The following is a 57,671-nucleotide window of genomic DNA, read 5'->3' as shown; positions in this document are numbered from 1 at the left end:
CTGAGAACAGCGGCGCGCTTGGCGCTTGCTGTTTTTTTTATGGCTATGCTGCCTTTCATGGCGCAAGGGCAGGGGCCCGTATCCTTCGCCCCGCTCGTGAAAGAGCTTCAACCTGCCGTTGTGAACATATCCACCACGCGCATGGCCACGCGTCGTGATCTTGGCTTTGAGTTTCCCGAATTGCCCGAGAATTCGCCGCTCATGGACCTTTTTGAGCGGTTTCAAGAGCCCGATTTTGAGCATGAAGAACCGTTGGAAAGCCGGTCGCTCGGCTCTGGCTTTGTGATCGATGCCGAAGGCACGATTGTGACGAACTATCATGTGATTGAAGGGGCCACGGAAATCTGGGCCTCCTTTGTGGACGGCACACGCCTGCGTGCCCGCATTTTAGGGGTGGATCAGAAGACTGACATTGCCGTTTTGAAGGTTGAATCCAACCGCAATCTGCCTGCGGTGCGCCTTGGCGATTCCGATGCGGCGGAGATTGGCGATTGGGTGATGGCGATTGGCAATCCGTTCGGCCTTGGCGGCTCCATCAGCGCCGGGATTGTCTCCGCCCGCAATCGCGATATTAATTCGGGCCCTTACGATAATTTTATTCAAACCGATGCCGCCATCAATCAGGGCAATTCGGGTGGCCCGCTGTTCAATGTCGATGGCGAAGTGGTGGGCATCAACACCGCCATTATTTCCCGTACCGGCGGTTCGCTTGGCATTGGGTTTTCGATCCCGATCAATTTGGCCAAGCCGGTGATCCGCCAATTGATTGAATTTGGGGAAACTCGCCGCGGCTGGCTTGGTATCGGTATTCAGGATGTGTCTGAAGATATCGCACTCAGCCTGGGGCGTCCCAACAATAACGGGGCGTTGGTGCTGTCTGTGGATCCCGAAGGGCCCTCCTTCGGCATCCTGCAAGAAGGTGATTTGATCCTTGAATTTGACGGGCGTCAGATTGAACGGATGCGGGATTTGCCCCGTTTCGTTGCGGAAACAGACGTGGGCAAGCGCGTCGATGTTGTCGTTGAGCGGCGGGGCCAAAAGGAAATCTTTGAAATCGAATTGGGGCTTTTGGCCCAAGAGAATCCACTGGCTGATTTACAAGACATGCCCATGGACCAGCCGCCTGAAGGTATGGACGAAATGCTCGGATTTGAGTTTGAGGATTTAAACCCGGAAAACCGCAAGAAATATGGCTTGGGCGCTGAAACAGAAGGCGTGCTGATCACGCTGGTGCTGCCGCAAAGCGACGCGGAAGAAAAGGGCATCCGCGCTGGCCATCGCGTGGTGGAAGTCAATCAGCAATCGATCTTTACCGCCGCAGAATTGCGCACCCTGCTGGGCACCGCCATTGAGACCGGTCGGGAAGTCATCTTGCTCAAAATTGCTGACCCGATTGGCAATCGACGGTTCGTTGCGATCCGTTTGAACAAATAGCGCTAGCGGATAAAATCTTCGTCTGCGAAGCCTTGCAGGAAGAGCAGACCGGTCAGGTCGGAATGGTTGAAGCAATATTGCGCTTCGGCAGCGACCACCGGCTTGGCATGAATAGCCACGCCCATACCTGCGGCTTTGATCATTTTCAGATCATTAGCGCCATCGCCCACCGCCATGGTTTGGCTGAGGTCCAATTTATGGGCCTTGGCAAGACCATGTAATTTTTCCAATTTGGTGTCCTGCCCCACAATCGGCCGCGCGACGGTGCCGGTCAAAATATCATCTTCAAATTCCAGTATGTTGGCCGTCGCTTCGTCAAAGCCGATCCGCTTGGCGAAATAATCAGCAAACAGCGTGAAGCCGCCAGAAACGAGTGCCGTATAGGCGCCATAGGCACGCATGGTTTGCACCAGCACCCGGCCGCCTGGCGCGTAAGAAATCTGTTCGCGCCGCACCTCTTTAATGCGGTCCAGCGGCAAGCCTTTCAACAGCTTCACCCGGGCGTTCAGCGCCGCCTCAAAATCCAATTCGCCACGCATGGCACGGGCCGTGATTTCGGCTATTTCAGCTTTAATGCCCAACGCATCGCCCAATTCATCAATGCATTCTTCATTGATCATGGTGCTGTCCATATCGGCAATCAAAAGCCGCTTCCGGCGCTTTTGATCCTCGACCAGATTGACATCTACCGCATGATTGGCAAATGCCGTCTGTGCTGTCTCCAGTCCGTCCTTGGCTTTGATTTGGATCAGTTCGCAGGCGACGTCCTGCTGCAGCCAGTTGAGTTGGCCGCCAATATCGCTTTTAACCTGATTGACCAGGTCATTATCCAGTTCGGGGTTGGCGGGGTTGGTGGAAAGCACTAAAACGGACATTTAGTTTCCTGCTTTGGGTTGATGGGGTGAATATGCAACGCGCATTGTTGATAGCGGGTCCAACGGCCAGCGGCAAGACGGCATATGCCATTGAGCGTGCACAGGCTTCGGACGCGTTGATCGTCAATACCGATTCCATGCAGGTATATGATGTTCTAAACGTGCTGACTGCAAGGCCTTCGACAGAGGAGTTGGCCCAGGCCAAACATGAATTGTTCGGCCATGTGGACCCCGCAGTGCGTTATTCCACCGGGGCCTGGCTGGATGATGTGGCGCCACTTGTCCGCGAGGCGGCCCAATCTGGACGGGAGCTGATTTTTGTTGGCGGTACAGGGCTTTATTTTGATGCCTTGATAAATGGATTCGCCCAGATACCCGAAATAGCTCAAGAAGTGATTCAAGAAGTTGAAGCAGTGATTCAACCCATGAGCGACGATGAACGCGCGGCCTATCTTGCGGACAAAGATCCCAAGATGGCAGCGCGATTGAATGCCCCGGATCCGCAGCGCGTGGCCCGGGCCATCTCGGTGATGGAAGCCACAAATCGTTCTCTAGCTGATTGGCAGGATGATGACAATGCCCCCAGCCTGATCAAGGACTGGGCGACAGAAAAAATTGTGCTCAACCCGGAACGCGAGCTGCTGCGCGCGCGTATAGCCAAAAGGTTTGAACTGATGATGGCAGGGCCGGCCATGGACGAGGTGAAGGCATTGTTGGCCCGTGAGCTCGACCCGAGCCTGCCCGCCATGCGCGCCATTGGCGTGCCGGAGTTGGCCGCCGTGATGCGTGATGAAATGAGTTTGGATGAGGCGATGGACAAAGCCATCACCGCCACGCGACAATATGCCAAGCGTCAACGCACCTGGTTTCGCAACCGAATGAAGGATTGGCGCTGGATTGATCCATTTGAATAGGCGCTGAGCCATAAGGAGGTCACTATGCCTGTACTTCATGTGAAAGCCCTGCCGTAACCTGCCAGCGTGAATGTGCCCGAGGCGTTGCGCAGAACCTGCATTGCCATTGCGGAGGCCTATCACTGTCCGGTGGAATATGTCTCAGCCACTTGGCAGGAAATCGAACCCGACCATTATGTGGTGGGCGGCCATGGCGGGGCGTTGCAACAGCCGGCCAAAACCCATCCACCTGTCGCTACGCTTCTGTGTCTTGAAGGCAAAGACGATGCAGCGATTGAGGCGACGCTTGAAGCAGCAGGTCGTTCATTAAGCGAGGAGTTGGGTCTCAAGGATAATGTGTTTGTCACCTACCATGAGGTGGGTAAAGGCCGCGTATTTGACGAAGGCGCGGTTTATAAATAGGGGTAAGCTTTTTAAGCCATAATCCCTTTTAATTTTGCGGGATGGATCAGTAGAGGGCGTATGTCGATTGTATCCAAGGTGCGGTCCATCCCGCAACCAGCGTTAATCTTCGGCTTTGCCAATTTCGTGATGGCAGCGGGGGCGATGTTGACCCCAATTTGCGCAAGGGGGGGGCGTCACGGGCAGGGGCATAGGCTGGACTAGTAAGACATATCGTCCCGATCATAGAGCCCGTCCAGTGTGTAGCTGTTATTGACAGTGGGAAAGGCCTGGTTGTCATAATCCGGGTCGGAAATGGTACAATTGCGGCCGCACAACAGGAATGCACGTCCACGATCCCAATCATTTTTCCAGATTCGACCGCCCGGCGTTGCAACATAACCGTCGACCTCTTCGTATATATCTGCTTCCAGATCGTCGGATGATGGCGTTTCAGAATCTGCATCAATATGGAACGCACCATGGGTGTGGTATGAGGCGAACACTACCACCATATTGTCGCTCGGGTTGGCGCTGCAACTGTCCGCACGCCCGCGTTTAGGTTTTGTGGCGATCAACTTGCCCGCGGCGTCCAGACCGAAATAGCCGCAATATTCGCGGTTTTCGGCGATGGAGCGTTCCTGAATCGGTCCGAAAAACTTCGCTAAATAACTGGCGGACAAATTTTTCGCGAGGGCGGGACTGGTTGAAAAGGCCAATGTGCTAAGCACAAGCAAGAGCTTTTTTATATTACAATACATTTATTTTTTGCGCTCCTGTGAGTGTCACCAGTTCTTCGGCATGGGTGGGGAAAACGGAACGTGGATGGCCCGCAGCGGCCCAGATTTCGTCATATTGAAACAGTGTTTCATCAATAAAGATTTCCACTTGGCCCGTGGCGCCCAACGGCGACACGCCGCCGATCGCGAAACCGGTATGTTCGCGCACAAAATCAGCATCGGCGCGGCCCAGCTTTTCACCGATCTGTCGTCCAGCCCGCTTTTCATGCACCCTATTGGCACCGGACACCAGCAGCAGAAAGGCCTTGTCGCTTTCCGCGCCGCGAAACACCAGTGATTTGACGATCTGTGCCACTTCAATGCCCAGCGCATCCGCTGCTTGCTGGGCAGTGTGGGCGTTGCCATCCAATTGCACAATTTCAGTGGTGAGTTGGTGGGCGCGCAACACCGCGTCCACCCGTTGTTCAGATTTGCTGAGGTCGGCCATAGGTTAGACTTTCGCAATCTCATGCAAAATCGCCGCGTGGGAGCGGATGCCCCGGCGCAGGCAAGTGAGTTCATATTTCTCGTTCGGGCTGTGGATATTGTCGTCAGACAGGCCAAAGCCCACCATCACACTGTCCAGCCCTAGAATATTCTTGATGGCGCCGACTGCTGGGATAGAACCGCCCATGCCGATCATTTTGGTGTCGCGGCCATATTCGGTGCGCAACCCTTCCTGTGCCGCATTGAGATAGGGGCTGTCGATGGGCAGCTTTAAGGCATAGGCCGCACCAAAAGTGTGGAATTTCATGGTGAAGTCTTCAGGCAGTCTATCCTTAAAGAATTTTTCGATGTTTTTGGCGATGTCGACAGGGTCCTGATCGCCCACCAGGCGGCAAGAAAGCTTCACATGGGCCTCTGAGGCAATCACCGTTTTGTGGCCTTCGCCGATATAACCACCCCACATGCCGTTCACATCGCACGTCGGCCGGGCATAGGTGCGTTCAATGGTGCTGTAGCCGGCTTCGCCTGCTGGTTGCGATAGGTCGATTTCACCCAAAAACGCGTTCTCGTCGAAATTGAGCGCAGCCAGATTGGCGCGCTCGGCGTCGGTGAGGGGCGGCACTTTGTCGTAGAAATGTGGGATTTGCACTTTGCCTTCGTCGTCGTGCAGTTGCGAGACAATATTGGCCAAAGCGTGGAGCGGGTTGATCACCGCGCCGCCATATAGACCAGAGTGCAAGTCACGACTAGGGCCCTTGATGCTGACTTGCGCATCGACCAGACCGCGCAATGAATAGGTGATGGCAGGCGTATCAATGTCCCACATGGCCGTATCACATACCACGCAAATATCGGCCCCCAGAATGTCCTTATTGTCATTCAGGAATTTCTCAAGGCTGGGACTGCCGGTTTCCTCTTCGCCTTCCAGCATGATCTTGATGTGGCAAGGCAAAGCATCATGGGTGGCGACATAAGCGCGGAAGGCTTCGATAAAGGTCATCACCTGGCCTTTATCGTCCTCGGCGCCGCGGGCAACGATTTTCTTGCCGTGGGGGCTGTCGACAATGGCCGGTTCAAATGGCGCCGTGTCCCACAGTTCAAATGGATCGCCGGGCTGTACATCATAGTGGCCGTAATAAAGCAGGGTCTTCGCGTCTTTGTTCGATGATTTGCGCTCGGCAAACACAACGGGGTGCCCTTCGGTTTCGATCAGCTTGATGTCGAAACCCATGCCCTTGAGCTCATTAATCATCCAGTCGGCGGCTTTGCGCACATCGTCATTATAAGCCGGATCAGTGGAGACAGAGGGGATTTTCAGCCATTCGATCAGGCGGTTCACGCTATTGTCGAAGTCCTGCTCAATATGAGAAGTGACAGTGTCCAGATTGAAATTGCTCATAACGCGACTTTCTAGATGATTGGGATCAGGAGGGAATGTTTCGCGCAGTCTTTTCAATTTGAATCGAACGGTCAAGTGGGGGAAGAGCGAATTTCAATCCTGCTGAAATGGACGGTTGGGGCGAAATTGGTACTTGACCAATGATTCCTCTCGCTCTACCAATATGTCCAACGTAATTTATTGAGGCAGAAGATGCATCAGGCACTCGTACTCGTGATTAGTGGCACCGGCGGCGCGAACATCTAAGTGAGGTTCGTGAGTGTCGGTGCATGCCAAGGTCCCAAAAGGGGCCTTTTTTTATGGCCAATCAAATTGGCGAAGCGCAGTTTGAAAAAATTGCATTAGGGCGTGAGGAGAAAGAAGAGCTATGGCTGAGCAAATGACCGGGGCAGAAATGGTCATTCAGGCGCTGATCGATCAGGGAGTCGAACATATTTTCGGCTATCCGGGTGGGGCAGTGCTGCCAATTTATGACGCGATTTTTCAAAATGATAAGATCGAGCACATTCTTGTGCGGCACGAGCAGGGCGCAACCCATGCCGCAGAAGGCTATGCCCGTTCAACCGGCAAATGTGGAGTGGTGCTGGTGACCTCCGGTCCCGGTGCAACCAACGCGGTGACTGGCCTGACCGATGCGCTTCTTGATTCCATCCCCATGGTCTGCATTACCGGGCAGGTGCCCACGCCTTTGATTGGCTCGGACGCCTTTCAGGAGTGCGACACGGTTGGCATCACCCGCAATTGCACCAAGCACAATTATCTGGTGAAGTCGGTTGAGGATTTGCCACGCATTTTGCATGAGGCCTTTTATGTGGCCACTTCAGGTCGGCCCGGCCCGGTGGTGATCGATATTCCAAAGGATGTGCAGTTTGCCCTGGGCAATTATGCCAACCCGAATATTTCCAGCCACCCGACCTATAAGCCGCAAATGGAAGGCGAGCTGGACGCGATCAAGATCGCTGTGGACATGATGCTTAAGGCCGAACGTCCGGTGTTTTACACAGGCGGCGGCGTGATCAACTCAGGCGATGATGCGACTAAATCTTTGCGCGAGATTGCGGAGCTGACGGGCTTTCCTGTCACCTCAACCCTGATGGGCCTTGGCGCCTATCCGGCAGATGGCGAGCAATGGCTGGGCATGTTGGGCATGCACGGCACGTACGAAGCCAATATGGCGATGCATGATTGCGATCTGATGATTTGCGTTGGCGCCCGGTTTGATGACCGGATCACCGGCCGCGTTGATGCCTTCTCGCCAAATTCGCGCAAAATCCATATCGATATTGATCCGTCCTCAATCAACAAGAACATTTTGGTGGATTTGCCGATTGTGGGCGATTGCGGCCATGTGCTGGAAGAAATGGTGCGCTTGTGGCGGTCCAAAACCAACGCACCGCGCACGGAGGATATTCAGCCCTGGCTCAAGCAGATTGATCAATGGCGTGAGGTGAAATCCCTGCGCTATGAAAATTCAGATGATGTGATCAAGCCGCAATATGCAATTGAACGCCTTTATCAGTTGACCAAAGAGCGGGATGTTTACATCACCACAGAAGTTGGTCAGCACCAGATGTGGGCGGCGCAGCATTTCCACTTTAATCAGCCAAACCGCTGGATGACGTCTGGTGGCCTCGGCACCATGGGTTATGGCTTACCAGCTGCTGTTGGCGTGCAGGTGGCGCACCGCGATGCGTTGGTGATTGATATTGCCGGTGAAGCCAGCGTGCAAATGACCATGCAGGAAATGTCGACCGCGGTTCAATATGGGCTGCCGATCAAGATTTTCATTTTGAACAATGAATATATGGGCATGGTGCGCCAGTGGCAGGAATTGCTGCATGGCGGGCGTTATTCCAATTCTTATTCCGACAGCTTGCCGGACTTTGTGAAAATGGCAGAAGCGTTCGGGGCCTATGGCATTATGTGCGATGACCCCAAGGAGCTGGACGACAAGATCATGGAAATGATCGAAGTGGACAAGCCGGTGCTGTTTGATTGCCGCGTGACCAAGGAAGAAAACTGCCTGCCGATGATCCCGTCGGGCAAGGCGCACAATGAGATCCTTTTGCCGGATACGGCAGATATCGGCAACATTATTGATGAGAAGGGGAAGGTCCTTGTTTAAGCCAAGTTGGGATTTGGAACGCAGCCAAAGCGTTGAACGTCACACTCTGACCGTTCTTGTTGACAACGAGCCGGGTGTTCTTGCCCGGGTTGTGGGGCTTTTCTCCGCCCGCGGGTTTAACATTGACAGTCTGACGGTTTCAGAAACCGAGCATGATCGTCACCGCTCGCGCATCACCATTGTTACGGTCGCTACGCCAAAGGTTTTATCGCAGATCAAGCTTCAATTGGAACGCCTTGTGCCGGTGCACCGCGTGCATGATTTGACCGCTGAAGGCAATTCGTTGGAACGTGAGCTGGCCCTAATTAAAGTGGCGGGCAAAGGCGAAAATCGGGTAGAGACTTTGCGTCTGGCCGAAGCGTTTCGCGCCAATGTGGTGGACGCTTCAATAGAGAGCTTCGTGTTTGAGATTACCGGTCGTCCCACAAAGGTCGAGCAGTTTATCTCTTTGATGCAGCCGTTGGGCCTTGTTGAGGTGGTTCGAACGGGCCTCACCGCCATTTCACGTGGCAAAGAGGGCATGTAAGCTCATCGTGATCATCAGAGAAAAGGCGGCCTGGGGCCGCCTTTTTTATGTCCAGATGGTTTCTTTGCCGTCATCCAGCATATGCACCACGCCTTGCGGCTCTTTCAGGCGCAAGATCTGCTCGTCACTTAGGCCAAGATAAATGCCGCGGATCACCTTGCCGATCTGACCATGGGCCACGGCGATGGTGGGGCCGGTCAAGCTATCAAGCCATTTGCCCGCGCGCATGCGCATTTCGCCCATGGTCTCGCCGCCTGGGGCGCCGAAATACCAGTCATAATCCGGCTTGCCTGCCATATGGTCGGGATATTGCGCGTCCATCTCCGCACGGTTGAGGCCGCTCAACTTGCCCAGATCGATTTCCTTGAGCAAATCAATTGGCGTTGGGTCAAACGGGAAGTGCTTTTTGATGTTTTCAGCGGTTTCCAGTGTGCGGCCAATAGGGCTTACCATTTGGGCAAAGCCTTCAGGAGAGCCCAGCTCTCGTTTCAGGATTTCGCCAAGCTTTTGCGCTTGGGCGCGGCCTTTTTCGGTGAGGGGAGAATTGAGGTGGCCTTGGGCGCGGCCGGCAAGATTCCATTCGGTCTCGCCGTGGCGCATAAAGATAATGCGGGGATAGGACATATATTTGCTTTTACGACAGGGACGGTGACGCTTTTATAGGCATCGGTCGGGCAAAAGACAAATCGCTTTGGACTGAAACCGTTCGGTTGCGGATTTGTCATTTCGCTGTTGCAATTGACCAATAGTGAGGTTGCCAGTTTCAGCAAATTACCTTACCGATTGGTTGGAACAATTTCTCTTTTCGTGTGTCTCCGGAGCAGCTATGACCGCGCTTTCAGTCAATTTGAACAAGGTTGCCTTGTTGCGTAACCAACGTGATTTGCCCTGGCCCAGTGTGGTGGGCATGGGGCGCGTGGTGCTGGATGCAGGCGCTGACGGAATCACCGTGCACCCGCGGCCCGATGAGCGGCATATTCGCCGGTCTGATGTGCCGGAGTTGGCGGCGTTGGTGAAGGATGAATATCCGGATAAGGAATTCAATATTGAAGGCTACCCGGATGATGAGTTTCTCGATCTCGTGATCGCCAATAAGCCCGACCAGGTGACCTTTGTGCCAGATTCGCCAGATCAGGCCACGTCCGACCATGGGTGGGATGTGCGTGGCGCCCATAATCTTTTGGTGCCAGCTATTAAACGGATGAAGGACGCTGGTATTCGCGTTTCATTGTTTGTGGATGAAGACCCCAGCGTGCCGCCGGATGCGGCAGAGATTGGGGCGGACCGCATTGAAATCTATACGGGCCCCTACGGGGCCAGCTTCGGTACGCCTGAAGGTGACCATCATTTGCACCGCATGCAGGTGACCGCGCAGGCGGCGCAGGCAGCGGGGCTTGGCATTAATGCGGGCCATGATCTGACTTTGGAAAACCTGCCCGCGTTCAAAGAAATGATGCCGGAACTGCACGAAGTCTCTATCGGCCATGGGATCACTGCAGATGCACTGCTGATGGGCTTCGCTGAGGCGGTGCGCCAATATAATAAGGCATTGGGCAAGTAACATCTTTTTGATCATCTGATTGCGGAACTGATCTGACGGGGCAATCGTTTCTCTTCCATCATCATTGATGCGCAGGGCGTATTGCTGCGCGCTTTCGGAAATGTAGGAGAGATATATGCTCAAGATCGGAATCATCATGTCGACAACACGCGATAGTCGATTTGCCGAGAAACCAGCGAAATGGATTTTGGACAAAGCGAATAAGCATGACTCGATTGAGGCTGATTTGATCGATCTGCGCGATTTTGATCTGCCGTTCTTCAACGAAAAAGCCACCAATTTGTGGGCGCCGTCAGAGGACGCACGCGCCGTACAATGGCAGCAAAAGCTGGCCAAATATGATGGGTTTATTTTCGTGACGGCCGAATATAACCACTCCATTCCTGCTGTGCTGAAAAATGCGCTGGATCAGGCGTATCTTGAATGGGTGCGAAAGCCCGCGGCGTTTGTCGGCTATGGCGGGGTCGGCGCATCTCGCGCTGTCGAACATTTGCGTGGTATCGTCGCAGAACTTCAGATGGCGCCCATCCGCGAGACCGTGCACATTGGCGGCGGGGAATTTATGAAAGTCAGCCCTATGGGCGACAATCAAGAGATGTCGGCCATTGATAAGATCATTGGGCCAAAAGCCGATGATTTGCTTGACGATCTGGTGTGGTGGGCCGATGCGCTGAAGGCCGCGCGGGAAAAATCATCGCCAAAATATAAGGCGGCTTAGGTTCTGCATCCGGCGTACATTGGTCCGGCTTGCGGCTTTGATACAGATCAAGGCAACGCCGCCTGAAAGGCGCAATATATGGTTACAGAGAGATCAGCTCAGGAGGTCATGATGATCAAAGATGTAATGGTATATTTGGATGGGACAAAAGAGGATGAGGTGCGCCTATCCTATGCTGAGCCCATTGCCCAACAGCATGATGCGTTTTTGACCGGGCTCCTGTGTGTTGAACTGCCCGATATTGTTAGCGCCGGTGACGGCGTATTCTCAGTAGGGCAGGTTGCGGCTGAACTTCAGCAGGAAGCTGAAGAGCAGGGTGATCGATTTGAGAAGGAACTTGATGCTCGGTTCGCCAAGCATGAGTTCCGCTCAGATTTGCGCCGGATCAGTGCCACGCCTTCCTATATGGGGCAGTCAATCGCCAATGAGGCGCGGTTGGCGGATATATTTATCGCGACACGTCCGTACAAGCACTTTTCAGAAAAGCCCGAGATATTTGAGAATGTGTTGTTCAATTCCGGGCGTGCTTGCCTGTTTGTGCCGCCCGCCATTCCGGCGAGCAAAGGACCGTACAATAATATTGTGCTGGGTTGGCGTAATTCAAAGCAAACCGCGCGCGCCGTGGCTGACGCGATCCCCTTTATGCAAAGGGCAGATCAGGTCACTGTCGCAATTGTGAGCGACGAGGAAGCAGCTGAGGAACGTCGCGTGGAGCCAGGCGCCGATATCGCCCGCCATTTGGATCGCCACGGCGTGAATGTCGAGGTGCGAAACATCAATGGGTGGTCAGACGCTGCCGCCGCGTTGCTTAACGAGGTTGAGCGTAGCGATGCCGATCTGCTCGTGATGGGCGGTTATGGCCATTCTCGTTTCCGTGAATGGGTGCTTGGCGGGGCGACGCGTGATGTGCTGAGCAAAGCCGAAGTGCCCGTGCTGATGGCGCACTAACGCCAATTCTTCATTGCTGACATGCATAAGGGCCTCGCTGCGGCGGGGCCCTTTTCTGTATGACAAGGTTCTTGCGTTCAATTGGGACAAAGCGTTACTGTTTGGTCCAACCGCATCACATCCTGCCGATGCGGGCACCATCATTATATCTGGGGAGACGGGCATGGCCGCCTACGCTGAATTAAAGAATCGTTTTGCGCAAATTTCTGCCATTGAGGGGGCAGCATCCATGCTGAGTTGGGATGCAGAAACCTTTATGCCCAAGGGGTCTTCTGATGTGCGCGGGGAACAACTGGCGGCGCTCGCGGCTGTGGCCCATGAAAAATACACTGCGCCGGACCTCGGTGATCTAATCGCGCAAGCGCAAGAAGAAGAGCTAGATGGTTGGGATGCGGCCAATCTTAAAGAGATGGAGCGGGTTTATCTGCACGCCAACGCGGTGCCGAATGATTTGGTTCGGGCATTGAGCAAGGCGCAGTCCGAGACCACCCATGTGTGGCAGCATGCGCGACCTGAAAATGATTTCGAGAGCTTTGCGGCCAAACTTGAGCCGCTGTTGGGGCTGGTGCGCCAGGCGGCTGACGCTAAGGCCGAGGCCTTGGGATTGAGCGCCTATGATGCACAGTTGGACACATTTGATCCGGGCATGCGCACAACCAAGGTGGATCAGTATTTCGATGAATTGGGCGCCTTCTTGCCCGGTTTTCTGGATGAGGTGATTGAATTTCAGGAGACAAATCGCCCGGTGAAGCCGCTGGACGGGGAAACGCCTGTGGGCGCACAGGAGGCACTGGGGCGTCGCTTTATGGAGGCGCTCGGTTTTGATTTTAATCACGGGCGCATCGATGTGTCGGCCCATCCGTTTTGCGGCGGGGTGCCTGGCGATGTGCGCCTGACCACGCGTTATAATGAACATGCCTTCACCACCAGCCTTTATGGAGTGCTGCACGAGACGGGCCATGCCATGTATGAAATAGGCTTGCCGGCGGATTGGCGTGGCCAGCCCGTGGGGCAGGCGCGCGGCATGAGCATGCATGAAAGCCAGTCGCTGTTTCTCGACATGCAGCTTTGCCGGTCAGATGCCTTTTTGGCCTTTGCTTTGCCGAAAGTGCGCGAGGCATTTGGTGTGATGGGCGAAGCATGGGAAATGGAGAATTTCAAGCGCTCCATCCTGCGGGTAAAACGCGGTTTGATCCGCGTGGATGCAGATGAGGTGACCTATCCGCTGCATGTGATGTTGCGTTATCGGATCGAAAAAACCCTGTTGAGCGGTGATTTGCAAGTGGCTGATTTGCCAGGCTATTGGGATGATGAAATGGAAAAGAATATCGGTGTGCGGCCCGATTGTGTGGGCAATGGCTGCATGCAGGATATTCATTGGTCTGGCGGGGCTTTGGGCTACTTCCCCACCTATACGATCGGCGCGATGACGGCAGCGCAACTGTTCCAGGCGTTGCAATCCCAAGTCGACGGGTGGGATGATGATGTGCGCCGGGGCGACTTTGCTTCGGTCTTCAATTGGCTCCGCACCAATGTGCATCATCGCGCGTCATCAGTGTCGATGGATGAGATGGTTAAGGATGCGACCGGTGAAGTGCTGGATGTTGACGTGTTCAAACGGCATTTACGCGACCGTTATCTTACAGTCTAAAACCCTCAATTTCGCAACGCAAAAGAATCGGCATTTTCGAATGCCGGTTTTGTATTCAATTTTGTCTGATAATTCAGTTAGTTAATTGGTTACACTTATATGTTTAAAATTTTAATTAATTTTGAGGTTTTTCATTTTTTCAAAATGAGCGTTTTTAGCTCAAATTGAGCTAAGCAATTCAATCTATTCTTTGATCGAATCTAAATAGATTACCCGATCTTGGAGCGAGGGTGGGGAAGAATTTGTTTAGGCGGTGGGTTACATGGCTAAAGAGCATGTTCACAATTGATGGTTCGAACGAACCATTGATCCGTGCTCAATTGCGCATGATGCAAGTTCGCCTGCCTTTTGTGTATTTCCTTACATTTTCTGCACTTCTGGTGATCGGACAACAGCGATTGGCCCATGGCTTTGATCTGCCAACTGTTGTGGGCAGTGGCGTCCTTATTGCTTTGTCTATCTGGCGTCTGGTCTATTGGGTCCGGTTTAAAGCGACTGGTTTGAGTGCGGAGCAGGTCCGTAAAAAGCTGCAAACCGTTGCATATTCCGCAGGTTTGTTGGGTTTCGTTTTTACAAGCTGGACCATTTTCGTGTGCACCCACGACAATTCACAATCCTACACTGAAGTGGGTATTTTCGTGTTGCTCTCCTTGCTGGGCGGGCTGTTTTGCCTCGCCTATCTGCGACAAGCGGCGCTTATGCTTATCTTGAGTGTAAGCGTGCCAATGTTTTCCTACAGTTTGGTCTGGTCTGCTGAGTTCCATTCTGCGCTCACGCTCCACTTTATATTTATCGTTGGAATCATTACGGTTATCACTCATTTTTTTGGGCGTGATTTTGAGACCTTTATTGATCAACGCTCGCGGTTGTACCAGACCCAAGCTGATGCCAAGGCTCAGGCGGAAGAGATGCGGTTCTTGGCTTACAAAGATGTGTTGACAGACTTGGATAACCGCCGCGGATTTTTTCATTTTTTGCGACGGAAATTTCCAAATTCGGATGGCCATTCACTAACGTTGGGGCTGATTGATCTCGATGGTTTTAAGCCGATTAACGATATTTATGGCCACCCATCTGGTGATGATCTACTACGCAAGATTGCGCACCGTTTAGTCGAATTTCTGGGCGAAGAAGTTTTTGTCGCGCGCGTCGGCGGCGATGAATTTGCGTTGGTCACCCTGCAAAAAATGACGGATCACGAGATTATTGCGCTCGGGCGGGCCATCTGCGCGGCGCTTAAAGTGCCGTTTGTGCTTAAAAGTGGTGTGCAGGTCAAGCTATCGGCGTCCCTTGGTTTTGCGCGCGCCGGTGTGGACGCTAGTGATCCTGAGACCTTGTTTGAACGGGCTGATCACGCGCTTTATTATGCCAAAACATATCATCTCGGCCATGCGTTGCTCTTTGAGCCTAAGCACGAGCGTGTAACCCGCGACTCTGCGGAGATTGCTCAAGGTTTGCGCGACAGCCAGTTTATTGATGAAATGGAGATGATTTTCCAGCCGGTGGTGAGCGCTGAAAACAACAATGTGACTTGTGTGGAAGCTTTAGCGCGGTGGCATCGCCCAGACGGGCTGGAGATCCTGCCGGACACATTTATTCCGGTGGCTGAGGCCATGGGGCTGATGAACAAGCTTACGCTGGCATTGTTCGAAAAAGCCACCGATTGCATGTTGCATTGGACCAAATATCTCAAATTGAGCTTCAATTTATCCGCTTCAGATGTGGTTGAACCACATGTGGTGCGGGCTTTGATGGATATCACCCATCAAAAGGGCATTTCACCAAACCGCATCATTTTCGAGATTTCTGAGAATGTTTTGTATGACCAGCCCGAACAGGCCCAGAAGATGCTTGAACGGTTGGCCGGGTTTGGCTTTAGTATCTCGCTGGACGATTTTGGTGGTCGGCTGTCCAATTTCAGCCATTTGCATCAACTGCCGATCTATGCGGTGAAGCTGGATTCTGAGTTGATCTGCGATCTGCGCTTCTCCACCCAAAGCCGGATATTGGTGCGCAAGATTGTGGAATTGGCACAGGGGCTAAATTTGAGGGTGGTGGCTCAGGGCATTAGTTCAAGCGACCATTTGCATGTTCTTGAGGGTTTGGGGTGCGAGTACTATCAAGGTTTCCATTTTGCCCGCCCGATGTCGCAAGCCAAGCTGCTGAATCTGCTGCACCAGCAAAATGGTCACATTGGCCAGCAGGGCGTGGCATAGTTTTTTCCAAAATTGCTTGTAATTGGACTGTATTTTCCCAATTGCACCTTTGCGGTTCCTTATCAAATGATAAGATGCGCCGAACTCTGTCAAACATCGGGAAAATATTATGAAACTGGAATCACTCGCCCTACATCATGGCTATGAGTCCGAAGCCACCACAAAGGCTGCGGCTGTGCCGATTTATCAGACCACCAGCTACACCTTTGACAACACCCAGCACGGGGCTGACCTGTTTGATCTTAAGGTGGAAGGCAATATTTACACCCGGATCATGAACCCCACGACTGCGGTGCTGGAGCAACGCGTGGCGGAGATGGAAGGCGGCATTGCCGGGTTGGGGCTCGCCTCAGGCATGGCAGCCATCACCTATGCCATCCAAACCATTGCCGGCGTCGGCGACAACATCGTATCGGTCAGCCAGCTTTATGGCGGCACTTACAATCTGTTTGAACACAGCTTCCCGCGTCAGGGCATTGATGTTCGCATGGTGGATGCCAGCTTTGAGGGTATCGACAAATTGTTTGACGAAAACACCAAGGCAGTGTTCTGCGAAAGTATCGGCAACCCGGCGGGCAATGTTGTAGACATCCAAAAGCTGGCCGAGATTGCCCACAAGCATGGCGTGCCGCTGATCGTGGACAACACAGTTGCATCACCATTCCTGTGCCGCCCCATTGAGCATGGGGCTGACATTGTGGTGCATTCCTTGACCAAATATATTGGCGGGCACGGCACCTCCGTTGGCGGCATTATTGTTGATAGCGGCAAGTTCGATTGGGCTGCCGACAAGAAGCGCTTTGCGGTGCTGAATGAGCCTGATCCTTCTTACCACGGTGTGGTGTACACCGAAGCGCTTGGCCCGGCGGCCTTTATCGGCCGCGCCCGCGTGGTGCCGTTGCGCAATACAGGTGCCGCAATTTCGCCGATGAATGCGTTCCAAATCTTGCAAGGCCTAGAAACACTCGGATTGCGCATGGAACGTCACTGCGAGAACGCCCATAAGGTCGCGGAATATCTGGAAGCCCATGACAAGGTAGAATGGGTCAATTATGCGGGTCTAAAATCCTCACCTTACAATGAGTTGGCCAACAAAATCTCTGGTGGTAAGGCTTCTGGCATTTTGAGCTTTGGCATTAAAGGCGGCCAGGAAGCCGGCGCGCGCTTCATCGATGCACTACAGATGATCTTGCGGCTGGTGAATATCGGTGATGCGAAATCTTTGGCCTGTCACCCGGCGTCTACAACGCACCGTCAGTTGAATGAGGAAGAGCTCAAGGCCGCTGGCGTATCCAGCGATCTGGTACGGATCTCTGTGGGTATTGAGCATGTGGATGATATCATTGCTGATATCGAGCAGGCCTTGGATAAGGCGTAAAACGCCTCCCAATGTAAGAGATTTAAGGGGCGCTTCGGCGCCCCTTTCTGTAATTGGTTGAATTTCTATTGATTTTCCGGTCCAAAATCTGCGTGTAACTTTTTATTGACATTTTCCGAACCGTACGGTACGGTTCCTATATCAGATTGAGCGCTTCGGAGTGAAAAGGCAGGTTGGGCCTTTAAATTTTGGGGTGCAGACGGGCGCGGTGGTTCGCGACCGATCAATGGAGGTGAAATTGTCGGCTGCCATTAAATTGGGTGATGAAGAACTAACGCAGCGCCAGCAGGACGTGCTGGATATTGCGTTGTCCTTGTTGGTTGAAGTTGGTGATAAATTGACCATGACCGGTGTGGCGCGGCGCGCACGCTGTTCAAAAGAGTCACTCTATAAGTGGTTTGGCGATCGGGATGGATTGTTGACGGCCATTGTGCAGTGGCAGGCGGCTAAAGTTCGTCCGGTGCCCTTGGGGCCACAGCGCATGAGCATTGAGGCGTTGCAGGCCAATCTTGAGCGGTTTGCCTATGACTGGCTCAAAGTGATTTCCGGCGACATTTCGGTGGCGCTGAACCGTTTGGCGATTACCCATGCTGGGCCGCTGAGCAATTTGGGACATACGGTTTTGACCAATGGCCGCTTTGCGGTTGGGAAACGGTTGAAGCCTTTGTTGAAGGCAGGGCGGGGCGCTGGTTTGCTTCGCTTTGACGACGAGGAGGAGGCGTTTCGTACATTTTTCGGCCTGGTGCTGAGGGATGTTCAAATTCGGCTTCTGTTGGGTGACGAGTTTGAGCTTTCAGATCAAGACGTTATCCGAGACGCAAAACGGGCGACTGAGCAGTTTTTGAAATTGTACGGCGCCTAATAGATGACAATTAATCTGCCCCACGCAGGTAAGAACCAAAGATAAATTAAGGGGAAACGCAATTATGCGTGTTTATTACGATCAAGACGCTGATCTTAATCTGATCAAGAACAAAAAAGTTGCCATTATTGGGTATGGCAGCCAGGGCCGTGCGCACGCACTGAACCTGAAAGATTCTGGCGTCACTGACATTGCAATTGGCCTGCGTGAGGGCTCTTCAACTGCAAAGAAAGTTGAAGCGGACGGGCTGAAGGTGATGAGCGTTGCGGAAATCGCCGCTTGGGCCGATGTGATGATGATGGCAACCCCTGATGAGTTGCAGGCAGACATCTACAATAACGAAATTGCGCCAAATATTCGTGATGGTGCCGCAATTGCCTTTGCACATGGTTTGAATGTGCATTACGGTTTGATTGAGCCAAAAGACAGCGTTGACGTGATCATGGTCGCGCCAAAAGGCCCAGGTCACACAGTGCGTGGTGAATTTGAAAAAGGTGGCGGTGTGCCTTGTCTTGTGGCGATCCACCACGATGCAACTGGTAATGCGCAGGACGTTGCATTGGCTTACGCTTCTGGCGTTGGCGGCGGTCGCTCAGGTATCATTGAGACCACCTTTAAAGAAGAATGTGAAACCGATTTGTTCGGTGAGCAGGCTGTTTTGTGCGGCGGTTTGGTTGAATTGATCCGCGCCGGCTTTGAAACATTGGTGGAAGCTGGATACGCACCAGAAATGGCCTATTTCGAGTGCTTGCACGAAGTGAAATTGATTGTAGACCTGATTTATCAGGGCGGCATTGCCAACATGAACTACTCAATTTCAAACACAGCCGAATATGGCGAATATGTTACTGGCCCACGCATCGTGACGTCAGAAACAAAGGCCGAAATGAAGCGTGTGCTTGAAGATATTCAATCCGGCCGCTTTACGCGCGATTGGATGTTGGAATGTAAAGCGGGTCAGCCAAGCTTTAAAGCAACTCGCCGCAATAATGACGCGCATCAAATTGAAGAAGTTGGTGAAAAACTTCGCGATATGATGCCTTGGATTAAAGCTGGTGCCTTGGTCGATAAAGACAAGAACTAAGCTTTCAAACAGTTAAACCCTAGCTCTCCCAGAGCTAACTTAGGGGCGCTTCGGCGCCCCTTTTTTTGTCCAAATGTTCAAACTTCATTAGGCGTGGTGCCGTAATCTGCAACTGTTTCAAAAATCGGAACAATGCAATGTTGGGGTTGGCATGAAATATCCATTTATGATCGCGGATGTGTTCACGAAGGAGCGCTTTGCGGGCAATCCGCTGGCCATCGTGTTTGAGGCGGATGGGCTTCCGGACGAGACCATGTTGAAGATTGCGCGCGAGTTCAATCTGTCTGAGACGATCTTTGTTCATAAGCCACAATCGGTGCGCCATTTGGCCAAAGTGCGTATTTTTACCCCAAAATTTGAATTGCCTTTTTCGGGGCACCCCACTGTGGGCGTGTCTGTGGCCTTGGGTTTGCGCCACAAAACCAGCGCCATTCGGCTTGATGAACAGATTGGCACGGTGGTGGCAGTGATGACCCCCACCGGCAAGGCCTCGGGTCATGCGCGTTTTGGCTTGCCCAAGTTGCCCGAACGCATTGGTGATGCACCCGACATTGACGCGATGGCCGCGCATTTGAGCCTAATGCCCCATCAGATCGGCTTTGATGATGTGATGCCAGCGAACTATTCTGCAGGCGTAGCTTACACTCTGGTGCCGGTCAAAGATGCCAGCGTGCTGAGGGAAATTCAATTTCAACGCCGCGGCTGGACAAAAATTTTTGGGCACGAAGTGAAGGGCGTATTGGCTTATACGCCTACCCCGCAAGAAGATGAAAACGATTATGCGACCCGCGCCTTCGTTGATTTTGACAATCTCGAAGAAGATGCAGCCACTGGCTCTGCTGTATCGGCCATGGTTGGGCAGTTGGCGGCGGCCGGTCGATTTGGTGAGGGGCAGACGGATATTGTGGTGCGCCAAGGGGCCGAAATGGGGCGCCCGAGCTTTATCGAGGCGCAAGCCAAAATGGAAGCAGGCAAGCTGGTGCATGTTGGGTTGGGCGGTCATGTTGTGATCAATGCGCAGGGCGAGCTTGACCTTATGAGCTAAATTCTTTGCGGCTGGTCGGATTTGGGCAAAAATGTCTAGAAATCCAGTCCGGTCTCGATTAGACTGAAATTGATTTGAATTTGTTTGCGTTAGACAGTTTTGGGTAGGCTATGACCCGTATGTTGCACAGCACCGAGATTTTGAGCCGTCGCCACCTTGGCGATGCTGCACTGCTGCGCGCGCAAAACCTATCTCTAGACCTACTCCTTATCAGCCCCTGAGTACCGACGGTTCTCATCAGGGAGAACGGGTATTTAGGGGAAATTTGCACACCAAAGGTCAAATTTGGGCGATGCGCCCTGTCTAGAGAGAAGTTTTTAAAATGAGCGAACAGAACACCAATACCGATCAAGTCTTTATTTTCGACACCACATTGCGCGATGGCGAGCAGTCGCCCGGCGCCACCATGACGTTTGAGGAAAAACTGCAGGTGGCGGAAATTCTGGATGATATGGGCGTCGATATTATTGAGGCGGGCTTTCCCATTGCCTCCAATGGAGACTTTGAAGCGGTTGCTGAAATCGCCCGGCGGTCGAAAAACGCGGTGATTGCAGGGTTGGCCCGCGCCATTCCCGCCGATATTGATCGCGCGGCTGAAGCGGTGCGATATGCCAATCGCGGTCGTATCCATACTTTCGTCTCCACATCCCCCATCCATTTGGCGCACCAGATGCGCAAAACGCAGGATGAAGTGCTGGAGATTGTCACCCAAACCGTCACGCAGGCCCGCAACTTGATTGATGATGTGGAATGGTCCGGCATGGACGCCACCCGCACGCCGATGGACTTTTTGGCCAAATGTGTGGAAGCGGCGATTAACGCTGGTGCCACCACCATCAATATTCCCGACACAGTCGGCTATGCGGTGCCGGAAGAATATTACAACATGATCAAGACCTTGATCGAGACGGTGCCGAATGCGGACAAAGCGATCTTTTCCACCCATTGCCACGATGATTTGGGTTTGGCTGTCGCCAATTCGTTGGCTGGTGTGCGTGCTGGTGCTCGTCAGGTCGAATGCACCATCAATGGCTTGGGCGAGCGGGCTGGCAATGCGGCGCTGGAAGAGATTGTGATGGCGATCAAAACCCGCGGCGATACCATGCCCTATCACACTGGCATTGATTCAACCCATTTGGCCCGCGCGTCGAAAATCGTCGCGGCTGCCTCCAACTTCAATGTGCAGTTTAATAAGGCCATTGTGGGCAAAAACGCATTTGCCCATGAAAGTGGCATCCACCAGGATGGCATGTTGAAGAATGCCGAGACCTACGAAATCATGACGCCGGAGAGCGTCGGGATTAAGGCCACCTCGTTGGTGATGGGCAAGCATTCCGGTCGCCATGCCTTCAAGGAAAAGTTGAAAGAGTTGGGCTATGATCTGGGCGATAATGCATTCCAGGAAGCCTTTCAGCGCTTCAAAGAACTGGCTGACCGTAAAAAGCACGTCTATGACGAAGACTTGGTGGCGTTGGTCGACGATGAAATGGGCTCGGTGGAAGACAAGATCAAGCTGGTCTCCATGAGCGTGAGTACGTCGACAGGGGGTGAACACCGGTGCGATTTGGTGTTGTCGATTGAAGGTGAGCAGAAATCTGTTAGCGTCACGGGCACGGGCTCAGTTGATGCGATTTTCAATGCCATTAAAGCCGCCGTCGGGGCGGATCCGCATTTGGTGCTCTATGGCGTAGATGCGGTGACCGGTGGCACCGATGCTCAAGCCAATGCCCATGTGCGTTTGGAAATGGACGGCAAGATTGCTTCTGGGCGAACCGCAGAGCCAGACACGTTGGTGGCCTCGGCTCGGGCCTATCTGAATGCCTATAACCGCCTGTTGGTGGAGCGTGGTGCGTCAGCGCAGGGGGCCATGGCGGGATAAATTGACTCATGGGGAAAGGAGCGCCGACGGCGCAACCTGACTCATAGGGAAGGGGCGAGAACCCAATCCCGCTGACTCATAGGTTATGTGATACGAGAAGGCGTCGAATTTGTTTCGGCGCCTTTTTGACAATTTGCTCAATTCCATTTGATTTGTAAGTGAACTCTGCCCGCCCCATTTTCGTTGTCCAATAAAGGAGAATGAATATGCGTGCATTGATTTACATTGTGATGGCGGCCCTGTTGAGCGTCAGCACCGTTCAGGCCGCAGAGGAAAAGGCGGTCTTCGCCGGCGGTTGTTTCTGGTGCGTCGAGGCCGACTTTGAAAAAGTGGATGGGGTGAAAGAAGCCATTTCCGGTTATATTGGTGGCACGGTGGACAACCCCACCTATGAACAGGTGACAGGCGGCAACACCGGCCACTATGAAGCGGTGGAGATCATTTTTGACAATGACAAGGTGAGCTATCGCGAACTGGTCGACATTTTGTGGCGCACCATTGATCCAGTAGACGCTGGCGGCCAATTCTGCGACCGTGGCAACAGTTATCGCACGGCGGTCTTCACCCGCACGGCCGATCAGGAAGCTGCCGCCCTTGCCTCAAAGGCTGAGGCGGAAGAGGCCTTGGGCCAGCGCATTGTGACCCCGATTATTGAAGATGATCGCTTTTACAAAGCGGAAGATTATCACCAGGACTATTACAAGAAGAACCCGGTGCGCTACAATTTCTATCGCTTCACCTGCGGTCGCGATAAACGGGTAGAGGCGCTCTGGGGCGATCAGGCCTATAGGGGCATTGAGAAATAGCGCTAGGTGAGGGCGTTTAGCTCGTCCACCACATCGTCAGGCAGAGGCCCTAACTCGAGGGCCTTTGCGTTTTCTTTTACGTGATCTGCGGTGCGAAAGCCAGGGATGGGCAAGGCATTGCTGTCTGTGGCCCAGATCCAGCCCAGTGCCCCTTGAGCAATGGTGCGGCCATCTGTGCGCAGCAGATCGTGGATTTTTTCCAAACGTGTCTGGGGGTCGTCGCCTTTAAGATAGTGGGCGAGATGTTCGGGCACGCTGTCCGCGTCGCCGAAGCTATTGGCGTAGTTGATCTGGTGGCTCAAGAGCCCCATGGCAAACGGCGCGCGGCACACAGAAACCAAATTATGCGCGGCGCATTTCTCGCGCAATTCATTGGCCGGATGCAGCAGGTTAAATTCGTGTTGCACGGCGGCGAAATCATCGCGTCCGGCCCAGTTTTCGACGTCGCTCACATGATCGGTCACCCAGCCATAGGCCGCAATTTTGCCCTGTTGCACAAGCCTGTCTAGCTCATCTGCGACTTCACCGGCTTCGTCGGCGTCCAATTCTTCCAGATGCAGTTCATAAAGATCGATTTGCTCGCGTTTGAGCCGCCGCAGTGACCCATGTACCGCTTCGCGAATGTCATCGGCGCTGGTGGCTTTGCCCTGCACCTGTTTGGTCGTCGCATCAAATTTGTGGCCGAACTTGGTGGCGATCAGCACGTCGTCGCGGCGTTTCAAAACGCTGCCCAGCAGCTCTTCTGCGTGGCCTGCGCCATAAACATCGGCCACATCGAAATATTGAATGCCATGATCAAGCGCCGCCTTTAGCGCCGATTTGGCAGTGGAATCGTCCGTGTCAGCCAACCCCAGCGGAATGGCATCAGCCCAATAGGGTCCCCCAATGGCCCAACAGCCCAACCCGAGTGCCGGAATGGTTTGGGTTTGGCGCCAGTCGAGAGAAGGGGACATGGGGAAATCCTATTTTGTTTCTTTGGACGAATCCGACGTGATATTTGCGTTCAGTCCTGGAGCCACAAGATGCACGTGTGGGAAGGGGATTTCAACACCGGCTTTGTCCAATGCCAATTTGCCGCGCTCGTTGATGGCCATGGCCGTTTCCCAATAATCTGCCGTTTTCGTCCAGCAGCGCAGCTGCAAATCAACAGAGCTTGCCCCCAGCCCCATCACGTAGACGACCGGTTCGGGCACCTTGAGAACGCGGTCATCGGCAGCGGCGGTTTCCAGCAACACTTCGCGCGCTTTTGCAATATCGGCGTCATAGGCGATGCCAACCTTGAAGTCGACCCGCCGGGTCATCTCCCGGTTGAAGTTGACGATGGTGGCGTTCCAAATTTTAGAGTTGGGGGCGAATAAAAATTTGCCATCAACCGTGCGCATTTGAGTGGCGAACAAACCCACCTGTTTGACGACGCCGTTGATGCCGTCGGCCTCCACATAATCACCCACATTAAAGGGACGTAGCCAGATCAGCATGACGCCAGCTGCAATGTTGGACAAGGTGCCTTGCAGGGCCAAGGCGATGGCCAGGCCCGCGGCACCCAGTACTGCCAGAATGGATGCAGTTTGAACGCCCAATTCGCTCAGCGCGATCACAATCGCGACGATGATGACGACATAGCGCACGATCTGACTAACCATCGGGGCGATGGTTTCATCGAACGCCTTATTATGAGGCAGGACTTTCAATATGGCGCTGGATAACCATTTCGAAGCAATCCAGCCGATCGCCAGAACGATGAGGGCAATAATGAGCGCCATGCCATACTGAGTGGCCCATTGAGTGGTGGAGGTAACGAGTTCGTCAAACTGCATAATGGGATGCCGGTCTAAGCGTTGTTGAGGTTGGACTGTTGCAACATAATACAAACCATAGCCGTCAGGACAAGCTCCTTCGTGCGCTCAACACGCGCCGGCGTAAAATGATTTTCTTCATGCAGCAGATTGAGCGATCCAACTGTTTTGCCGTTTATCACGACGGGCATGTTGAGCACTGAGGCGCAGCCGTGGGCGGCAAAAAAATCTTTGTCGGTGAACTGTTCGTCCATCTCGTCAAGGGTGTTGGCAACAAATGTGTTTTGCCCCACGATCACATGTTCATACCAAGGGTTGGTGCTGATCGGTTTGCTATCTTTCGTCGGGTATAAATCCGGCCGGTTGGTATAGATTCGCCGCGCACGACCTGCTGGGTAATCTAGCCACATCAGGGTGACCAGTTTTGCGCTGATTTTGCTTTGAACGTCTTGTTCGAGCAATTCGAACATTTTGGTTTCAGCGTCGGGTTGTGCGAGGATTCTTGCCAATTCTTGCATATTTGTATGGTACTCTGTAGGTCTAGCCACCTGAATATTCGGTTTTTTTCCTAGTATTTGGCGGCGCAATGTGATTTTTAAGCGAAGCTTTATGTAAAGCGATGGAGAACTGAGAATCGTTCAACTGCGAACAATTCTGACAGAACAGTAAAACAAGTTTTGTTATATCAAAAATTTTTCGATAGGTAAGCGAAAATATGACAAATGCCCGATCCAAATCCTTCGATTCACAATCAGGCCAGCCCTTGGTTGGTGCGCTGATCCGCGAACGGCGGCGCAAGTTGAATATGACATTGAAGGCGTTAGGTGAGGCGGCCAATTTGTCGGTTGGCTTTTTGAGTCAGGTGGAGCGGGACCAGGCTACGCCTTCACTTGGGGCACTCTCGCTCATATCCCGCAGCCTGGATGTGGAAATGGAATATTTCATTTCATCGCCGGCGGTCATCCGTGGAACCACAAAGGCAGGCGAACGCGAAAGCTTTTCTGTAGATTCCTCTTCGTTGAAATATGAACGGCTGGGAGCAGACTTTGCCGGCAATCAGCTCTCATCGTTTATCATAACTGTCCCGGCGGGTTATCAGTCCGAGACTGTAAGTCACGAAGGGGAAGAGATCATTTATATCCTTGAGGGCGAAGTGACGACTGATGTGGAAGGCGAATCTGTGGCGTTGGGTGAAGGGGATAGTTTGCACTTCCGCTCCACACGGCAACATAGTTGGCGCAACGTAACCGACAAGCCAGCGCGCATTTTATGGACGGGTACGGTGCCGATTTTTTGGTCCGGTGGATCTGCCAAGGCCTAAGTGATGAAGCAAAAAGTTCATTATCGGCTTTTCAGAGAAATTTTTACGGCTACACTGACAGGTGCAACTGGTGAGTCCAGCGCAGGGTGCAGTTTCAAATTGACGGCATAGGTATTTTATTGGTATTTTTGGCGGGCAGCATCTTCGTTGCCGAGTCGACTATTGGTAGAGGCCTTTGAAACATGCACCGGTATTTTGTTAAGCAGACAGTGTTCAGCTGGTGCATGGTGGGGGGATAGAGTGGACGAATTGGCGACGCAAGAGCATGATCCTGCTCAGCTTATAGATCATTTGAAATCAGCTCTGACCCGACCAGGGGCACGTTACGGCGTGCTGACTGAAGGGTTGCGCGATGCTATTGAGCGTGGCGTTTTGGGGCCTGGCGACTTTTTGCCGGCGGAGCGCGAGCTGTCTGAAAAACTTGGCCTGTCGCGGGTGACAATCCGCAGCGCATTCAAGCCACTATTGAATGATGGTCAGTTGGTTCAAAAACGGGGATTGGGTACTTATGTGCCGCGCAATCGTCCGCGGTCGATTGAAAAGTCGCTGGCCTTTTTGAACGGTTTTTCTGAAGACATTCGCAATCGCGGTATGGAGCCCAGTTCCAAGCTGGTCTTCAAGGGCGTGGTTTTGCCCCAGCCGGATGTGGCCATGGCGCTCGGTGTTTCATTCGACACACTGGTTTCCTGCTTTCGCCGGATCCGCTATGCGGATAGTGCAATCATGGCCTATGAGCTGGCTTATTTTCCAACCTCCATCATCAATGCTGACAATGTGTCTGAAGGTGACTCGCTCTATGAGTTGCTGCAGGCCAGCGGCTATCGCCCGGTGAAGGCGCAGCAAAGTCTGCGGGCGGTGAATTGCTCTGCTGAACTGGCAGGCTATTTGGGGGTGAAAGAGGGCGACGCCGTTTTGGATATTGAGCGACGTTCATTTGATCAAGAAGGTGCTGCAATGGAGTTTACACGGTCCTATTATCGTGGGGACCGGTATGTATTTGCAACCGAAATGCGGGCGGAGTAGCCGCCGCAAACATCAAATGAGTGGAGATAAAGGTGCGATTGGTCATTTTGGAAAATGCCGAGGCCGTAGCTGATTTTGCATGCAATTATTTCGTTGAGCATTTAAACAAGCAACCAAAATCAGTGTTGGGTTTGGCCACCGGCTCGTCGCCGGTCGCGCTTTATCAGCGTTTGATCGAAGCCAATAAGCGTGGCGATGTCAGCTTCAAAGATGTGACCAGCTTTAATCTGGACGAATATATCGGGTTATCTGGCGATCACACTCAAAGCTATCGCTATTTTATGAATAACAAGCTGTTTGATCATGTCGATATCGATCAGGCGCGCACCCATGTACCCAACGGGGCAGCAGAAGATCCCAATGCGGAATGTTTGCGCTATGAGCAAGCTATTCAGGCTGCAGGCGGCATCGACCTGCAGTTGCTTGGTATTGGGGTGAATGGCCATATTGGCTTTAACGAGCCTTTGTCTAGCTTGGCCTCGCGCACGCGGGTGAAAACGCTCACCAAATCCACCATCAAAGCAAACTCACGTTATTTTGATACAGATGAGTTTCAGCCCACCGATGCCATAACCACCGGGATAGGCACCATTTTGGACGCCAAAGAAGTGATGTTGTTGGCGACTGGCCCTAACAAGGCCGAGGCGGTGCGCGGTTGTGTGGAAGGTCCGGTTTCGGCCTCTTGCCCGGCCTCTGCGTTGCAAATGCACCAGCATGCGGTTGTGGTGGTGGATGAGGACGCAGCCTCCTTGCTCAGCATGAAAGAATATGCGCAATGGGCAGAGCAGCGCCATATTGAGTTGGAAGGCGCCTAGTCTCCCTTACCAAATCTTATCACTTGTCGTGTTTTAACTAAGTTTGACCCAACTTGTGGTCGGCCAACTGGATATCCGTGCAAAGGTGATCTGGTTGGATCGTGGTGAAGCGATTGATGAGTGATAAGGTGTTGGCAGCAAAGATGGACCAGTTCGCTGGCGATATGACCTTAAGGGTCGAGCAGTTGAATGCAGCAGAATGGGATGCGCAGGCACACATTTTCGATGATGTGTGCCAGGAACAGCTGGATGTTTTTGCGGCGGAACGTTGGCCAGCCATGGCGCTGGATCGATTGAATTTCTATGATGGTGACCGGCTGGTTGGCGGCTGTTTGGTGATGCATAAGACAGCTCCGTTTGGGTTGGGCGGTCTGGCCGTGTGCAAATGGGGGCCCATGTTGTTGAAAAGCAACTTGCCCAGCGCACAAAATGACTATCAGGCAATCGTCGACCTTTTGGTGCAGGAATATGCGATTAAGCGACGCTTGATGCTGTCTATACTGCCGCGAGCTGTGCCGACAGAGGTCAACCCTGCGTTGGAATATTTACGACAGATCGGGTTCAAGAAAGGCGCCGGGTTGCCCTTTCCCAATCGCTATTTCGTCAATGTTTCCCTGTCTGATGACGAAATGCGGGCTAGCTTTAATCAGAAATGGCGCAAGCATTTGCGCGATTCTGAAAAGAATCAACTGCGGTTTGAACATGTTGGGCCGGACCGCATGTCAGAGTTTAATGCGCTTTATGAAGCCATGACTGCGCGTAAACAGTTTCCAGACTACTCCGCGTACGACTCCCTCAATCATTTGATGGATAATATTGACCCTTCCATTCGACCGGAAATCTTCATGGTTTACGATGATATGGGCGAAGCGGTGGCCGGCGCCATTATCTTTGTAGGCGGTGACACGGCGGTTTATCTTTATGGTGCCACCAACGATAAGGCGTTGCCCATGCAGGCTGGCTATTTTATGCATTGGGAAATCATGCGTTGGCTGGCGCGGCAACCCCGCGTTGAATGGTATGATCTTGGGGGGACCGATGGCTTTTTAGGGTTGCACCAGTTCAAAAAAGGTATGGTGGGCAAAAAGGGTGCGATCACCACAGTGCCGCCAGTGATGAATTATGCCCATTGGCTGGTGCCTCGCATTTTGGGCGAAACCTTGTTTTTGGCGCGTGATGTGAAGGCCAATTTGGGGCGCATGATCAATAATCTTCGTAAAAAGGGACCGAGCGATCCACAATAGGGCTGGCTTAGAGCACTGGCCCCAGCGTGCCGATCACATTATGCCAAATGCGTGTTGGCAAACGCCATTGCCGTACCTCTTGCAATTGAACCTCGATCGCACTTTTCAAATATTGGTCCTGACGGTCATTGACCTGCTGTGTGAATTTCTTGTCGTAGATAATGGTGTTGTTTTCATAGTTCAGGTCAAAGCTGCGCAAATCGAGGTTGGATGACCCTATCATGGTGATTTGCCCATCAATGGTCAGACATTTGACGTGCAACAAACCGCCCACATATTCATGAACCCGCACACCGGCCGCCAGAATTTCGGAATAAAAGGATTTTGAGGCCGCAGCCACCACCCAGCTATCATTGATGCGCGGGACAATCAGATTGATCTTTACCCCGCGAATGGCCGCTGCGCACAGGGCGTTGAGCACAATAATATCCGGCACAAAATAGGGCGTCGTGATGTTGATTTCCTGATCGGCTGAGGCAATCAGAGTGGCGAATAAATGTGCCGCGGCGCCGCGACGCTCGGTGGGCCCATTGCCGTTCACTTGGGCAACAAAGCCATTTTTGAGCGGCCGGGCATTTAGTGGAAAATCTTTTAGCGTGGACTCTTCGCGCCGGCTCATCCAGTCGCTAGCAAACAGCAATTGAGTCTGGTTGACCACGGGGCCTTCCAAACGTGCCATAATATCGATCCACGGGGCATATTTTGCCTTGGGTCGAAATTCGGGGTCAGCACAATTCTGGCTGCCGCAATAGGCGATCTTACCGTCAATAACGGTGATCTTGCGGTGATTGCGCAGGTCAAATCGGTTCAAGAGATGGGTGGCAATCATGGATTCAAACGGCATGGCCGTTTCCGTTTGCACGCCCGCCCGTTGCATCTCGACCCACAGATCAGATTTGAGCAGAACACGCGATCCGATCGCGTCGGCCATCACCCGGCATGCAACACCACGCTGGGCGGCACGGATCACCGCATGGGCGATGTCGGTGCCGGTATGATCATTCAGCCAAATATAGTAGAGCAAGTGCACATGATCTTTGGCTTGATCGATATCCGCGATAATTCGTTTGCGGGTGTCTTCCGCGTCATACAACAATTCGGCGCGGTTGCCGTTGGAGAGGGGAAAGCGGTTGATGGTCTGGGCATATTGAAAGATCGCGTGATAGCGCTGCGGCACTTTGCGATACGGGTCAGGTTCGCCTTCAAGCCGATCAAACTCCAGTTTTTTCATCTGGCGCAACAGGCGCGCCTTTTTGGCGCGCAATTTCCGCGATATATGCACTTCCCCCAAAAGGGTATAGAGCACAATGCCAAAGGCGGGCAGTGTAACCACCACCGTGAACCAGGCCAGCCGCGCGGCGCTGGAGATATGTTTACGGGCCAAAATGCGCAGAGTGACGCCAATAACAATAGCCAGATAGAATGATGTGGCCAAAGAAATACTGCTTAAAAGGTCCATAGTCTCCCCAAGCGGCGCCGTGCCGTGTTTGTTGATGGGCGATAGGGTCCGATCTGGTGCGCCATCTTGGCAGGACAATGGGCCGAACGCAATTTTGTTTCGTTGGATTATTTGGTGGCGCGGCGATTTTCCATGATTGCGCTCACGGAAGCACTGGCGCACACAATATATGGCACGAAGTAGGTAAGGATGATTTTGAGCCAGTCCAACCCGCTCACCTGGCCAGCCAGCAAGCGATCCAGATAGTTGATCAGCATTAGCAGGGTACCGACAATCAGGGCTGTTTTGATGCATCTTCTGCGCACATGGGGCAGGGTCGCGATGGCAATCCAATCTTTAATCATGATCTTTCAGGGGATTGAGGAGTTTGCGTTTCAGCCGTTCCAAGCGCCCTGGCACACGGAAGGGTTTATAGCCCGGCACGGTTTTTTCCAGCTGGATTTCGAAGATCTTATAATCTTCACCAAAAATATGCTTGTCGAGTTGCGCCACCTCGGTCCAGCCATAGCGGGCGAGGATGATGTTGGCTTTCTCGTTGCTCGTGCGGGTGAAAGTCACCAGCTTATGCCAATGGCCATTGTCGAACATGTTGATAAAGGCCTTGTTGGCTTTGATCGCGATGGTTGATGCCCGATGTTCTGGAAAGATGTAGGACCAATACAGAAACACGACGCCATTGTCTGGCCCGGATAGCATAATGCCGACCTTCTCGTCGCCTTTGCACAACACATGCAAATGGTTTGGATCATATTCCCACAGCGCGGTGAGAAAATGGATGTTCATCCGTTCGCGTTCGGTTTGTTTGAATTCGTCACAGTAAAATTCTGATTCATCTATGGCCTGATGCACCGTGTGCAGCACCCATTCAATCTCGTCGCGACGGGCGGGCCGAAAGTTCGGCGTTTTGGCGTCAGACATGTCGATTTCCCCCATTTGGTCCGCGCTGGAGTATGCGGTAATGTTCTTTAAAAGTGTTGAATATGGATGGTTTGGCACAAAGAAATACGAAAACAGGTCTAAAAAACCATTGGTGATATTGACCGAACGCGTCGCAACCATTAGCCCTTTTATCACGGTGTTGTGGGGACAACTCACATATTCAAATGGATGTGTGTTGACCGTATTCAACGAGAGGTCGGCAACGATCTCTTTATGATTGGATTGATCGAGGAGGAACCGTCCAATGAGTTCGGACATTTACCAACCACCTGAAGATATTGTCTCACGCACATTGACCACAAAGGATCAATATGACGCGCTTTACGCGCAGTCTGTGAATGACCCTGAAGGATTTTGGAAAGAGCAGGCCAAACGCATCGACTGGATGAAAGAGCCGACCAAAATCAAAAACACCACATTTGAATATCCCGATGTGTCCATCAAATGGTTTGAAGATGGCGAGTTGAACGTTTCCGTTAACTGTATCGACCGGCATTTGAAAGACCGTGCGGACGAAACCGCCATCATCTGGGAAGGCGATGAGCCGGACACGGATGAGCACATCACTTATGCGCAGCTACACCGTCGCGTGTGCCGCTTTGCCAATGTGCTGAAAGAGCTGGGCGTCAAAAAAGGTGACCGCGTTACCATCTATCTGCCCATGATCCCGGAAGCCGCTTATGCCATGCTGGCCTGTACCCGCATTGGTGCAGTGCACTCGGTTGTATTTGGCGGTTTCTCGCCCGAAGCCCTTGCGGGCCGCATTAACGACTGCGACAGCGCGGTCGTGATCACCGCTGACGAAGGCCGTCGTGGCGGTAAGACCGTTCCGTTGAAAGCCAATGTGGACGAAGCTCTTAAACATGCCCATGGGGTGGAGAAAGTGCTGGTGGTCGAGAACACCGGCAACGACATCAAAATGAAGGGCGGCCGCGATGTATGGTGGCACGAAGCGGCAAATGGCATTGACGAGTTTTGCAAACCGGAACGCATGAATGCAGAAGATCCGCTTTTCATTCTTTACACTTCTGGTTCCACCGGCACGCCAAAGGGTGTGTTGCACACCACAGGTGGTTATCTGGTTTATGCCTCGCTGACCCATGAAGTGACCTTCGACTATCGCCAGGGTGATATTTACTGGTGCACGGCTGATGTGGGCTGGGTCACTGGTCACTCCTATATTCTTTACGGTCCACTGGCGAACGGTGCGACCACTTTGATGTTTGAAGGGGTGCCAAACTATCCGGACGCCTCACGCTTCTGGCAGGTGTGTGACAAGCACAAGGTTAACATTTTTTATACCGCGCCAACCGCGATCCGGGCCTTGATGGGCGCCGGCGACAAATATGTTGAAGGGGCGGACCTGTCCTCATTACGGATTTTGGGCACGGTGGGCGAGCCCATCAACCCCGAAGCCTGGGAATGGTACAACAAGCATGTGGGCCGCGGAAAATGCGCGATTGTTGACACATGGTGGCAGACAGAAACTGGTGGTTTTATGATCACGCCTTTGCCGGGCGCGACGCCAACCAAGCCGGGTTCTGCCACCAAGCCTTTCTATGGCGTGCAGCCGGAAATTCTGGATCAGGAAGGCAAGGTCCAGACGGAAACAGAGACAGAGGGTGTGCTCTGCATCAAAGACAGCTGGCCCGGCCAGATGCGCACCGTATATGGCGACCATAAGCGGTTCGTTTCCACATATTTCGAGACCTATAAGGGCTATTACTTCTCCGGCGATGGCTGTCGCCGCGATAAGGATGGCTATTATTGGATCACTGGTCGCGTGGATGACGTGTTGAATGTTTCCGGTCACCGGATGGGCACCGCCGAGATTGAAAGCGCGTTGGTGGCACACGACAAAGTGTCTGAAGCTGCCGTGGTGGGCTATCCGCATGATGTGAAGGGGCAGGGCGTTTATTGCTATGTCACCTTGATGACGGGTGAAGAACCAAGTGACGAGCTGAAGAAAGAGTTGCGCAATTGGGTCCGCAAAGAAATAGGTCCTATTGCGTCGCCAGACCTGATCCAGTTCGCACCCGGTTTGCCCAAAACCCGCTCAGGCAAAATCATGCGCCGCATTCTGCGCAAGGTGGCTGAGAACGATTTCGGCTCATTGGGCGATACATCGACACTTGCGGACCCATCTGTGGTTGATGATTTGATCGAAAATCGCGAAAACCGCTAAGCTTTGTAATCGTTCATGTTTTTGGCGCGCCGTGCGGTGGAAGCCGCGCGGCGCGCGTTTGTTTTGGCTTTTTTATTAGCTTTAATTAACCATATTTTGTATCAAAAAAATCAGTTAACACCTTATTTGCAGGCTGTTTTCTATAGTGGGCCCAAGGATTAAGAGGGGGCTCAAATGGCCAAATTCGTTAAAAATTCCATTCTTTTGACGATTTTTATTCTTAGTATATCTACACAAACTGCATTTGCGGAAATGTGGGTTGCCAGTAAATTACGCGGTGCGGTTTTCGTATTTGACGGCGTTGCTTGGCAACAGATTTATCGTGGCCACAAGGTAGATAGTTCACGGGCAATACAGACGGCACCTAAGTCACGAGTGGTTTTCACTCGGGGAAGGGAGTCTATCGATGTGCGCGGCGATACTCGCATTCGCATCAAAGATCGCGTCGGGCAATTGGACACCGTCGTGGAACATGATTTCGGTGAAATAACCGTCGACGTGAACAAGAAAAATGTTCAGCACTTTGCAGTGAAGGCACCTTTGCTCACCGCTGTGGTAAAGGGGACCAAATTCACAGTTCGCGCTGAAAAGAAGGGCCGTTTGTCCGAAATTAGGGTGCAGCGCGGTCTGGTTGAGGTGCAAGACCAAGAACGTAAAGTTAAGGTCAATGTGAAGCCAGGCCAGAAAGCTCAACGAAGCGTGGGCACCAATGCTGTTGTTAAAGTTGAAGGACGCGGCACGGTTGAGCCTTATCTCGATATGCAGACAAATCAAGTTGTAGCCCAAGATCAAACGCAGTTGCAGGTTGAATTAGGTTTGGTGCAACCCAATGCGGTGCAACTAGGCGAGAATGGAACAAACACCTCCCTAACAGGAACTAATACCAATCCTGCTCAGGTTGAGGAAGAGCTGGCTGGTGCGACTGGCACTGGCTCGAGCGGCACCGGTACGACAGGAACTGACAGCAGTCAAAATCAGCCGACCGAAGAGGCTGACGACGGAAATCTAGTGGATGATATCGTCGAAGAAGTCGGTTCATTGCTCGAGGAAGACGACGAAGAAGACGACGAAGAAGACGACGAGGAAGACGACGAAGAAGACGACGACGGTTTAATTGATTTGGATCTCTAAACCGTGATGGATCAACAAGGGAAGTGGTTTGCTCCAGTTGATTTTGGGCCGTTTTGAGGAAGACTGGCGTTTTATCGCCAACAGACGTGAATGGCAGGAAAACTGCATTTATCGAGGTGGCTTATAAATGAATTTTCTGATCAAAACTCTTCTCTTGCCGGCATTTATGTTGGGAATGCTTGTCACAACAAGCACGCAAGCTGAAGAATGGGTGGCAGACAAGTTGCGCGGAGGGGTATTCGTTTTTGACGGGACACAATGGCAACAGATATTCCGGGGTTATACGGTAGACAGTTCCTGTGCCATCCAAACCAAGCCAGATGCCCTTGTTGTTTTCACTCACGGAAAAGAATCAATCAAGGTGGGCGGCGACACCCGCATTCGAATTAATGATCGAGGGGGAGAACTTAAAACGGTAGTAGAGCAGGACTTTGGCGAAATCACAGTAGATGTTGATAAAAAAAATGTTCAACATTTTGCTGTGAAGGCCCCTTTACTTACAGCCGTGGTGAAGGGAACCAAGTTCACGGTGAAAGCCGACAAGTCTGGCTTGGGTACTGAAGTGAAGGTTCGTCGTGGGCGTGTTGAGGTGCAAGATCCTCAGATGGGGCTTAAAGTAGACGTTAAAGAGGGGCAAAAAGCGGCGCGTTCAACCGGTTAAAATGCTATGGTTGAGGTGAACGGACGTGGGTCTATGGAACCCTTTGTCAGCATGACTTCGAACAAAACGATCGCCGCGAATAGTTTGGAGCTAAAGGCCAAATTGGGGCCGAATTTCAAGCAGGGACCTAAATCAGATCTGGTGCAGCAGCCAAATTATGCAGGAGGCAACAATAAGGCTGCAGAAAATGCCAATATTGGCGGGAATAGCGGCAAAATGGCCGGTGGTAAACTCGGCGCAGCAGCAGGCAGCACAGCTGGTGAAGCCAGTAGTGGTAAAAAAAGCGGCGATGCTGGCGCGAGCGGCATAGAAAAAAGCACTGATTCAGGAGACAAGGGCGCCGCCGCCGATAGTAAAGGCAAATCCAGCGGCGGCAAGGGCAGCGCCACCGCGGGCGAAAACAATAAAGGGAAACAAAAATAATAGCCGCTATGCGGCGCTCAAATCGAGATTGCTAAGTCTTCCTTTTTAGTATTGGGTCGCTTTTTGTTTAGGCGGCCCTTTTATTTTATGTAAATTGAATAGCAACCAATTCATGTTTTCATGCATCTAGCGAATTGTAGCGACATTGTGGTGTCGTTAGCTATTAATTTGGTGCGGAGCGACATGACACAACTGCAGATTAAAAAGATTATTGCGTTGGTCATGGTGACTATTCTGGCGCTGCTTGTTGACATCACAGGCATTTACCGACCGATCGACCATTTTTTGCGCGATTTACGCTACCGATCTATCGATCAAGCGGTATCTGAAAAGTTTGTGATTGTAGCGATTGATCCGCAAAGCATCAAAGAAGTCGGTCAATGGCCTTGGCCTCGACGGGTTCATGCGAAATTGATCGATGAGATGCTCAACTACAATGTTGATGAGATAGCGTTGGATATTGATCTATCTCAACCTTCCAATGCAGTTGACGATCAGCTGTTGGCTGGCGCACTGGAGCGGGCAGGTGGATTTACTTACTTGGCAAGTTTTAATCAATTGGTGCGGCAACGCGACGGCAGCACGACATTGGCGCCGGCATTGCCATTGGCACAATTCCGTGAACACGGCGAACCGGTAGTTGTAAATGTTAGACCAGGCGAAGATGGTAAGATCCGTCGTATAGATAGCGGGGCGCGCGTGGCCAATCAGAATTTGAAGAGTCTGCCCTTGGCAATTACCCAGTTCATGGAGCCGGAAATTGAACCCTCTATTATCGTCAACTATGGGCTTGATTTGTCGCAGATCGATATCATTCCCGCGATTGACTTAATCCAGCGTCGGGTGGCGCCGGAACGTCTAGAAGGCAAGTCTGTTTTGGTCGGAGCGACGGCGGTCGAACTTGGCGATGTAGTGTTGGTTCCCAAATACGGACACATCCCCGGAGTTGCGCTTTTGACTTTGGCTGCGGAGAGTCGGTTGACTGGCAATCGCATATACCCAATGGGAGGCTTGCCCACAATCCTGGTCATCTTTGGCTTCATTCTGTTCTTTGTTGTACGGGGAAGGCCTATTCCCGTGCCGGGAATGCTCTTTGTCTATGGCTCCAGCATTTTGTTGGTAGAAAGCGTTGCATTTTTCGCGCAGTCAGAGGCCAATGTTTTGTTCAACACCACCGCTGCGCACGGTGTAATGGTCGGTTATATTCTGTTTTTTATGTTCAATGAATTACAGACCCGGCGAACGGCTTTGGAAACGGCAAGCATCGAGAATGTACGCATGCAGGCCATACTTGACCGTGTTGTCGAAGACAATTTTGATGGTGTGATTATCATTGATGGTCGGGAGAAGATTTTGTTGGCCAGCGTACCCGCACAAGAGTTGTTGCAGGCGGGCCAAAGCTTGGCTGGAAAGAATGCACAGGTCCTGCCCGGCGTCCTATATAAAGAGGCTGTAAGGCTCTTGCGCGGGAAAGTGGTGGAGGGGATTCCTTCCAAGGTCTCCAATTTGCATGTGTTCGAGCAAGGTATTCACGCAGACAAAGGCTATGTGGGTAAGCCAGTCGCCCTAGAATATTCTATTACGGTTTCCCGCATTGATCGGGGGCATGGCATAGTTGAGCAGGTGGCGTGCCTTACGTTCCGAGATGTGACTGAGCGGTTGAACCACGAAAATCGCTTGTCCTATCTGGCCAATTATGACGGTTTGACCGGGGCTTTTACCAGGCAAAAACTGGTTTCCGAGCTTGATCAATATTGTCGTCCAAGATCAGACAAGCCGCGGCACATGACCTTACTGCTGTTGGACTTGGACCGCTTTAAAAACATCAATGATACGTTGGGCATAGGTATCGGTGATCAATTGCTAAAGCAGGTCGCAAAGCGGTTAAGCAACTTGGGACTCTATAGCGTGACACGACTGGGGGGGGATCGGTTTGCGGCCGTCTATCCGCAACTGCTAACTGAAGAGGAGATTGCGCCTTTCGCAAACAGTGTACTGGTTGCGATTGTGGCTCCCTATACCATAGGTGCGCACCGCGCACTGATCGGGGCCAGTCTGGGCATGACCGACACAGAAAATTCCGGACACGAAGCGGAGAACCTGCTGACCCATGCAGATATGGCGCACTCAGAAGCCAAGTCGATGCCCGGCAACAGCTTCTTTGCCTATCGCAGTGAGTTGAGCGCGCGGGTGCGTGACCGGCAGGCGATTGAGGTCGCGCTATTGGATGCAGTGGTCAACAAACAGCTTTTCGTCCAATATCAACCGCAAGTCGACCTCGCCAGTAACAAGATTATCGGCGCAGAATCCCTTGTGCGCTGGCGCCATCCGGATTTGGGCTTTGTGCGGCCGGATCGGTTTATTTCTGTGGCAGAAAACAGTGGTATGATTATTGAAATTGGCCGTTGGGTTTTGTTGCAGTCGTGCATCGATGCGGCTAAATCGGCCACAACGGGACGAATAGCGGTAAATGTGTCGGCTGTTCAGTTTGAGTATGGCGACGTGTTGGCTGATATCGATTACGCGCTAAAAGAATCTGGTTTGGCCCCTTCACGGCTGGACATTGAAATCACGGAAAGCGTTTTCGTGTCCAAACAAGATAAGACCATTGGAATCCTGGATAGCATCATCGAGCGCGGGGTTGGTATTGCATTGGATGATTTTGGGACCGGCTATTCGTCATTGAGTTATCTGAGCAAACTGCCAGTCAACAAAATCAAGATCGATAAGGCATTTGTCCGTCATCTGCCGGAGGACAAGCAATCTATGGCGATCATCAACGCGGTGGTGTCGCTGTCCAAGCATATGGACAAGAAAATTGTTGCTGAAGGTATCGAAACTGAGGAACAAGCCCGCCTTCTGCATCGGGCAGGGTGCCACATCGGCCAGGGCTATTTGTTTGGCAAACCGCTGGACCGCGAGGAGTTCTGCACCTTGTTGGAAAACTACAACGCAGTTGCGGAAAAAGATGCGGTGTAATCGCAATTCCGGCATATTCCTTTTGCATAAAGATTTTTTTGATTCTCAGAGCGGTGTAGATGAGACTTTTCCTAATTTTTTCGATCATGCTGGCCAGTTTCAGCTTGCCTGCCCATGCGCAATCTTTGCGCGATATGGCCGGCCAAATGGTGATGATTGGTTTTCAGGGCGACCAAGCCTCTGGCCAGTGGCACAATGGCATTAAGCGCCTGACAGAACAGGGCAAAATTGGCGGTGTGCTTTACTTGAAATATAATGTGGCCGCCGTGGGCACCGTTAAGCAAAAGAATGCCGATTGGCAGGCTGCAGCGCCGGCGAACTTGCCTTTGTTGATCGCCATAGACCAAGAGGGTGGCAAAGTAGAGCGATTGACCAAATCAGTCGGTTTTGCGGAGATCGCAAGCGCGGAGGATGTTGCCAAGTCGTTGAGCCTTCAAGCGGCGCAAGCGCTATATGAGGATTTGGCGCGGCGGTTGGCGAGTTTGGGATTCAACATCAATTTTGGCCCTGTGGTGGATGTGAATGTCAATCGCAACAATCCCATCATTGCCAAATTTGGCCGCTCTTTTTCCGCTGATCCAGAGGTGGTTGCCGATTATGCGGCAGCCTTTGTGCGCGGGCATAAGGCAGCAGGGGTTCTCACGGCGCTAAAACACTTTCCGGGCCATGGCTCCAGCCAGGCCGACAGCCATTTGGGCTTTGCGGATATTTCCACAACTTGGCGCGATACCGAATACGAGCCCTATCAGAAATTGATTGGTCAGAATCTGGCCCAATTGGTGATGGTGGGGCATCTCTATCATAAAAGTTTTGCTGAAGCGGCGCAGAATGATTATCCGGCTAGTCTTTCGTCGGTGGCGATTGACGGGGTGTTGCGGCAAGGGCTGGGCTTTGACGGGGTGGTGGTCTCCGATGATTTAGAAATGGGTGCAATCACCGAGCATTATGGCTTCAAGGAAGCGGTGTTGGCCGCCGTGCGAGCGGGCAATGATATTCTGCTTTTTTCCAATACGCGCGAGCCCAGCCTTGAATTGCCAGACAAGATTATCAATCTATTGGTGAGTGAAGCCGAGCGTGACCCGGCATTCGCGCAAATGATTGAGCGCAGCTACAGGCGCATTGTGGGCCTGAAGGCAAGACTATAGGCGTGCAAATTTTGCGCCGGGCGGTTCATCGCGTTATGCTGTCACAAAAATGACGCCGGAATCGAGTTAAATAATCTGGCGCGAATGGAGGGTGAGCGTAAGAACGATGATGCAAAATGAAGAAACCCGGCATGTGAAGGCCTTGTTTATTTCTGATGTCCATTTGGGCATGCGGAATATTCGGGTGGAGCAATTAATAAATTTCTTGCGCGTGCATGATGCAGAGACCATTTATCTTGTCGGCGACATTATTGATGGCTGGCGATTGCAGAAGTCTTGGTATTGGCCCACCACTTACAACATTTTGGCGCAAAAGCTATTGCGCAAAGCGCGCAAAGGTGCCCGCATTGTTTATTTGCCGGGCAATCATGATGAGTTTTTACGTGATTATCTGGGTACTCATTTTGGCGATATAGAGATCGTTGATCGCGTGATCCACCATGGCGCTGACGGCAAGCAATATCTTGTTATTCACGGAGATCAGTTTGATGTCGTGGTGCGCCACGCCAAATGGCTGGCTCATGTGGGCGACTGGGCTTACAACACGGCATTGCGCGTTAATATATTGGTCAATTGGGTGCGCCGGAAGTTAGGACTGAACTATTGGTCGCTTTCCGCGTGGGCCAAGCACAAGGTCAAAAACGCGGTCAGTTTTATCGGCCGTTACGAAGAAGCTTTGGCTCATGAGGCCAAGGAAACCGGTGTGGATGGGGTTATCTGTGGTCATATTCACCATGCGGACATGCACGATACCTACGGTACCCGTTATATAAACACCGGCGATTGGGTGGAAAGCTGCACCGCGATTGTTGAAAATCATGACGGGGAATTTGAGTTGATCCGCTGGACCGATATGGCGACCACACCTAACCGTGAGGGGCGCCGAAAAAAGGCGCGTGAAGCAGCATGACACGCCTGCTGATTGTCACCGATGCCTGGCACCCGCAAGTTAACGGCGTTGTACGCTGTTTGGACAAGGTGGGGCAGGAGCTTCGGACAATCGGTTATGAGGTGGAGTACCTCACCCCGGAACGGTTTTGGACCATGCCCATGCCCACCTATCCGGAAATACGCTTGTCGCTGGCCTCGTTGGGCGAAATTGGCGAGATTATAGAAGGGTTTGCCCCACACAATATTCATATTGCGACAGAAGGTCCTCTTGGGCTCTTGGCCCGCCATTATTGCACGACCCATCATTTGGCCTTCACCACCAGCTATCACACACGTTTTCCCGAATATGTGGCCGCACGATTGCCGGTGCCTTGTGAATGGTCATACGCTTATTTGCGCTGGTTTCACGATGCGGCAGCCCACACATTGGCGCCTACGCGCACCGTTGTTGAGGATCTGAAAGATAAAGAATTTCAACACGTTGTTGAATGGACGAGGGGCGTTGACGCGGATCGGTTCACGCCGGGGCCAAAATCGGTCTATCAAGATTTGCCGGGCCCTCATCTGGTGTGTGTGGGGCGTGTGGCGGTGGAAAAAAATGTCGAAGCCTTTTTAAAGTTGGATGTACCGGGCACCAAAATTGTGGTCGGCGACGGGCCGCAGCGCGCCGAGTTGGAGGCAAAATACCCTCATGCCCATTTTGTCGGGCGCAAACAGGGTGCGGAATTGACCGCGCATTATCAAAGCGCTGATGTCTTTGTGTTTCCTTCCAAAACCGACACTTTTGGCAATGTGATGCTGGAAGCGATGGCTTGCGGCGTGCCCGTTGCGGCCTATCCGGTGATGGGGCCAATCGATGTACTGACGGATCCCAACGCCGGTGTGATGGATGAGAACTTGGCGCTTGCTGTTCAATATGCGCTGAAATTGGACCGGGCCAATGCCCGCGCGCATGCGCTTAAATATAGCTGGGCGAGCTGTGCAGAGCTGTTTAGGCGCTATTTGGTGCCTGCGTTTGACGGTCAGGAAAAAGCCGCCTGATCGGCCTAGATTTAAGCTGAGACCAAATTCAATCCTTTGGACTTGTCAGTCGGGACAAATCAGCGCAACCTTGGCGGGTCGTGTTTAAAGGTTGTCCCTCATGTTGTTTTCTATGCGCGAAGCGCTCTTGTCCCATCAAGGGCGCGCTTCCAGCTTTTATGCTTTCAAATTTCTGGCGGTCGGCATCGCCGTGCCGTTTCTGCCCCTGTGGCTCAAATCACAGGGGTTGAGCGACTCTCAAGTCGGCTTGATCAATTCTGTTCCCATTTGGTGCATGGTGTTGATCAACATCTTTGTTGGGCGGATCGCCGACAAAGCCAGCGATTGGCGGCAGGTGATTGTTGCGGCCAGCGTTTTGTCAGGTTTGGCGTCCACCACCTTGTTTTTCGCTGATGGGTTTTGGGCCATCCTGTTTTGCTGGACCCTGACGGTTCTGCCCTTCATGGTGGGGGCACCCGTCACCGATGCCGCAACGGTGCGGATGTCGCGCCGCCGCAATATTGATTTTGCCATGATCCGGGTGTGGGGCACGGGGGGCTACGTGGCCGCCAATCTTTTCTCTGGCTGGATGCTGGATTTGTCCGGGGTCGGATTGTTTTTGCCGCTTTTCGTCAGCTTTTGTCTGATGCGCGGGCTGATGTCGCTACAATTGCCGAGATTTCGTTCGGAGGCGCCCGAAGATAAACACCTAAAGACCGGCGAGAGAAAGCATGTGCCGCCGCCGCATCCGCTGCAAGCCCAGCAATTCAATCATGTCTTTCGACCTTGGTTTGCGTTCGCAATATTGGGCTCGGCCTTTATTGTGGCCTCACATGGGCCGCTTTATGCTTTTGGCTCAATCTTATGGGACCAGGTCGGCCTTCCATCCACGATCATTGGTCCACTTTGGGCCATCGGGTCGGCGGCCGAAATCCTGACCTTTTTTGTGTTTGCCCGGGTGGCCAAGCGATTTTCAGCCCGACATCTGCTGATTTTTGCCGCAGCGGTGACTTGTGTGCGTTGGGTCGGCATGGGGTTTGATCTGCCGGTGTGGGGCTTTTTCCTGTTGCAATTGCTGCACGCCATCAGCTTTGGTATCACCTATCTTGGCACGTTGAATTTTGTTGCCAATTGGACTGCAGACAGCTTTGCGGCTGAAGCGCAGAGCATGGTGCATGTTGTGTCGCAGGCCAGTCTTGCCACCTTCATTGCTGTGTTCGGGTTGGTTTTTGCCGTGTTTGGCGCGCCAACTTTCTTTTTATCGGCTCTTTTAGCTGGCCTCGGTGGGGTACTGGTGCTGGTGTCGTTGCTCTTGGTCAACCCACGGCGCGAGGCATAGAGGTCTCGCCTTCAATCGATCCACCGCAAAAGAAAACGGCGCCCCTTATGGAGCGCCGTTTTTGTTTGATAGATGGCCGATCGTCTCTCTAGTTTAAGCGACCTTGAGCATGGGCTAACATCGTGTAGATCTTGCCTCGATCCGATGTCAGCAAGGCTTGGGTGTCGCGCACAGGGTCCGCTCCGCTTGCCGCATCGCGCAACAAATGCTCAAATTCGGCCATGAAGTCTTTTGCCGTGCCTGCAAATTCCTGATCTTGCTTCAGGGCGTTGCGTACATCATCAAAAATGCTCTGACCGGACAAAGTGTAAAGTCGACGAGAGAACACGCCGCTTTCCCCGTTTTGGTATCGGCGCCATGCATCCACAAGGGTCTTGTGGTCAACCGCCTCAACCATCTCCGCGGTTAGGTTCTTGAGGTTGCCGCCGCGGCGTGCGCTGCTGGCCTGCTGATTGGCAGAGGCATTGCGCAACAGGCTGCGCACCCAGCTGCCTTCTTCATCTTTTTCTTTGGCAGCCGTGGCAGCTGGCCGCTGCGGTGCAGCGGGGGCCTGTTGTTGTGCCGCTTTTTTGCGTTCCGCCTCTGCGGCGCGCGCGTCCTGCTCTTCGATCTGCTTCTCCAGCAACGCCGCCAATTGTTCGGATGAGATGTCATCCTCAAAGGCGTCGTCATTGCGGGTCGGTGCAGGCGTCGGTTTTGGCTGTGCCGGTGTCGGTGCAAGTGGACGCTCTTGGCGCTGTGCTTGCGGCTGACGTGGTGGTTCTTGACGCGCTGGAGTGGGCTGCGGCGTTGGTTCCGTGCGGGGCGCTTCTGCACGTGGTGCAGCAGCAGCGCGCGATAGATCCCGCTGTGGCGTAGTCGGCCGTTGTTCAAGGGTTGGCGTCGCCGTCGCAGTCGTTGGCGTTGACCGTGGTGCAACCGGCTGTGCATTGACGATTTTGTTCAATTCTTCAAGCGCTTCGATTTGCTCTGCCACCACCTGTCGCATTGCGGCTGCGCTGGCTTTTGTTTCCTCAGGCAGTTCCATGACGCCACGTTGCAATTCAGAGCGGGTCGAGTTCAACTCTTCGCTCAACTCTTTTGCTGTCAGGCGCATGGCTTTGGAGGTCTCATTGAAGCGCTCAACCGCAGTTTTGATTGATGCTTGCATCTCGTCAATCAGCGACTTTTGTGCCTGCTGCAGTGCTGTGGACGCGCGCTGGCTTTCCACCCCGGCGGTCTCGGTCAAATCACGCAGATTGCTTGAAACCGTGTTGGAGGCGCTGTTCACAGTTTGGGTCAGGTTCTCCTGAGTTTCGGCGATGCGACCCTCTGTTTCAGCCACCGTGTCAGATAGTGACTTGGCAAATGTGCGCAAGCGGGCGTCGATTTCCTCGGCACGCTTGGTGAAGCCTTCCACAAGGGCATCCATGGCTGTGCGGCCACCTTCAATGGTGTCCACGGTGACGATAGACGCGTCGGTGAGTTCTTTCGCTGCGTTGGTAAAGCCGGAAGCTTGACCGTCCAACACGTGCTTGATTTCGCCCACTTCGGCAAGCAAACCATTGATGGTGCTTTGCAGCGCATTTACATGCTCACCCATCAAGCGGCCTGCATCGTCTGTGCCGGCCAGCGCTTCGCGAACGGCATCGGAATAGCGCGCTGTGTGTTTGGCCACGCCATCTTCGAGGGTTGCCAAATTGGTGGTTGAAGATTCCAGCACTTGCTGCAGCAGCATGTTGGAGTCGTTCAGTTTTGCGAGAGCGCGTGTGACATCTTCCTCAATTCGTGAGGTAGAGTAGGCCATAATCTCTTCGGCACCGCGGGCGTTTTCTTCCAATGCGCTGCGCAACAGATTTTGCTGATTGGCCAGACGTTGCTCGATATCGTTCGTTTTCTTGTCGATCAATTTTGACAAGGTGTCGGATTGCACCGCCACCACTTGGTTCATGGCGCGGGCTTTGTCGCTCAGTTCTTCTGCCGTGTTGACGGCACGCACGGACACGAGCTCTTCCATGGCAGTAGAAGCAGCGTGCAATTGCTCCATCGCACCTCGGATCACAAGGTCCATCCGAGAGGCTGTTTTCTCGACATCTGATGAGATGTCGCCGGTCAGGCCGGTGAGTTTCTCATCAAGCGCGGTCACAATCCGGTTGGCCCCGCTGTCCACATTGCCCAATGCCTTATTGAGACTTTCGGTAACGGCCGAGTTCATTTCGCTCAGGCGTGTGGCGGTCTCGTTGGCGCGTTGGGCGATGGCGTTCGGCAGGGTGCCCAGCTTGTCATCGATGGTGCGCGATAGGTGTTCAGCTGAAAGTGACAAACGCTCTTCGCTTTCCGCGACACGTGCCTCGATTGAGCTTGATAGCCCTTCAGTGGCGCCAGCAATGCGCTCCTCCGCGTCTTTTGCTCGCTCTTCAAGCGATGATGACATGTTTTGCGTCGCCGCCAACATGCGCTCTTCGCTGCCGCGTGTGCGGGCTTCCATCGCATCAGACAGGCTTTGCGTGGCCGCCGTGATCCGTTCTTCAGCCTCTTGCGCGCGTTCCTGCATCGAGCTTGAAATGTTGTTTGCCGCAGCTGACAAGCGCTGCTCTGTGGCTGATAGACGGCTACCGATGGTTTGATCCAGCTCGCTCGTGGCTTTTTCAAACAGGCCTGCAGAGCTGCTGACCGCGTCTTCTACGCGACCTGCCAAGGTCTCGGTGCTTGCCTCGATGTTGGAGACGGCATCAGTGACCTTTCCTGCCACGCCGGTTTCAGCGTCTGACAAACGAGCGATGGCTGCATCAATCTGGTTGCCCAAATTGTCGTTTACACGCGCCACTTGCTCCTCAATCATTTGCGACACATGATTGGTGCGGCTTTCCATGGTTTCGTTTACATCCCGCAAGCTCTCATCGATGCTTTCGCGGAAGAACTGACCCGATTTTTCAAATGTGGTGCCCAGTTCCTTGGTGCGGTTGCGCATGGTGGCGTCCAAATCCGCCGCGCTGGTTTGCAGCACTGTATTGAATTCGGATGTGCGCTGATTGATCGTGCTTTCAAGCGATTGAGCGTGCTGCTTGAAGCCTTGCTCATTTTCATTGAGCGTGGTGATCAGACGTTCGCCTTTCTCGCTCATAATTTCGTCCATGGAATGCAAGCGGCTGTCCAAGATTACAGCGACTTCATCCACACGGCTGGTGAGCTGTGCGATGGTGTCCTGGCCAGCATTGGCCAGCAGTTCGCGAGCTTCGTTTGCCCTTTCGTCCAATGTACCGCCCAGTTGCAGCAGCGCAGATTGCACGGCGCTTTCCAGATTGTTGGTCTGGATTGAAATGCTCTCGTCGACACCGGCCCCGAAGTCAGAAAGGGTGCGTTGGGCATATTCAGCATTTTGCAAAATTTTGGAGGCCAGATTGGAGCCCACATTTTCCATATTGCTGGTGATTTCCTCACCGCGCAAATTGAGGTCTACCAACACGGATTCGCTTGATGCACGCAGAACACCTGACAACATATTTGTGCGCTCTTCGATCACGCTGCTGAGTTCTGATGTGCCATCCTCCAGCGACTTTGTCAGACGGGCGATCCGTTCATCGACATTTTCGCTAAAGCTGCTGGACCCGCGCGCCAGCACCTCATTGAGGGCGTTGGTGCGCTCATCAATGGTTTCGGCCAGATTGGTGTGGCGTTCGCCAAAGGCGTCGAGCATGTAGGTTGTACGCTCGTTGAGCAGTGTATCCAGCTCGTCGCGTTTGCTATCGAGCGTTTCACTGAAATTGTTGGCACGGGCGCTCAACACCTGATTGAGGCGGGCTGTCCGGTCCGCAACTTCACTAGAAAGCTGCTCTGTACGTTCCACTAAAGTCTTGTCAAAACGTTCATTCTGCTCTGAGAGGGTGGTGCCCAGCTCTTCCGTACGCATCGCAACTTTTTCAGACAACTCATCCGAGCGCATAGCAAGAGTTTGATCAAAGCTTTCGCTGTGGGCAGAAAGCGTATCGTTTAATTGTTCGGTGCGGTTGGCCACCTTGTCGGCCAAATCATCCGCACGCCGCGCCAGTGTGTCGTCAAACTGTGCGCTTTGTTCGGCCAGCGCCGACACCATTGCAGCCGTGCGGTCATCCACCACGATGTTAAATTTATCGGTGCTCTCGTCCAAAGCCGCGACAAGATCTGTGCGGCGATTCACGATGGTGTTCTCAAACCTGTCAGACTGTTCCTTAAAAGCACTGGTGATGTGGTCGCCTTGGCCAGCGATAGACTGGGTGATTTCACCGCCTGTTGTGCGCAACTTATCGACCACAGAGCTCCCGACTTCGTCCAATTTCTGAGCAAAACCTGAATGCACGTCAGAGATCGCTTCACGGACCCGTTCTGAATTGGTCACCACAGCATTGCGTTGGTTGGCCAACTCTTCGATCAGCGCGCGCATGCGCAGTTCGTTGTCCGCATAGGTGCGCTCAAGCGAGTTCACTTCGTTGTGAACCATCACTTCCAGCTCACCCGCGCGGGAGAGAGCCCGTTCCAACCCATCGCCGATGGCGTTCACTTCGCGACGCACGGCCTGACCGACAGTTGTGATCTGTGCCGTGGCAGTTGATTCGGGTTCGGTCAAGCGCAACGCGGCCTGTGTCATGGAAGAAGCGGCCAAACGCAAATCTTGGGCACGACGCACTATGAGTGCAATGGCGAAGAAGGCGACAATTGGAATCAGCAGGAGGGCAGAGAATCCTGCAAAGTCGGGCGTTTGAGCAAGAGTTGTGAGCTCCATGTTGGCCAAATCCGCGCCGAAACGCATATAGCCGAGTGTGCCAATGATCGCGATCCAGCAAAGTGTTGCCAAAGCCGCCAACCAGTATGGCGTGGTGGAGGGCTTGGATTGCATGGAATAAAGGATGCCGGCTGCCGACGACCTGTCATCGTTGGCCACGTTGGCCGCACGACTGGCAATGCGCTCGGCCGAGCGTGAGCGATTCTCGCTGGACCGCGTGCTGCGGCTCCGCTTGTCTTCGTTAGAGGTGGCTTTGTCCAGCTTCTGCGCTTTTTCCGATTTTGCATCGGCACCGGTTTGGGACTCCAGAGCGCTCTCCACTGCGGAAAACGCCAGCGTGGCTGGATCATTGGAGGAGTTTTTATTCTTTGCCATACTCAATACTACCTTTTGCGTCCGCACAATGCCCGGCGAACTTAGGGTGAGCTGAGGCAAGTTTTGTGCATTTTGAACACACCCGGAGCGTCCTCCGGAACTTAATAAAGCATTAAAATATAATGCATTTCGGGCCACAGTACCCAACGCCGCCGAACGTTGGTATCATGCCTTTATACACCAATTGAAGGCGATCGAGACATTTTTATTAAAAATTAGTTAACGCGCAAGTGGAGCTATGATTAAAATTTCATAGTCCAAGCCGCAACTTACGGGCTTTAAAGCTTGATTCAGGCTTGTTTGATAGGCTGTGGATAGTTTGAAAATGTAAGGAGCGTTCCCTAATGGGCGAGCTGGCAACAGACCCAATGGTCGCAAACATTATTCGTCATAATCCGCACCGTCGGGCCATTGATTTGGCCTTTCTGGCTCGTCAGACAATGGGGAATAAAGCGCTTGAGAGCGATATTTTGCAGCTTTATCGGACGCAATTGCGCAAGTTTGAGCCGGATTGGCACAAGGCGAAAGCTTTGCCTAACTTGGTCATCAATTTGCATTCCATGCGGTCAGCTGCTTTGGGGGTGGGAGCGGTCTCCATTGCCGAATTGAGCAAGGCTGCTGAAGTGGATTTGCGCGAGAATGGCGGACATATCGCCGATATCTATACGCAATTGGCAAAGACTGTTGCCGAGACCTTGCACTTTATTGACGATATTTTGGGTCACTAAGTCTTACTTGACTGTGCTGGAGGTTGTCATTGTTGCGCGGGAGCGCTATATGGCGGCAGAACACAGTTAGGGGAAATGTTAATGGCAAAAATCACATATGTTGAAGCCAATGGCACCAAGCATGAGGTGGAGGCAGAAAACGGCTCCACCGTTATGGAAAATGCTATTCGCAATGCGGTGCCCGGCATCGTGGCCGAATGCGGCGGCGCATGCACCTGCGCGACCTGTCACGTTTATGTGGACCCAGAGTGGATCAGTGTCACAGGCGGCCCATCCATGATGGAAGAAGACATGTTGGATTTTGCATTTGACGTGAATGATCGCAGCCGCTTGTCCTGCCAGATCAAGGTGAGCGACGAGTTGGATGGCTTGGTGGTTCATGTGCCGGAAGAACAGGCATAGAATTCTTTTTCCAAAATCGCCATTTGGCGCAAAAATTCTATTAAAGGGGCGGATTGTGAGTTTAAAATACTCACCGTCCCTTTCTTTTTGGGTTGGGTTTTCTCCTTTTCCCTGCCAAAGGGGAAATAAAAAAGCTATTTTATTTCAGTAGCTTGGCAATAGTTCGCCCCTCGATTATTTTAAGTCCCAGATTTAAATGAGGCGCGATGATGACCAAACTTGGCATTTTCCCAGTATCCATGAAGGTGCGGGGCAAAAAAATTGTGATTGCCGGTGGCGGCCCGGAAGCTTTGGCGAAAGCCCGGTTGGCGGCCAAGACGGATGCGCACACCATTGTAGTGGCGCGCAAGATTTTTGCTGATTTCTCTGGCCTGGACGTCACAGTTCTCGAGCAGCCCTTCACAGATGACCTGTTGGATGGCGCGGCGATGGTGTTTTCAGGTGATGAAGGGCCGGATGCGGATTTGGCCAAGGCAGCAGCGCGCGCTCACAGCATTCCTTTAAATGTCGTCGACAAGCCTGACGAATGCGATTTTTACACGCCGGCAATTGTCGACCGGGCGCCCTTGTCCGTCGCGATCTCCTCAGAAGGGGAAGCGCCGGTGATGGCGCGTTTGGTGCGGGCAAAAATAGAGGCCTTGTTGCCATTGTCTTTGGGGAAAATTGTGAAGTTTACCGGCGGGTTGCGCGACAAGGTGGAGCAAACGATTCATTCAGGTGATCAGCGCCGTAAGTTCTATCAGGATTTGCTGGCGTCGCCGAAATATGAGCAGCTCGTGGCCGATGATCGCGATCAGGACGCGCATTTGTTCGCCGATTGGTTGATGCAGGCGCGCGCCGAGGGTGAAGGGTTCGTGCATCTGGTTGGTGCCGGTCCGGGCGCCGAAGATTTGCTTACCTTGCGGGCGCAACGGGTGCTGCAAAGCGCTGATGTGATTGTGCATGACCAGTTGGTGCCGGATGTGATTGTGGAAATGGGCCGCCGTGATGCGGAACGTGTCGCTGTGGGCAAGGCCAAGGGTCGTCATTCTTTCACCCAGAAGCGCATCAATCAGATGCTTGTGGACTTCGCCAAACAGGGCAAGCGTGTTGTGCGGTTGAAATCTGGCGATCCGATGATCTTTGGCCGCGCCGGCGAGGAGATCGCGCATCTGCGGGCCAACAATGTGGACTTTGACATTGTGCCGGGCATCACTTCGGCGCTGGCCGCAGCCGCGGACAGTGAAACGCCGGTGACCTTGCGCAACGTGTCTTCCGGCATTGTGTTCGCCACGGCACATGGGGCCGACAATCAAGTGGTGACCCATTGGGCGAGCCTGGCCAAATCCGGCATTTCGCTGGGTATTTATATGGGCAAATCGATTATTGACGAGGTGGCTGATCAGTTGATCGCTGAAGGCTTGACCGGATCAACACCGGTGGGTGTTGTGGTGAATGCCGGGCGTGAAAACAGCTCTCGCTATTTCGGCACTCTGGCCGGGGCGGCGCAACTGAAAGAACAATTGGCCGAAGGGCCGGCGATCGTTTTCATTGGTGAAGCGATTGCGAGTGGTAATTGGCAACAGTTTGAGGCGCAAATTCCTCAAACATTGCAAGTGGCATAGGGTGGGGCAATGAAAGTTATTACCGGCAATGAACTGCTGTCCGGCGCCGTCATTTATTATTATGGCGAAGATCGCTGGGGCATGGATTTGCAGCAGGCAGAAGTGTTTGACGACAAGGCGCCTGAATTGGACGCGGTACTGGATGCAACCGCCAAGAAGGACCGGGTGATGAGCCTTGAGGCGATCCCCGTTGAACGCGAAGACAACAAAATTGTGCGCACCAATCGGTTGCGCGAGGAGATCCGCGCCAAGGGCCCGACCGTGGGCAATTATGGACGTCAGCATTTAAGTGAGGCTGACTATGTATCGCTATGATGAATTTGACGCAGCCTTTGTTCGCGAGCGGACGGCTCAGTTTTCTGATCAGGTAAAACGCCGCATCGCGGGTGAATTGACTGAAGATCAATTCCGCCCGTTGCGCTTGATGAACGGTCTCTATCTGCAACTGCACGCCTATATGCTGCGGGTGGCGGTGCCTTATGGCACGCTGAATTCGCGCCAGATGCACAAATTGGCGCATATCGCCCGCACTTATGACCGGGGCTATGGCCATTTCACCACGCGGCAGAATATCCAGTATAACTGGCCGAAATTGCAGGACGTGCCGAAAATTCTTGAGGAATTGGCGGAAGTTGAAATGCACGCCATTCAAACCTCAGGCAACTGCATTCGCAATGTGACGACCGATCAGTTTGCCGGTGCGGCCCATGACGAGATCATTGATCCACGCCCGGTGGCTGAGATCATTCGTCAATGGTCGAGCTTGCATCCGGAATTCTCGTTCCTGCCGCGTAAGTTTAAAATCGCCATCACTGGCGCACCGCAGGACCGTGCCGCAGTGAAGTTCCACGATATTGGCTTGATGGCCAATGAAAAAAACGGTCAGGTTGGCTGGCGCATCTTTGTGGGCGGCGGTTTGGGCCGGACGCCAATGGTTGGTAAGGAAATTAATGATTTCGTGCCGCACGAAGATTTGCTGGCCTATCTGGAAGCGATTTTGCGGGTCTACAATCTGCATGGGCGTCGCGACAATAAATATAAGGCGCGGATCAAGATTTTGGTGCACGAAACCGGCATTGATCAAATTCGTGAGGAAGTTGAAGCCGAGTTTGCACAACTGAAGGACGGGGTGTTGACCCTGCCGCAGGACGAGCTGGACCGGATTTCGACTTATTTCGCCGCACCGCCGTTCGCTGCCGATGCGGACGATGTGTTGGACGCGGAGCAACATGCCTTGGAGAATGCGCAATATGCGAAGTTCTTGAAGCGCAACCTGTTTAAGCACCGCCAGCCCGGCTACACATCCATTACCGTCTCGTTGAAATCAGTGGGTGAGGTGCCCGGTGACGCGACCGACGAGCAGATGGATGCCATCGCCGAGTTGGCTCGCGACTATAGCTTTGACGAGCTGCGCGTGAGTCACGAGCAGAATTTGGTCTTGCCGCATGTGAAAAAATCAGATGTGCGTGCCATCTATGAGCGTTTGGTCGAGATTGGGCTCGCCGAAGGCAATGCCGGTTTGATCTCTGACATTATTGCATGCCCCGGGCTTGATTATTGTGCCCTGGCCAATGCGCGTTCGATCCCGATTGCGCAGGATATTGCCAAGCGCTTTGCCGATCGTGAGGACGAATTTGGTGAGTTGAAGGTCAAAATTTCTGGCTGCATCAACGCCTGTGGCCACCATCATGTGGGCCATATCGGTATTCTCGGCGTGGAGAAAAAGGGCACCGAGCTTTATCAGATCACCGTGGGTGGTGATGCCACTGAGCAGGCTGCTGTCGGCAACATTCTGGGCCGCGGGGTCACGGGTGATGAGGTGCCTGACGCGCTTGAAAAGCTATTGAACGTTTATATGGACCGGCGCGAAAGTGCGGACGAACCATTCCTGGATGCGTTCCGCCGGCTGGGCGAAGCCCCGTTTAAGGAGGCGCTTTATGGCTAATGTGAACACCGCCGAAGCTTTCACGCCTAAAGAGCGCATCAGCGACTTGGAGCTGGTGGCGCTGAACGGCATGTTTGATGAGCGTGACGCGCTGAGCGTGTTGCGCCATGCGCTGGAAGAATTGACCTCGCACCCCATCGCGATGGTCTCTTCTTTCGGCGCGGATTCTTCTGTGCTGCTGCATATGGTTGCGCAGATCAATCCGCATCAAGAAGTCCTGTTTTTAGAAACCGGCAAGCATTTCCCCGAAACGCTTGAATATGTCGAGACCATGAAAAAGCATCTTGGCCTGACCAATGTGCGGTTTCTGGAGCCCGACACCAGCGATTTGGAGCGGTTTGATCCGAAGGGTGACCTTTGGCAGACCGATCCTGATAGCTGCTGCCACATTCGCAAAACCGAGCCGCTTGAAGCGGCCTTGAAGGGTTATGGTGGCTGGGTGACCGGGCGTAAGCGCTTTCAAACCAATGATCGCGGGGTGCTGCCGCATTTTGAGTTGACCAGCGACGAACGCATCAAGGTCAACCCGTTGGCTTATTGGGATTTTGAGGATGTGAAAGCCTATCGCGCCGAGCATAATCTGCCGCCGCATCCCTTGTTTAATGCGGGCTATTTGTCTATCGGTTGTGCGCCGTGTACCTCAATCGTGAAGGAGGGGGAAGACCCTCGCTCCGGTCGCTGGCGCGGGCGCGACAAAACCGAATGTGGAATTCATTTTGATGTGAGCGGCAAAATCGCGAAGCCGCAGGCCAAGGGACAGAGCATGAAGACGCTTTTTAAGGACGGTCAATTTGTTGTAGATCAATGGCGTGATCTTGCGGAAGATGAAGCGCTGATTGATCTTGATCATGTCTTTGTGCCGTTTGCGCTGTATCTTGAGCATAAGGAGCGGATTTTGAGCAGCAATGGGGCCATTGGTCTGATTGTGGAGCCGGGTGACGATGTGCACCAGGTCGGTGACGATGCGAACCGCTTTTCGGCGATTGCGGTTGAGTTTCCCAAATTCGCTGATGGTCGTGGATATTCTTCCGCCCGCCTGTTGCGTGAGCGATATGGCTTTGAGGGCGAACTGCGCGCCCGGGGCGACATATTGACTGACCAGGTGCAGTTTTTGCGCCGGTGCGGCTTTGACAGCCTGGTGGTTGTTGACGGACCAACGCGAAACGCACTAGAAAACGATGCCATTGCAGGTGTTTCAGTGTTTATGCAGCCCACAGGCCGCGACATTGAGGTGCCCGCGGGCACACGCCCTTTCTTGCGGCGGGTGAAATAATCTTTTTGGGGTGGTCCAGCACCCTTTAAACCGCAGGCGGTCCAGCGCCTGGAATAAGACACGAAGTGAGTGAATAAATGAGCGAACAAGAGATCGTCACCGATGTGGTGATTATCGGTGCGGGTCCTGTTGGACTTTTTGCGGTGTTTGAACTGGGCCTTCTGGACATCAAATGCCATTTGATTGACATTCTGGACAAGCCGGGCGGCCAATGCGCTGAGCTTTATCCGGAAAAGCCGATCTATGACATTCCAGCCTTTCCCGAAATTTCCGGGCAAGAGCTGACCGATAATTTGCTGAAACAGGCGGAGCCGTTTGGCCCGACCTATCACTATAATCGCATGGTCAATGAGCTGGAAAAGCAGGACAAAGGCGACTATCTGGTGAAAACCGATGCGGGTGAAACATTCCGGTGTAAGGTTGTGGTGATTGCTGCGGGTGGTGGTTCGTTCCAGCCAAAGCGTCCGCCTGTGCCGAACATTGAAGACTATGAAAACACGTCTGTTTTCTATGCCGTGCGCAAAATGGATGATTTCCGCGATCATGATATCGTGATTGTTGGCGGCGGCGACAGCGCGCTCGACTGGACCTTGAACCTTGCGCCTTTGGCCAAAAGCCTGACGCTGGTGCACCGTCGCGACAGCTTTCGCGCCCACACCGACAGCGTGAACAAAATGCGCGCCTTGGTGGAAGAAGGCAAAATCAACTTTGAGCTGGGCCAAATCGCCTCGCTTGAGGGCGAAAACGGCCAGATCAGCGCGGTGAACATCAAAAATGCTGACGGCGAAAAAAGCCTGCCGGCGACCCGTTTGATGCCTTTCTTCGGCCTCACCATGAAGCTGGGTCCGGTGGCCAATTGGGGCCTCAATCTGCATGAAAACCTGATCGAGGTGGACACGGAAAAGTTCGCCACATCCGAAGAGGGCATTTTTGCGATTGGCGACATCAATTACTATCCGGGCAAGTTGAAGCTGATTTTGTCGGGCTTCCATGAAGCGGCGCTGATGGCGCAGGCGGCCAAGAAAATCATCCACCCGGATGAAAAAGTTGTGTTCCAATACACAACCTCTTCCACCAAACTGCAGAAAAAGCTTGGGGTGAAATAATGCATATTTACGTCACCGATCATAATGGCAAGGAACATGAGCTGGAAGCGCTGGAAGGCTGGCGCGTCATGGAAGTGATCCGCGATTGGGGCTTGCCCATCAAAGCCGAATGCGGTGGCGCATGTGCGTGTGCAACTTGCCATGTGTTTGTTGATCCCGACTGGCAGGACAAACTCCACGCCGCCTCGGACGAGGAGGAGGACATGCTCGACATGGTGCCTGATGTTGAGGACAATTCGCGCCTTTCCTGTCAAATTCTGATGAGCGAAGAGCTCGATGGATTAAAAGTGTCTCTGGCGCCGAGCGCAAAGCCCGACGCCGAGGTTGCATGAGTTTGTCTCACGGTTGAGCGCTGGTCGGTGCCTCGCACCGGCCAGCTAACCTGCGACGGCGCGGCGCAAAAGTGCGCCGGGCTGGCCGCCCAAGCCTTGTTTAGGTGCCCCCCCGGCGTTTGCGCTTGTGGGGCATTTTTTATGCGCCGCCACCGGTGTCTCTTTTTTAGCGCCCGCGCCGCGCAGGCTGGCCCGGCACCCCCGGCATTACTACGCGCCGCCACCGCTCACTACCCCGAAACCCCGCCATTTTTCTTGCCGCCACCGGTCGCTGCGCTCCCGTCCCCGGCACCCCCGCCGATTGGTGCCACGCGCCAATGCTTTCCGCGACACCAGCCACACACACCGCCGTCACCCCAAGACTTGATCTTGGGGTCCATTTCACTTGTCCGCTTGCTGAGGTGGCGGCGGTTTATTCACCTGCGCTCCTACAAGCCGACTACTCAAATGGATTGCAAGATCAAGTCTTGCAATGACGCGGTGAGGGTGGTTGGTGCTTTGCCAAAACATGCTTGGCATTGTTACGTGTCGCCGTCGTTCGCTACGCTCACTACCCCGACATCCCCGCCGATTGGTGCGCCTCACCGGCGTTTTCTGGGCGGTGGATCAAGTGCTCCATCACATCCCCCTCGACCATCCCGGCCTTGAGCCGGGATCAATTCCGCTTCCGTTCACATTCGCGCAGACACACCAAAGCGCCTGACATGCGGCACGCATTCAGGGGACAAGGTTTGCGGGGCACGAGACGTTTCGGGGCTCGTGGTTGCGCAGAGAATTGAGACCGTTCACGTCTCGCGCCAGCGGCGTTTTTCGCACCTTGGTCTGATTATGTGGGGTGCTTACCCAATAGTCCCGACCGCCCCGGTGCGTTGCACCGGGTGGCCCGCCCTCGGTGTCGGGCGCAATCAAATCAAAGACGCGGTGCGCCGCGTCCGGCCCACCAACCGCTTCTTCATTCGTCTGTTTCTTGCCGCCACCGGTCGCTCTTTTGCAGCGCTCACGCCGCGCAGGCTGGCTCCCGTCCCCGGCACCCCCGCCATATTGAGGGGCCGATAGCGGTCGCTTCGCTCGCAGTTTACGCGCTCACGCCGCGTGGCTGCTGGGCACCCCCGGCATTTTTACGCGACGCCGTCGTTCGCTGCGCTCACTACCCCGACACCCCCGCCAATTAGAGGGCCGATAGCGGGCGCTACGGTCGCATTTGCTGTCCTCTCGCCGGACAGGCTGGCCCGGCACAGGGGTGAATGCGATCGCATTGCTTGCGCCGATGCGCGGCATCCTGCCGACTGCGCGACAGGGAAACAGATATACCCCGTTGTCCGTCGACAACCGCGTGGGGCAGAAGATGGCAGCATTTTACCACGGGTTTTGGGGGCGGGGATAAGTTTGTGAGGCGGGGTGACGGATTGTGGTGGGTGGGGTGGTTTTGGTGGGTGAAGTTATTTCGGTTTTTCAGTGGGTTGATTGCAATTGGTTGCGGAAATGAAAGTTTGTGTGTGATTTCAATTGTCAACCTAAAGTTGTTTTATTGTACATTTTGCGACCACACATCAGTCGTCATACTCGGGCTTGACCCGAGTATCCATGACGCCGTTCCACTTGCCGCAAGGTGCGCGAGATGCGCTAACGTCCGCTTCGCTTTCCGGTCCGCATCTCTACACAAGCAGTATTCAACAGTTTGGGGGAATACGCCCATTTCCTGCGTGGCCAGCTCATCATGGACCCTCGGGTCAAGCCCGAGGGTGACGTCGGGGAGGGGAACGGGCTGC

49 protein-coding genes (1 of these 49 running past the window's edge) are annotated in these 57,671 nt (G+C 53.2%); 37 read left to right on the top strand and 12 right to left on the bottom strand.

What is annotated here, in order from left to right:
* Positions 1–1,434: the 3' portion of a Do family serine endopeptidase gene (locus L1I42_RS10385; RefSeq protein WP_236114459.1), read on the top strand. 21 nt of this gene lie to the left of the window's left edge; 1,434 of the gene's 1,455 nt are visible here — the last part of the coding sequence; its start codon lies off the left edge, out of view; the stop codon is at positions 1,432–1,434.
* Positions 1,435–1,436: 2 nt separating this feature from the next.
* Here L1I42_RS10385 and serB read toward each other — a convergent pair whose 3' ends face one another.
* Positions 1,437–2,309, bottom strand: a complete 873-nt coding sequence (gene serB, locus L1I42_RS10380) for a phosphoserine phosphatase SerB (RefSeq protein WP_236114458.1) — start codon at positions 2,307–2,309, stop codon at positions 1,437–1,439.
* A 32-nt stretch (positions 2,310–2,341) separates the two neighbouring features.
* Here serB and miaA point away from each other — a divergent pair, with 32 nt between their 5' ends.
* Both miaA and L1I42_RS10370 read left to right on the top strand, forming a co-directional pair.
* The gene (miaA, locus tag L1I42_RS10375) at positions 2,342–3,223 is read left to right on the top strand and encodes a tRNA (adenosine(37)-N6)-dimethylallyltransferase MiaA (RefSeq protein WP_236114457.1); all 882 of its coding nucleotides are present in this window, start codon (positions 2,342–2,344) and stop codon (positions 3,221–3,223) included.
* Positions 3,224–3,289: 66 nt separating this feature from the next.
* Positions 3,290–3,625 carry a tautomerase family protein gene (locus tag L1I42_RS10370; protein WP_236114456.1) on the top strand — a complete coding sequence of 112 codons (336 nt, stop codon included), beginning with the start codon at positions 3,290–3,292 and terminating at the stop codon, positions 3,623–3,625.
* Between the two features lie 200 nt (positions 3,626–3,825).
* Here L1I42_RS10370 and L1I42_RS10365 read toward each other — a convergent pair whose 3' ends face one another.
* The 3 genes from L1I42_RS10365 to L1I42_RS10355 are packed head-to-tail and all read right to left on the bottom strand — an operon-like array spanning position 3,826 to position 6,229.
* On the bottom strand, positions 3,826–4,365 hold the full coding sequence (locus tag L1I42_RS10365) for a DUF4329 domain-containing protein (protein WP_236114455.1): 540 nt from the start codon (positions 4,363–4,365) through the stop codon (positions 3,826–3,828).
* Positions 4,355–4,831 (bottom strand): YbaK/EbsC family protein, encoded by a 477-nt coding sequence (locus tag L1I42_RS10360; RefSeq protein ID WP_236114454.1) that lies wholly within the window; start codon positions 4,829–4,831, stop codon positions 4,355–4,357. Before L1I42_RS10360 ends, L1I42_RS10365 begins: the two co-directional genes overlap by 11 nt.
* 3 nt (positions 4,832–4,834) lie before the next feature.
* Positions 4,835–6,229 (bottom strand): dipeptidase, encoded by a 1,395-nt coding sequence (locus tag L1I42_RS10355; RefSeq protein WP_236114453.1) that lies wholly within the window; start codon positions 6,227–6,229, stop codon positions 4,835–4,837.
* Between the two features lie 367 nt (positions 6,230–6,596).
* Here L1I42_RS10355 and L1I42_RS10350 point away from each other — a divergent pair, with 367 nt between their 5' ends.
* Both L1I42_RS10350 and ilvN read left to right on the top strand, forming a co-directional pair.
* On the top strand, positions 6,597–8,354 hold the full coding sequence (locus L1I42_RS10350; protein ID WP_236114452.1) for an acetolactate synthase 3 large subunit: 1,758 nt from the start codon (positions 6,597–6,599) through the stop codon (positions 8,352–8,354).
* A complete protein-coding gene (gene ilvN / locus L1I42_RS10345; RefSeq protein WP_236114451.1) occupies positions 8,347–8,880 on the top strand; it encodes an acetolactate synthase small subunit in 534 nt (177 codons plus the stop codon). Before L1I42_RS10350 ends, ilvN begins: the two co-directional genes overlap by 8 nt.
* 45 nt (positions 8,881–8,925) lie before the next feature.
* Here ilvN and L1I42_RS10340 read toward each other — a convergent pair whose 3' ends face one another.
* A complete protein-coding gene (locus tag L1I42_RS10340) occupies positions 8,926–9,504 on the bottom strand; it encodes a histidine phosphatase family protein (RefSeq protein WP_236114450.1) in 579 nt (192 codons plus the stop codon).
* A gap of 202 nt (positions 9,505–9,706) precedes the next feature.
* Between L1I42_RS10340 and L1I42_RS10335 the strand changes: the two genes are divergently transcribed.
* The 11 genes from L1I42_RS10335 to msrA all read left to right on the top strand — a co-directional run bounded on the left by L1I42_RS10335 (position 9,707) and on the right by msrA (position 23,028).
* Positions 9,707–10,441: a pyridoxine 5'-phosphate synthase gene (locus tag L1I42_RS10335; RefSeq protein ID WP_236114449.1), complete on the top strand. Its 735-nt coding sequence runs from the start codon at positions 9,707–9,709 to the stop codon at positions 10,439–10,441.
* 115 nt (positions 10,442–10,556) lie between these two features.
* Positions 10,557–11,159 (top strand): NADPH-dependent FMN reductase, encoded by a 603-nt coding sequence (locus tag L1I42_RS10330; protein WP_236114448.1) that lies wholly within the window; start codon positions 10,557–10,559, stop codon positions 11,157–11,159.
* 111 nt (positions 11,160–11,270) lie between these two features.
* Positions 11,271–12,107: a universal stress protein gene (locus L1I42_RS10325; protein ID WP_236114447.1), complete on the top strand. Its 837-nt coding sequence runs from the start codon at positions 11,271–11,273 to the stop codon at positions 12,105–12,107.
* A 163-nt stretch (positions 12,108–12,270) separates the two neighbouring features.
* The gene (locus L1I42_RS10320) at positions 12,271–13,758 is read left to right on the top strand and encodes a carboxypeptidase M32 (protein WP_236114446.1); all 1,488 of its coding nucleotides are present in this window, start codon (positions 12,271–12,273) and stop codon (positions 13,756–13,758) included.
* A 275-nt stretch (positions 13,759–14,033) separates the two neighbouring features.
* Positions 14,034–15,974 (top strand): putative bifunctional diguanylate cyclase/phosphodiesterase, encoded by a 1,941-nt coding sequence (locus L1I42_RS10315; RefSeq protein ID WP_236114445.1) that lies wholly within the window; start codon positions 14,034–14,036, stop codon positions 15,972–15,974.
* Positions 15,975–16,083: 109 nt separating this feature from the next.
* Positions 16,084–17,352, top strand: coding sequence for an O-acetylhomoserine aminocarboxypropyltransferase/cysteine synthase family protein (locus L1I42_RS10310; protein WP_236114444.1), 1,269 nt, complete (start codon positions 16,084–16,086; stop codon positions 17,350–17,352).
* A gap of 226 nt (positions 17,353–17,578) precedes the next feature.
* The gene (locus L1I42_RS10305; protein WP_133571413.1) at positions 17,579–18,214 is read left to right on the top strand and encodes a TetR/AcrR family transcriptional regulator C-terminal domain-containing protein; all 636 of its coding nucleotides are present in this window, start codon (positions 17,579–17,581) and stop codon (positions 18,212–18,214) included.
* 64 nt (positions 18,215–18,278) lie between these two features.
* Positions 18,279–19,298 (top strand): ketol-acid reductoisomerase, encoded by a 1,020-nt coding sequence (ilvC, locus tag L1I42_RS10300; protein WP_236114443.1) that lies wholly within the window; start codon positions 18,279–18,281, stop codon positions 19,296–19,298.
* Between the two features lie 151 nt (positions 19,299–19,449).
* Positions 19,450–20,343: a PhzF family phenazine biosynthesis protein gene (locus L1I42_RS10295; RefSeq protein WP_236114442.1), complete on the top strand. Its 894-nt coding sequence runs from the start codon at positions 19,450–19,452 to the stop codon at positions 20,341–20,343.
* A 322-nt stretch (positions 20,344–20,665) separates the two neighbouring features.
* On the top strand, positions 20,666–22,222 hold the full coding sequence (locus L1I42_RS10290) for a 2-isopropylmalate synthase (RefSeq protein ID WP_236114441.1): 1,557 nt from the start codon (positions 20,666–20,668) through the stop codon (positions 22,220–22,222).
* A 206-nt stretch (positions 22,223–22,428) separates the two neighbouring features.
* On the top strand, positions 22,429–23,028 hold the full coding sequence (msrA, locus tag L1I42_RS10285; protein WP_236114440.1) for a peptide-methionine (S)-S-oxide reductase MsrA: 600 nt from the start codon (positions 22,429–22,431) through the stop codon (positions 23,026–23,028).
* Between the two features lie 2 nt (positions 23,029–23,030).
* Here the strand turns inward: msrA and L1I42_RS10280 are convergent, their stop codons facing one another.
* Genes L1I42_RS10280 through L1I42_RS10270 form a run of 3 tightly spaced genes read right to left on the bottom strand, consistent with a single transcriptional unit; the run spans position 23,031 to position 25,342 of the window.
* Entirely contained in the window at positions 23,031–23,981 is a 951-nt protein-coding gene (locus L1I42_RS10280) for an aldo/keto reductase (protein WP_236114439.1), read from the bottom strand.
* A 9-nt stretch (positions 23,982–23,990) separates the two neighbouring features.
* Positions 23,991–24,845, bottom strand: coding sequence for a mechanosensitive ion channel family protein (locus L1I42_RS10275; protein WP_236114438.1), 855 nt, complete (start codon positions 24,843–24,845; stop codon positions 23,991–23,993).
* 14 nt (positions 24,846–24,859) lie between these two features.
* A complete protein-coding gene (locus L1I42_RS10270; RefSeq protein WP_236114437.1) occupies positions 24,860–25,342 on the bottom strand; it encodes a GAF domain-containing protein in 483 nt (160 codons plus the stop codon).
* A 197-nt stretch (positions 25,343–25,539) separates the two neighbouring features.
* Between L1I42_RS10270 and L1I42_RS10265 the strand changes: the two genes are divergently transcribed.
* The 4 genes from L1I42_RS10265 (at position 25,540) to L1I42_RS10250 (ending at position 29,227) form a co-directional block, all read left to right on the top strand.
* The gene (locus L1I42_RS10265) at positions 25,540–26,145 is read left to right on the top strand and encodes a helix-turn-helix domain-containing protein (RefSeq protein ID WP_236114436.1); all 606 of its coding nucleotides are present in this window, start codon (positions 25,540–25,542) and stop codon (positions 26,143–26,145) included.
* 240 nt (positions 26,146–26,385) lie between these two features.
* Complete coding sequence (locus L1I42_RS10260; RefSeq protein WP_236114435.1) at positions 26,386–27,168, top strand: GntR family transcriptional regulator; 783 nt, start codon at positions 26,386–26,388, stop codon at positions 27,166–27,168.
* 32 nt (positions 27,169–27,200) lie between these two features.
* Positions 27,201–27,983, top strand: coding sequence for a glucosamine-6-phosphate deaminase (gene nagB / locus L1I42_RS10255; protein WP_236114434.1), 783 nt, complete (start codon positions 27,201–27,203; stop codon positions 27,981–27,983).
* A 116-nt stretch (positions 27,984–28,099) separates the two neighbouring features.
* A complete protein-coding gene (locus L1I42_RS10250; RefSeq protein ID WP_236114433.1) occupies positions 28,100–29,227 on the top strand; it encodes a lipid II:glycine glycyltransferase FemX in 1,128 nt (375 codons plus the stop codon).
* A 7-nt stretch (positions 29,228–29,234) separates the two neighbouring features.
* Here the strand turns inward: L1I42_RS10250 and cls are convergent, their stop codons facing one another.
* The 3 genes from cls to L1I42_RS10235 form a co-directional block, all read right to left on the bottom strand.
* Positions 29,235–30,686: a cardiolipin synthase gene (gene cls / locus L1I42_RS10245; protein WP_236114432.1), complete on the bottom strand. Its 1,452-nt coding sequence runs from the start codon at positions 30,684–30,686 to the stop codon at positions 29,235–29,237.
* A gap of 107 nt (positions 30,687–30,793) precedes the next feature.
* Positions 30,794–31,030 (bottom strand): nitrate/nitrite transporter NrtS, encoded by a 237-nt coding sequence (nrtS, locus tag L1I42_RS10240; RefSeq protein WP_236114431.1) that lies wholly within the window; start codon positions 31,028–31,030, stop codon positions 30,794–30,796.
* Entirely contained in the window at positions 31,023–31,883 is an 861-nt protein-coding gene (locus L1I42_RS10235; protein ID WP_236114430.1) for a hypothetical protein, read from the bottom strand. Before L1I42_RS10235 ends, nrtS begins: the two co-directional genes overlap by 8 nt.
* Between L1I42_RS10235 and acs the strand changes: the two genes are divergently transcribed.
* The 9 genes from acs to L1I42_RS10190 all read left to right on the top strand — a co-directional run bounded on the left by acs (position 31,870) and on the right by L1I42_RS10190 (position 43,399).
* Positions 31,870–33,810, top strand: coding sequence for an acetate--CoA ligase (gene acs / locus L1I42_RS10230; protein WP_236114429.1), 1,941 nt, complete (start codon positions 31,870–31,872; stop codon positions 33,808–33,810). The two genes, L1I42_RS10235 and acs, sit on opposite strands and share 14 nt — an antisense overlap.
* A 174-nt stretch (positions 33,811–33,984) precedes the next feature.
* Complete coding sequence (locus L1I42_RS10225) at positions 33,985–34,941, top strand: FecR domain-containing protein (RefSeq protein WP_236114428.1); 957 nt, start codon at positions 33,985–33,987, stop codon at positions 34,939–34,941.
* Between the two features lie 127 nt (positions 34,942–35,068).
* Positions 35,069–35,602, top strand: a complete 534-nt coding sequence (locus tag L1I42_RS10220) for a FecR domain-containing protein (protein ID WP_236114427.1) — start codon at positions 35,069–35,071, stop codon at positions 35,600–35,602.
* Positions 35,603–35,635: 33 nt separating this feature from the next.
* Positions 35,636–36,025: a hypothetical protein gene (locus L1I42_RS10215; RefSeq protein WP_236114426.1), complete on the top strand. Its 390-nt coding sequence runs from the start codon at positions 35,636–35,638 to the stop codon at positions 36,023–36,025.
* A 183-nt stretch (positions 36,026–36,208) separates the two neighbouring features.
* Positions 36,209–39,004 carry an EAL domain-containing protein gene (locus tag L1I42_RS10210; RefSeq protein WP_236114425.1) on the top strand — a complete coding sequence of 932 codons (2,796 nt, stop codon included), beginning with the start codon at positions 36,209–36,211 and terminating at the stop codon, positions 39,002–39,004.
* A 59-nt stretch (positions 39,005–39,063) separates the two neighbouring features.
* Positions 39,064–40,149, top strand: a complete 1,086-nt coding sequence (locus L1I42_RS10205) for a glycoside hydrolase family 3 N-terminal domain-containing protein (protein WP_236114424.1) — start codon at positions 39,064–39,066, stop codon at positions 40,147–40,149.
* Positions 40,150–40,255: 106 nt separating this feature from the next.
* A complete protein-coding gene (locus L1I42_RS10200) occupies positions 40,256–41,059 on the top strand; it encodes a UDP-2,3-diacylglucosamine diphosphatase (RefSeq protein ID WP_236114423.1) in 804 nt (267 codons plus the stop codon).
* A complete protein-coding gene (locus L1I42_RS10195; RefSeq protein WP_236114422.1) occupies positions 41,056–42,081 on the top strand; it encodes a glycosyltransferase family 4 protein in 1,026 nt (341 codons plus the stop codon). The genes L1I42_RS10200 and L1I42_RS10195 overlap by 4 nt, the downstream gene beginning before the upstream one ends.
* Before the next feature lie 100 nt (positions 42,082–42,181).
* Positions 42,182–43,399 carry an MFS transporter gene (locus L1I42_RS10190; protein WP_236114421.1) on the top strand — a complete coding sequence of 406 codons (1,218 nt, stop codon included), beginning with the start codon at positions 42,182–42,184 and terminating at the stop codon, positions 43,397–43,399.
* Positions 43,400–43,487: 88 nt separating this feature from the next.
* Here the strand turns inward: L1I42_RS10190 and L1I42_RS10185 are convergent, their stop codons facing one another.
* Positions 43,488–48,512 carry an apolipoprotein A-IV repeat region-like domain-containing protein gene (locus L1I42_RS10185; RefSeq protein ID WP_236114420.1) on the bottom strand — a complete coding sequence of 1,675 codons (5,025 nt, stop codon included), beginning with the start codon at positions 48,510–48,512 and terminating at the stop codon, positions 43,488–43,490.
* Positions 48,513–48,856: 344 nt separating this feature from the next.
* On the opposite strand from L1I42_RS10185, the gene L1I42_RS10180 reads away from it, so the two are divergent.
* The 8 genes from L1I42_RS10180 (at position 48,857) to L1I42_RS10145 (ending at position 55,902) form a co-directional block, all read left to right on the top strand.
* Positions 48,857–49,240, top strand: a complete 384-nt coding sequence (locus L1I42_RS10180; RefSeq protein WP_236114419.1) for a hypothetical protein — start codon at positions 48,857–48,859, stop codon at positions 49,238–49,240.
* A gap of 81 nt (positions 49,241–49,321) precedes the next feature.
* Positions 49,322–49,642, top strand: coding sequence for a 2Fe-2S iron-sulfur cluster-binding protein (locus L1I42_RS10175; RefSeq protein WP_236114418.1), 321 nt, complete (start codon positions 49,322–49,324; stop codon positions 49,640–49,642).
* Between the two features lie 209 nt (positions 49,643–49,851).
* Positions 49,852–51,246, top strand: a complete 1,395-nt coding sequence (gene cysG / locus L1I42_RS10170; protein ID WP_439651501.1) for a siroheme synthase CysG — start codon at positions 49,852–49,854, stop codon at positions 51,244–51,246.
* A 9-nt stretch (positions 51,247–51,255) separates the two neighbouring features.
* Positions 51,256–51,561 carry a DUF2849 domain-containing protein gene (locus L1I42_RS10165; protein ID WP_236114416.1) on the top strand — a complete coding sequence of 102 codons (306 nt, stop codon included), beginning with the start codon at positions 51,256–51,258 and terminating at the stop codon, positions 51,559–51,561.
* On the top strand, positions 51,548–53,191 hold the full coding sequence (locus L1I42_RS10160) for a nitrite/sulfite reductase (RefSeq protein ID WP_236114415.1): 1,644 nt from the start codon (positions 51,548–51,550) through the stop codon (positions 53,189–53,191). The genes L1I42_RS10165 and L1I42_RS10160 overlap by 14 nt, the downstream gene beginning before the upstream one ends.
* Positions 53,184–54,464, top strand: a complete 1,281-nt coding sequence (locus L1I42_RS10155) for a phosphoadenylyl-sulfate reductase (RefSeq protein WP_236114414.1) — start codon at positions 53,184–53,186, stop codon at positions 54,462–54,464. Before L1I42_RS10160 ends, L1I42_RS10155 begins: the two co-directional genes overlap by 8 nt.
* Positions 54,465–54,541: 77 nt before the next feature.
* Positions 54,542–55,570 carry an NAD(P)/FAD-dependent oxidoreductase gene (locus L1I42_RS10150; RefSeq protein ID WP_236114413.1) on the top strand — a complete coding sequence of 343 codons (1,029 nt, stop codon included), beginning with the start codon at positions 54,542–54,544 and terminating at the stop codon, positions 55,568–55,570.
* Complete coding sequence (locus L1I42_RS10145) at positions 55,570–55,902, top strand: 2Fe-2S iron-sulfur cluster-binding protein (protein WP_236114412.1); 333 nt, start codon at positions 55,570–55,572, stop codon at positions 55,900–55,902. Before L1I42_RS10150 ends, L1I42_RS10145 begins: the two co-directional genes overlap by 1 nt.
* Positions 55,903–57,671: the final 1,769 nt, after the last annotated feature.

This window comes from Maritalea mediterranea (assembly GCF_021568695.1).
In the GTDB taxonomy this organism is placed as follows: Bacteria; Pseudomonadota; Alphaproteobacteria; order Rhizobiales; family Devosiaceae; genus Maritalea; species Maritalea mediterranea.
The sequence above is the reverse complement of the archived record's forward strand: the minus strand, read 5'-3'. Positions and strand labels throughout refer to the sequence as shown.

Bases quoted from the DNA above. Each gene is read 5' to 3' on its own strand.
- serB (WP_236114458.1), bottom strand. From the start codon at position 2,309: ATGTCCGTTTTAGTGCTTTCCACCAACCCCGCCAACCCCGAACTGGAT.
- miaA (WP_236114457.1), top strand. From the start codon at position 2,342: ATGCAACGCGCATTGTTGATAGCGGGTCCAACGGCCAGCGGCAAGACG.
- L1I42_RS10365 (WP_236114455.1), bottom strand. From the start codon at position 4,365: ATGTATTGTAATATAAAAAAGCTCTTGCTTGTGCTTAGCACATTGGCC.
- L1I42_RS10360 (WP_236114454.1), bottom strand. From the start codon at position 4,831: ATGGCCGACCTCAGCAAATCTGAACAACGGGTGGACGCGGTGTTGCGC.
- L1I42_RS10355 (WP_236114453.1), bottom strand. From the start codon at position 6,229: ATGAGCAATTTCAATCTGGACACTGTCACTTCTCATATTGAGCAGGAC.
- L1I42_RS10350 (WP_236114452.1), top strand. From the start codon at position 6,597: ATGGCTGAGCAAATGACCGGGGCAGAAATGGTCATTCAGGCGCTGATC.
- L1I42_RS10340 (WP_236114450.1), bottom strand. From the start codon at position 9,504: ATGTCCTATCCCCGCATTATCTTTATGCGCCACGGCGAGACCGAATGG.
- L1I42_RS10335 (WP_236114449.1), top strand. From the start codon at position 9,707: ATGACCGCGCTTTCAGTCAATTTGAACAAGGTTGCCTTGTTGCGTAAC.
- L1I42_RS10330 (WP_236114448.1), top strand. From the start codon at position 10,557: ATGCTCAAGATCGGAATCATCATGTCGACAACACGCGATAGTCGATTT.
- L1I42_RS10325 (WP_236114447.1), top strand. From the start codon at position 11,271: ATGATCAAAGATGTAATGGTATATTTGGATGGGACAAAAGAGGATGAG.
- L1I42_RS10320 (WP_236114446.1), top strand. From the start codon at position 12,271: ATGGCCGCCTACGCTGAATTAAAGAATCGTTTTGCGCAAATTTCTGCC.
- L1I42_RS10315 (WP_236114445.1), top strand. From the start codon at position 14,034: ATGTTCACAATTGATGGTTCGAACGAACCATTGATCCGTGCTCAATTG.
- L1I42_RS10310 (WP_236114444.1), top strand. From the start codon at position 16,084: ATGAAACTGGAATCACTCGCCCTACATCATGGCTATGAGTCCGAAGCC.
- L1I42_RS10305 (WP_133571413.1), top strand. From the start codon at position 17,579: ATGGAGGTGAAATTGTCGGCTGCCATTAAATTGGGTGATGAAGAACTA.
- ilvC (WP_236114443.1), top strand. From the start codon at position 18,279: ATGCGTGTTTATTACGATCAAGACGCTGATCTTAATCTGATCAAGAAC.
- L1I42_RS10295 (WP_236114442.1), top strand. From the start codon at position 19,450: ATGAAATATCCATTTATGATCGCGGATGTGTTCACGAAGGAGCGCTTT.
- L1I42_RS10290 (WP_236114441.1), top strand. From the start codon at position 20,666: ATGAGCGAACAGAACACCAATACCGATCAAGTCTTTATTTTCGACACC.
- msrA (WP_236114440.1), top strand. From the start codon at position 22,429: ATGCGTGCATTGATTTACATTGTGATGGCGGCCCTGTTGAGCGTCAGC.
- L1I42_RS10280 (WP_236114439.1), bottom strand. From the start codon at position 23,981: ATGTCCCCTTCTCTCGACTGGCGCCAAACCCAAACCATTCCGGCACTC.
- L1I42_RS10275 (WP_236114438.1), bottom strand. From the start codon at position 24,845: ATGCAGTTTGACGAACTCGTTACCTCCACCACTCAATGGGCCACTCAG.
- L1I42_RS10270 (WP_236114437.1), bottom strand. From the start codon at position 25,342: ATGCAAGAATTGGCAAGAATCCTCGCACAACCCGACGCTGAAACCAAA.
- L1I42_RS10265 (WP_236114436.1), top strand. From the start codon at position 25,540: ATGACAAATGCCCGATCCAAATCCTTCGATTCACAATCAGGCCAGCCC.
- L1I42_RS10250 (WP_236114433.1), top strand. From the start codon at position 28,100: ATGAGTGATAAGGTGTTGGCAGCAAAGATGGACCAGTTCGCTGGCGAT.
- cls (WP_236114432.1), bottom strand. From the start codon at position 30,686: ATGGACCTTTTAAGCAGTATTTCTTTGGCCACATCATTCTATCTGGCT.
- nrtS (WP_236114431.1), bottom strand. From the start codon at position 31,030: ATGATTAAAGATTGGATTGCCATCGCGACCCTGCCCCATGTGCGCAGA.
- acs (WP_236114429.1), top strand. From the start codon at position 31,870: ATGAGTTCGGACATTTACCAACCACCTGAAGATATTGTCTCACGCACA.
- L1I42_RS10235 (WP_236114430.1), bottom strand. From the start codon at position 31,883: ATGTCCGAACTCATTGGACGGTTCCTCCTCGATCAATCCAATCATAAA.
- L1I42_RS10225 (WP_236114428.1), top strand. From the start codon at position 33,985: ATGGCCAAATTCGTTAAAAATTCCATTCTTTTGACGATTTTTATTCTT.
- L1I42_RS10220 (WP_236114427.1), top strand. From the start codon at position 35,069: ATGAATTTTCTGATCAAAACTCTTCTCTTGCCGGCATTTATGTTGGGA.
- L1I42_RS10215 (WP_236114426.1), top strand. From the start codon at position 35,636: ATGGAACCCTTTGTCAGCATGACTTCGAACAAAACGATCGCCGCGAAT.
- L1I42_RS10210 (WP_236114425.1), top strand. From the start codon at position 36,209: ATGACACAACTGCAGATTAAAAAGATTATTGCGTTGGTCATGGTGACT.
- L1I42_RS10205 (WP_236114424.1), top strand. From the start codon at position 39,064: ATGAGACTTTTCCTAATTTTTTCGATCATGCTGGCCAGTTTCAGCTTG.
- L1I42_RS10200 (WP_236114423.1), top strand. From the start codon at position 40,256: ATGATGCAAAATGAAGAAACCCGGCATGTGAAGGCCTTGTTTATTTCT.
- L1I42_RS10195 (WP_236114422.1), top strand. From the start codon at position 41,056: ATGACACGCCTGCTGATTGTCACCGATGCCTGGCACCCGCAAGTTAAC.
- L1I42_RS10190 (WP_236114421.1), top strand. From the start codon at position 42,182: ATGTTGTTTTCTATGCGCGAAGCGCTCTTGTCCCATCAAGGGCGCGCT.
- L1I42_RS10185 (WP_236114420.1), bottom strand. From the start codon at position 48,512: ATGGCAAAGAATAAAAACTCCTCCAATGATCCAGCCACGCTGGCGTTT.
- L1I42_RS10180 (WP_236114419.1), top strand. From the start codon at position 48,857: ATGGGCGAGCTGGCAACAGACCCAATGGTCGCAAACATTATTCGTCAT.
- L1I42_RS10175 (WP_236114418.1), top strand. From the start codon at position 49,322: ATGGCAAAAATCACATATGTTGAAGCCAATGGCACCAAGCATGAGGTG.
- cysG (WP_439651501.1), top strand. From the start codon at position 49,852: ATGACCAAACTTGGCATTTTCCCAGTATCCATGAAGGTGCGGGGCAAA.
- L1I42_RS10165 (WP_236114416.1), top strand. From the start codon at position 51,256: ATGAAAGTTATTACCGGCAATGAACTGCTGTCCGGCGCCGTCATTTAT.
- L1I42_RS10160 (WP_236114415.1), top strand. From the start codon at position 51,548: ATGTATCGCTATGATGAATTTGACGCAGCCTTTGTTCGCGAGCGGACG.
- L1I42_RS10155 (WP_236114414.1), top strand. From the start codon at position 53,184: ATGGCTAATGTGAACACCGCCGAAGCTTTCACGCCTAAAGAGCGCATC.
- L1I42_RS10150 (WP_236114413.1), top strand. From the start codon at position 54,542: ATGAGCGAACAAGAGATCGTCACCGATGTGGTGATTATCGGTGCGGGT.
- L1I42_RS10145 (WP_236114412.1), top strand. From the start codon at position 55,570: ATGCATATTTACGTCACCGATCATAATGGCAAGGAACATGAGCTGGAA.